53 protein-coding genes, 3 tRNA genes and 3 rRNA genes (2 of these 59 only partly in view) are annotated in these 55,526 nt (G+C 66.6%); 35 read left to right on the forward strand and 24 right to left on the reverse strand.

Translation table 11 applies throughout. The features are described 5' to 3' along the window. The 3 genes in view from cysS to MNR00_RS04830 are tightly spaced (at most 57 nt apart) and all read left to right on the forward strand, a layout consistent with a single transcriptional unit that may run on beyond the window. Positions 1-109 carry the end of a cysteine--tRNA ligase gene (cysS, locus tag MNR00_RS04820; RefSeq protein WP_241928037.1) on the forward strand. The gene continues 1,301 nt to the left of window position 1, outside the view, so only the last 109 of its 1,410 coding nucleotides appear in the window; the start codon falls outside the window, past its left edge; it ends in the stop codon at positions 107-109. Continuing rightward, positions 102-1,112 (forward strand): 23S rRNA (guanosine(2251)-2'-O)-methyltransferase RlmB, encoded by a 1,011-nt coding sequence (rlmB, locus tag MNR00_RS04825; protein ID WP_241928038.1) that lies wholly within the window; start codon positions 102-104, stop codon positions 1,110-1,112. The genes cysS and rlmB overlap by 8 nt, the downstream gene beginning before the upstream one ends. Positions 1,113-1,169: 57 nt before the next feature. Beyond that, complete coding sequence (locus MNR00_RS04830) at positions 1,170-1,811, forward strand: NAD(P)H-binding protein (protein WP_241928039.1); 642 nt, start codon at positions 1,170-1,172, stop codon at positions 1,809-1,811. Between the two features lie 22 nt (positions 1,812-1,833). On the opposite strand, the gene MNR00_RS04835 is transcribed toward MNR00_RS04830, so the two are convergent. Beyond that, positions 1,834-3,141 (reverse strand): DUF4032 domain-containing protein, encoded by a 1,308-nt coding sequence (locus tag MNR00_RS04835; RefSeq protein ID WP_241928040.1) that lies wholly within the window; start codon positions 3,139-3,141, stop codon positions 1,834-1,836. A 97-nt stretch (positions 3,142-3,238) separates the two neighbouring features. Continuing rightward, positions 3,239-4,342 (reverse strand): sn-glycerol-3-phosphate ABC transporter ATP-binding protein UgpC, encoded by a 1,104-nt coding sequence (gene ugpC, locus MNR00_RS04840; protein WP_241928041.1) that lies wholly within the window; start codon positions 4,340-4,342, stop codon positions 3,239-3,241. 214 nt (positions 4,343-4,556) lie between these two features. On the opposite strand from ugpC, the gene MNR00_RS04845 reads away from it, so the two are divergent. Continuing rightward, positions 4,557-5,528 carry a thioredoxin domain-containing protein gene (locus MNR00_RS04845; RefSeq protein ID WP_241928042.1) on the forward strand — a complete coding sequence of 324 codons (972 nt, stop codon included), beginning with the start codon at positions 4,557-4,559 and terminating at the stop codon, positions 5,526-5,528. 49 nt (positions 5,529-5,577) lie between these two features. Further along, positions 5,578-5,650 (forward strand) — tRNA-Thr (locus tag MNR00_RS04850). Between the two features lie 52 nt (positions 5,651-5,702). Here MNR00_RS04850 and MNR00_RS04855 read toward each other — a convergent pair. Then, positions 5,703-6,356 carry an SOS response-associated peptidase family protein gene (locus tag MNR00_RS04855; protein WP_241928043.1) on the reverse strand — a complete coding sequence of 218 codons (654 nt, stop codon included), beginning with the start codon at positions 6,354-6,356 and terminating at the stop codon, positions 5,703-5,705. Between the two features lie 62 nt (positions 6,357-6,418). On the opposite strand from MNR00_RS04855, the gene MNR00_RS04860 reads away from it, so the two are divergent. Then, positions 6,419-7,354 carry a DMT family transporter gene (locus MNR00_RS04860; protein WP_241928044.1) on the forward strand — a complete coding sequence of 312 codons (936 nt, stop codon included), beginning with the start codon at positions 6,419-6,421 and terminating at the stop codon, positions 7,352-7,354. Here the strand turns inward: MNR00_RS04860 and MNR00_RS04865 are convergent, their stop codons facing one another. Both MNR00_RS04865 and msrB read right to left on the reverse strand, forming a co-directional pair. After that, on the reverse strand, positions 7,355-7,996 hold the full coding sequence (locus MNR00_RS04865) for a nitroreductase family protein (protein WP_241928045.1): 642 nt from the start codon (positions 7,994-7,996) through the stop codon (positions 7,355-7,357). It abuts the gene before it with no gap. Continuing rightward, positions 7,993-8,394: a peptide-methionine (R)-S-oxide reductase MsrB gene (gene msrB, locus MNR00_RS04870; protein ID WP_241928046.1), complete on the reverse strand. Its 402-nt coding sequence runs from the start codon at positions 8,392-8,394 to the stop codon at positions 7,993-7,995. The genes MNR00_RS04865 and msrB overlap by 4 nt, the downstream gene beginning before the upstream one ends. Positions 8,395-8,461: 67 nt before the next feature. On the opposite strand from msrB, the gene MNR00_RS04875 reads away from it, so the two are divergent. The 4 genes from MNR00_RS04875 (at position 8,462) to groL (ending at position 12,121) form a co-directional block, all read left to right on the forward strand. Continuing rightward, the gene (locus MNR00_RS04875) at positions 8,462-9,454 is read left to right on the forward strand and encodes a DUF2332 domain-containing protein (RefSeq protein WP_241928047.1); all 993 of its coding nucleotides are present in this window, start codon (positions 8,462-8,464) and stop codon (positions 9,452-9,454) included. Between the two features lie 9 nt (positions 9,455-9,463). Then, positions 9,464-9,721 (forward strand): DUF3263 domain-containing protein, encoded by a 258-nt coding sequence (locus MNR00_RS04880; RefSeq protein ID WP_241928048.1) that lies wholly within the window; start codon positions 9,464-9,466, stop codon positions 9,719-9,721. Between the two features lie 63 nt (positions 9,722-9,784). After that, the gene (locus MNR00_RS04885; protein ID WP_241928049.1) at positions 9,785-10,375 is read left to right on the forward strand and encodes a LytR C-terminal domain-containing protein; all 591 of its coding nucleotides are present in this window, start codon (positions 9,785-9,787) and stop codon (positions 10,373-10,375) included. A 129-nt stretch (positions 10,376-10,504) separates the two neighbouring features. After that, positions 10,505-12,121, forward strand: a complete 1,617-nt coding sequence (gene groL, locus MNR00_RS04890; RefSeq protein ID WP_241928050.1) for a chaperonin GroEL — start codon at positions 10,505-10,507, stop codon at positions 12,119-12,121. A gap of 69 nt (positions 12,122-12,190) precedes the next feature. On the opposite strand, the gene MNR00_RS04895 is transcribed toward groL, so the two are convergent. The 4 genes from MNR00_RS04895 to MNR00_RS04910 form a co-directional block, all read right to left on the reverse strand. Next, positions 12,191-12,478: a WXG100 family type VII secretion target gene (locus MNR00_RS04895; protein WP_241928051.1), complete on the reverse strand. Its 288-nt coding sequence runs from the start codon at positions 12,476-12,478 to the stop codon at positions 12,191-12,193. Positions 12,479-12,595: 117 nt separating this feature from the next. Beyond that, positions 12,596-14,317: a HAMP domain-containing sensor histidine kinase gene (locus tag MNR00_RS04900; RefSeq protein ID WP_241928052.1), complete on the reverse strand. Its 1,722-nt coding sequence runs from the start codon at positions 14,315-14,317 to the stop codon at positions 12,596-12,598. Between the two features lie 19 nt (positions 14,318-14,336). Next, positions 14,337-15,029, reverse strand: a complete 693-nt coding sequence (locus MNR00_RS04905) for a response regulator transcription factor (RefSeq protein WP_241928053.1) — start codon at positions 15,027-15,029, stop codon at positions 14,337-14,339. Positions 15,030-15,088: 59 nt separating this feature from the next. Then, on the reverse strand, positions 15,089-15,625 hold the full coding sequence (locus tag MNR00_RS04910) for a TetR family transcriptional regulator (RefSeq protein WP_241928054.1): 537 nt from the start codon (positions 15,623-15,625) through the stop codon (positions 15,089-15,091). A gap of 108 nt (positions 15,626-15,733) precedes the next feature. Between MNR00_RS04910 and MNR00_RS04915 the strand changes: the two genes are divergently transcribed. From MNR00_RS04915 to MNR00_RS17200, 3 genes are read left to right on the forward strand one after another with little or no spacing between them, the layout of a single operon-like run. Continuing rightward, complete coding sequence (locus MNR00_RS04915) at positions 15,734-16,654, forward strand: alpha/beta hydrolase (RefSeq protein WP_241928055.1); 921 nt, start codon at positions 15,734-15,736, stop codon at positions 16,652-16,654. Positions 16,655-16,714: 60 nt separating this feature from the next. Next, positions 16,715-17,785 carry a type II CAAX endopeptidase family protein gene (locus MNR00_RS04920; RefSeq protein ID WP_241928056.1) on the forward strand — a complete coding sequence of 357 codons (1,071 nt, stop codon included), beginning with the start codon at positions 16,715-16,717 and terminating at the stop codon, positions 17,783-17,785. A 10-nt stretch (positions 17,786-17,795) separates the two neighbouring features. After that, on the forward strand, positions 17,796-17,927 hold the full coding sequence (locus MNR00_RS17200; RefSeq protein ID WP_277884364.1) for a hypothetical protein: 132 nt from the start codon (positions 17,796-17,798) through the stop codon (positions 17,925-17,927). Between the two features lie 12 nt (positions 17,928-17,939). On the opposite strand, the gene MNR00_RS04925 is transcribed toward MNR00_RS17200, so the two are convergent. The 4 genes from MNR00_RS04925 to MNR00_RS04940 form a co-directional block, all read right to left on the reverse strand. Then, positions 17,940-18,836 (reverse strand): hypothetical protein, encoded by an 897-nt coding sequence (locus MNR00_RS04925; protein WP_241928057.1) that lies wholly within the window; start codon positions 18,834-18,836, stop codon positions 17,940-17,942. A gap of 117 nt (positions 18,837-18,953) precedes the next feature. Next, positions 18,954-20,594 carry a DNA repair helicase XPB gene (locus MNR00_RS04930; protein WP_241928058.1) on the reverse strand — a complete coding sequence of 547 codons (1,641 nt, stop codon included), beginning with the start codon at positions 20,592-20,594 and terminating at the stop codon, positions 18,954-18,956. Between the two features lie 30 nt (positions 20,595-20,624). Then, positions 20,625-22,331, reverse strand: a complete 1,707-nt coding sequence (locus MNR00_RS04935) for a helicase-associated domain-containing protein (protein WP_241928059.1) — start codon at positions 22,329-22,331, stop codon at positions 20,625-20,627. A gap of 4 nt (positions 22,332-22,335) precedes the next feature. Continuing rightward, positions 22,336-22,611, reverse strand: coding sequence for a multidrug ABC transporter ATPase (locus MNR00_RS04940; protein ID WP_241928060.1), 276 nt, complete (start codon positions 22,609-22,611; stop codon positions 22,336-22,338). Between the two features lie 97 nt (positions 22,612-22,708). Between MNR00_RS04940 and MNR00_RS04945 the strand changes: the two genes are divergently transcribed. Both MNR00_RS04945 and MNR00_RS04950 read left to right on the forward strand, forming a co-directional pair. Then, the gene (locus MNR00_RS04945) at positions 22,709-23,077 is read left to right on the forward strand and encodes a cold shock domain-containing protein (RefSeq protein ID WP_241928061.1); all 369 of its coding nucleotides are present in this window, start codon (positions 22,709-22,711) and stop codon (positions 23,075-23,077) included. After that, the gene (locus tag MNR00_RS04950) at positions 23,061-23,699 is read left to right on the forward strand and encodes a DUF3027 domain-containing protein (protein WP_241928062.1); all 639 of its coding nucleotides are present in this window, start codon (positions 23,061-23,063) and stop codon (positions 23,697-23,699) included. Before MNR00_RS04945 ends, MNR00_RS04950 begins: the two co-directional genes overlap by 17 nt. A gap of 30 nt (positions 23,700-23,729) precedes the next feature. On the opposite strand, the gene serC is transcribed toward MNR00_RS04950, so the two are convergent. Continuing rightward, the gene (gene serC, locus MNR00_RS04955) at positions 23,730-24,839 is read right to left on the reverse strand and encodes a phosphoserine transaminase (protein WP_241928063.1); all 1,110 of its coding nucleotides are present in this window, start codon (positions 24,837-24,839) and stop codon (positions 23,730-23,732) included. 99 nt (positions 24,840-24,938) lie between these two features. Here serC and MNR00_RS04960 point away from each other — a divergent pair, with 99 nt between their 5' ends. The 3 genes from MNR00_RS04960 (at position 24,939) to MNR00_RS04970 (ending at position 27,503) form a co-directional block, all read left to right on the forward strand. Continuing rightward, complete coding sequence (locus MNR00_RS04960) at positions 24,939-25,640, forward strand: metal-dependent transcriptional regulator (protein ID WP_241928064.1); 702 nt, start codon at positions 24,939-24,941, stop codon at positions 25,638-25,640. A gap of 340 nt (positions 25,641-25,980) precedes the next feature. After that, the gene (locus tag MNR00_RS04965; protein ID WP_241928065.1) at positions 25,981-26,700 is read left to right on the forward strand and encodes a M23 family metallopeptidase; all 720 of its coding nucleotides are present in this window, start codon (positions 25,981-25,983) and stop codon (positions 26,698-26,700) included. Between the two features lie 305 nt (positions 26,701-27,005). After that, entirely contained in the window at positions 27,006-27,503 is a 498-nt protein-coding gene (locus tag MNR00_RS04970; RefSeq protein WP_241928066.1) for an HNH endonuclease, read from the forward strand. 30 nt (positions 27,504-27,533) lie between these two features. Here the strand turns inward: MNR00_RS04970 and MNR00_RS04975 are convergent. From MNR00_RS04975 to MNR00_RS04990, 4 genes are all read right to left on the reverse strand, one after another. Further along, positions 27,534-27,607: transfer RNA gene (locus MNR00_RS04975), tRNA-Arg, on the reverse strand. An 81-nt stretch (positions 27,608-27,688) separates the two neighbouring features. After that, entirely contained in the window at positions 27,689-28,030 is a 342-nt protein-coding gene (locus MNR00_RS04980) for an Lsr2 family protein (protein ID WP_241928067.1), read from the reverse strand. 104 nt (positions 28,031-28,134) lie between these two features. After that, the gene (locus tag MNR00_RS04985) at positions 28,135-28,962 is read right to left on the reverse strand and encodes a LuxR C-terminal-related transcriptional regulator (RefSeq protein WP_241928068.1); all 828 of its coding nucleotides are present in this window, start codon (positions 28,960-28,962) and stop codon (positions 28,135-28,137) included. 292 nt (positions 28,963-29,254) lie between these two features. Beyond that, a complete protein-coding gene (locus MNR00_RS04990; RefSeq protein ID WP_241928069.1) occupies positions 29,255-29,782 on the reverse strand; it encodes a methylated-DNA--[protein]-cysteine S-methyltransferase in 528 nt (175 codons plus the stop codon). Between the two features lie 218 nt (positions 29,783-30,000). On the opposite strand from MNR00_RS04990, the gene MNR00_RS04995 reads away from it, so the two are divergent. Continuing rightward, positions 30,001-33,657 carry an AAA family ATPase gene (locus MNR00_RS04995; RefSeq protein WP_241928070.1) on the forward strand — a complete coding sequence of 1,219 codons (3,657 nt, stop codon included), beginning with the start codon at positions 30,001-30,003 and terminating at the stop codon, positions 33,655-33,657. Further along, positions 33,650-33,829 carry a hypothetical protein gene (locus tag MNR00_RS05000; protein WP_241928071.1) on the forward strand — a complete coding sequence of 60 codons (180 nt, stop codon included), beginning with the start codon at positions 33,650-33,652 and terminating at the stop codon, positions 33,827-33,829. Before MNR00_RS04995 ends, MNR00_RS05000 begins: the two co-directional genes overlap by 8 nt. An 83-nt stretch (positions 33,830-33,912) precedes the next feature. On the opposite strand, the gene mscL is transcribed toward MNR00_RS05000, so the two are convergent. Genes mscL through MNR00_RS05015 form a run of 3 tightly spaced genes read right to left on the reverse strand, consistent with a single transcriptional unit; the run spans position 33,913 to position 35,226 of the window. Further along, complete coding sequence (mscL, locus tag MNR00_RS05005) at positions 33,913-34,320, reverse strand: large conductance mechanosensitive channel protein MscL (RefSeq protein ID WP_241928072.1); 408 nt, start codon at positions 34,318-34,320, stop codon at positions 33,913-33,915. 25 nt (positions 34,321-34,345) lie between these two features. Continuing rightward, positions 34,346-34,618 carry an FmdB family zinc ribbon protein gene (locus MNR00_RS05010; RefSeq protein WP_241928073.1) on the reverse strand — a complete coding sequence of 91 codons (273 nt, stop codon included), beginning with the start codon at positions 34,616-34,618 and terminating at the stop codon, positions 34,346-34,348. Between the two features lie 11 nt (positions 34,619-34,629). Then, positions 34,630-35,226: a 5-formyltetrahydrofolate cyclo-ligase gene (locus MNR00_RS05015; protein WP_241928074.1), complete on the reverse strand. Its 597-nt coding sequence runs from the start codon at positions 35,224-35,226 to the stop codon at positions 34,630-34,632. 84 nt (positions 35,227-35,310) lie between these two features. Between MNR00_RS05015 and galU the strand changes: the two genes are divergently transcribed. From galU to rrf, 8 genes are all read left to right on the forward strand, one after another. Next, complete coding sequence (gene galU / locus MNR00_RS05020) at positions 35,311-36,192, forward strand: UTP--glucose-1-phosphate uridylyltransferase GalU (protein ID WP_241928075.1); 882 nt, start codon at positions 35,311-35,313, stop codon at positions 36,190-36,192. 15 nt (positions 36,193-36,207) lie between these two features. Beyond that, positions 36,208-36,828, forward strand: a complete 621-nt coding sequence (locus tag MNR00_RS05025; protein ID WP_241928076.1) for a GNAT family protein — start codon at positions 36,208-36,210, stop codon at positions 36,826-36,828. An 82-nt stretch (positions 36,829-36,910) separates the two neighbouring features. Then, positions 36,911-37,771 carry a hypothetical protein gene (locus tag MNR00_RS05030; protein WP_241928077.1) on the forward strand — a complete coding sequence of 287 codons (861 nt, stop codon included), beginning with the start codon at positions 36,911-36,913 and terminating at the stop codon, positions 37,769-37,771. Between the two features lie 27 nt (positions 37,772-37,798). Continuing rightward, positions 37,799-37,871: transfer RNA gene (locus MNR00_RS05035), tRNA-Ala, on the forward strand. 111 nt (positions 37,872-37,982) lie between these two features. Continuing rightward, the gene (locus tag MNR00_RS05040) at positions 37,983-38,468 is read left to right on the forward strand and encodes a hypothetical protein (protein WP_347271926.1); all 486 of its coding nucleotides are present in this window, start codon (positions 37,983-37,985) and stop codon (positions 38,466-38,468) included. A gap of 618 nt (positions 38,469-39,086) precedes the next feature. Then, positions 39,087-40,615 (forward strand): 16S ribosomal RNA (locus tag MNR00_RS05045). Between the two features lie 369 nt (positions 40,616-40,984). Next, positions 40,985-44,091: ribosomal RNA gene (locus tag MNR00_RS05050) — 23S ribosomal RNA — on the forward strand. Between the two features lie 107 nt (positions 44,092-44,198). Further along, positions 44,199-44,315: ribosomal RNA gene (gene rrf / locus MNR00_RS05055) — 5S ribosomal RNA — on the forward strand. Together the 16S, 23S and 5S rRNA genes form the textbook arrangement of a ribosomal RNA operon. Before the next feature lie 338 nt (positions 44,316-44,653). Here the strand turns inward: rrf and MNR00_RS05060 are convergent. Further along, positions 44,654-45,457: an IclR family transcriptional regulator gene (locus MNR00_RS05060; protein ID WP_241928078.1), complete on the reverse strand. Its 804-nt coding sequence runs from the start codon at positions 45,455-45,457 to the stop codon at positions 44,654-44,656. Positions 45,458-45,508: 51 nt separating this feature from the next. Between MNR00_RS05060 and hutH the strand changes: the two genes are divergently transcribed. From hutH to MNR00_RS05080, 4 genes are read left to right on the forward strand one after another with little or no spacing between them, the layout of a single operon-like run. Further along, the gene (gene hutH, locus MNR00_RS05065; RefSeq protein WP_241928079.1) at positions 45,509-47,050 is read left to right on the forward strand and encodes a histidine ammonia-lyase; all 1,542 of its coding nucleotides are present in this window, start codon (positions 45,509-45,511) and stop codon (positions 47,048-47,050) included. After that, the gene (gene hutU, locus MNR00_RS05070; RefSeq protein ID WP_241928080.1) at positions 47,043-48,710 is read left to right on the forward strand and encodes a urocanate hydratase; all 1,668 of its coding nucleotides are present in this window, start codon (positions 47,043-47,045) and stop codon (positions 48,708-48,710) included. Before hutH ends, hutU begins: the two co-directional genes overlap by 8 nt. A gap of 12 nt (positions 48,711-48,722) precedes the next feature. Next, positions 48,723-49,895: an imidazolonepropionase gene (gene hutI / locus MNR00_RS05075; protein WP_241928081.1), complete on the forward strand. Its 1,173-nt coding sequence runs from the start codon at positions 48,723-48,725 to the stop codon at positions 49,893-49,895. Between the two features lie 43 nt (positions 49,896-49,938). After that, positions 49,939-50,583, forward strand: coding sequence for an SDR family oxidoreductase (locus tag MNR00_RS05080; protein ID WP_241928082.1), 645 nt, complete (start codon positions 49,939-49,941; stop codon positions 50,581-50,583). 16 nt (positions 50,584-50,599) lie between these two features. On the opposite strand, the gene MNR00_RS05085 is transcribed toward MNR00_RS05080, so the two are convergent. Further along, complete coding sequence (locus tag MNR00_RS05085; RefSeq protein ID WP_241928083.1) at positions 50,600-51,514, reverse strand: agmatinase family protein; 915 nt, start codon at positions 51,512-51,514, stop codon at positions 50,600-50,602. A gap of 1 nt (position 51,515) precedes the next feature. Then, positions 51,516-52,793, reverse strand: a complete 1,278-nt coding sequence (locus MNR00_RS05090; protein ID WP_241928084.1) for a DUF445 family protein — start codon at positions 52,791-52,793, stop codon at positions 51,516-51,518. A gap of 68 nt (positions 52,794-52,861) precedes the next feature. On the opposite strand from MNR00_RS05090, the gene MNR00_RS05095 reads away from it, so the two are divergent. The 3 genes from MNR00_RS05095 to MNR00_RS05105 form a co-directional block, all read left to right on the forward strand. Next, positions 52,862-53,134, forward strand: coding sequence for a metal-sensitive transcriptional regulator (locus MNR00_RS05095; protein WP_241928085.1), 273 nt, complete (start codon positions 52,862-52,864; stop codon positions 53,132-53,134). 134 nt (positions 53,135-53,268) lie between these two features. Next, entirely contained in the window at positions 53,269-54,429 is a 1,161-nt protein-coding gene (locus MNR00_RS05100) for an ABC transporter ATP-binding protein (protein WP_241928086.1), read from the forward strand. Between the two features lie 64 nt (positions 54,430-54,493). After that, a protein-coding gene (locus MNR00_RS05105) for a spermidine/putrescine ABC transporter substrate-binding protein (protein ID WP_241928087.1) crosses the window boundary here: on the forward strand, positions 54,494-55,526 show its 5' portion. 149 nt of this gene lie beyond the right edge of the window; the window shows 1,033 of its 1,182 coding nt (coding positions 1-1,033); it begins with the start codon at positions 54,494-54,496; its stop codon lies off the right edge, out of view.

Here is a 55,526-nt window from a genome sequence, read left to right on the forward strand (position 1 = left end):
CGCCGACAAGGACTGGGCCGCCGCTGATCGCATCCGCGATGCGATCAGCGCGGCAGGAATCATTCTGGAGGACACTCCGGACGGAACACATTGGAGTATCGATGACTAAGCCTGGACGCCCCGGAGCGGGCAACAGCAAGAAGAAGGGCGCCACCAAGGGCACCGGCGGCAACGGCCGCAAGTCGCTCGAGGGCAGGGGCCCGACCCCGAAGGCCGAGGATCGCAGCTGGCACGTCGCCGGCAAGCGCAAGGCCGCTCAGGAGCGGTTCGCCGCGGCTGGCGGCAAGGGGCGTCCTGGTGGCTCGAGCGGTCGCGGCGGTCAGGGGTCCAACCCGAACCGTGCGGGACGCTCGAAGGCCACCGACGACACCGAGACCGTCACCGGTCGCAATTCGGTGCTCGAGGCGCTGCGCACGAAGATCCCGGCGACGGCGTTCTACATCGCCCAGCGCGTCGAGATGGACGACCGCGTCAAGGAGATGCTCTCGATCACGCGGCACCGCGAGATTCCCATGCTCGAGGTGACTCGTCAGGAACTCGATCGCATGGCCGGCTTCGACGGCGTGCACCAGGGCGTGGCGCTGAAGGTGCCGCCGTACGAGTACGCGCACCCGCAGGATCTGCTCGAGCAGGTGATCGACCGCGGTGAGACCCCGCTGTTCATCGCGCTTGACGGCATCACCGACCCGCGCAACCTCGGCGCGATCATCCGCTCCACTGCCGCCTTCGGCGGACACGGCATCATCCTGCCGCAGCGCCGCTCGGCGAGCGTGAACTCCGCTGCCTGGAAGACCAGTGCCGGTGCTGCCGCACGCCTGCCCGTCGCGCTCGCCGCGAACCTGACCTCGCAGCTCAAGGAGTTCAAGAAGCAGGGCGTGTTCGTGCTGGGCATGGACGGCGGGGGAGACGTCGAGCTGCCGAACCTGCAGCTTGCCGACCGCCCTGTGGTGATCGTCATCGGGTCGGAGGGCAAGGGCCTCTCGCGACTGGTCGCCGAGACCTGCGACCAGATCGTGTCGATCCCGATCTCGGCGGCGACCGAATCGCTGAACGCCGGCATCGCAGCATCCGTTGCGCTGTACCAGGTGTCGACCATGCGCGCCGCGGAATAAGTCTCACCTGATCGCGACTTGTATCCGGTGTACCTGAACGCATCGGAAGGAATCTGCATGTCTCGCATCGTCGTCATCGGAGGAACCGGCTACGCCGGATCGCACATCGTCCGTGAGGCGGTGAGCCGCGGGCACGAGGTCGTCTCGATCGCCCGATCGACGCCGGATGCGCCGATCGACGGTGTGCGGTACGTGCAGGGCTCGGCGCTCGACATCGGTGCGCTCGGCGACGTCTTCGACGGCGCGGATGCTGTCATCTCGGCCATCTCGCCGCGCGGCGACATGGCCGATGTGGCACTGGAGGCGCTGCGCAACGTAGCGGCGAAGCTGACCGGCACGACCACGCGTCTCGGTGTCGTCGGAGGGGCAGGCGGAAGCCTGTCAGCACCCGGCGGTCCTCGCCTGTTCGACCTCGATTTTCCCGCGGAGTACAAGCACGAGGCGCAGGTGGGAATCGACTCACTCGCGCTGCTGGAAGACGCGCACGAGCAGCTCGACTGGTTCTTCATCCACCCGGCTGAGGTATTCGGCCCGTGGGCCGAGGGAGAGCGCACCGGCAGCTACCGCGACGGCGGGGACGTCGTCGTGCGGGACTCCGACGGCAACTCGACCATCTCCGGTGGCGACTTCGCTCTCGCGATCGTCGACGAGATCGAGACGCCGAAGCACCGACGTCAGCGGTTCACCGTCGGATACTGACGCCTAAGCCACAGCGGGACTTTCAGACCAGGTCGCGCCAGTCGATCGCAGCCGTGTCATCCGACACTGGGACGGTTCCGGTGACCACCGGCAGTCCCATGGTCTCGGTCTGCGGCCCCATGATCGTGGCCTCGTCGCGTCGATGCCGCAGCACCTCGTTGATGTAGCTGGTGAGCACCTCGGCCAGCGGAACGGAGCCTCCCTGGGCCTGTGAGAGGTACCAGCGGTGCTCGAGTACCTGGTGGTACACCTCGGCCGGCTCCAGCTTGGCGCGCAGGTCGTAGGGGATGGCCCGCACGACGGGCTCGAACACGCGGGTGAGCCATTCGTGCGCGTACATCGCCTCGTCGGCCAGCTCCTTCTTCGAGCGCACCCGGAACTCGTCGAGGTCGTTGAGCAGTCGCCTGGCCTGGTTCTCCTCGACGTCGAGCCCCGTGAGCCTGATGAGGCGTCGCTGATGGTGCCCGGCGTCCACGACCTTCGGCTGAATCCGCACTGCAGTGCCGTCCGAGGTCGTCACGATCGACATCTCGTCGATGTCGAAGCCGAGTGCATTCAGCTTCTCGACGCGTTCGGTGATGCGCCAGGTCTCATCGGTCGAGAACGACTCCTCGTCGGTGAGTGCCGCCCACAGCGCGCGGTAGGACGAGACGATCCCGTCGGCGATCTCGAGCGCGTCCACTCCGCGTTCCAGTCGTCCACCTGCGGCGAGGTCCATGATCTCACCGGCGACGTTCGTGCGCGCCAGGTCGAGATCGTAGGCGCGCTGCCCGTCGGTCAGGCCCTCCTCGTGCAGCTCGCCGGTCTCAGCATCCACCAGGTACGCCGCGAAGGCGCCGGCGTCGCGACGGAACAGCGTGTTCGAGAGCGAGACGTCACCCCAGTAGAAGCCCACGTTGTGCAGACGCACGAGCAGCAGGGCGAGGGCGTCGACCAGGCGGGTGGCCGTATCGGGTCGAAGCATCTGCGTGAACAGCGCCCGGTAGGGCATCGAGAAGCGCAGGTGCGAAGTGACCAGCGCGGCCGGAAGCGGCTTGCCATCAGCATCCACCCGCCCGGCGATGACGGCGACGCGACTCACGCATGGCACGTCGAGCTTCGCGAGGCTGCCCAGCATCTCGTACTCGCGCTGTGCCATCTCGGCCGTCGTCTCCTTGACGGCGACGACCTTGCCCGACAGATCCGCGAAGCGAACCAGGTGACGGGACAGTCCCTTGGGGAGTGAGACGATGTGCTCGGACGGCCACTTGCCAAGCGGAGTCGACCAGGGCAGCGACAGCAGCCCAGGGTCGATCTCGCTCGCGGTGATCCGCAGTGACGCCTGCTTCATGCCTTCTCCGATGTCCTCATCGCCGTCCGGGCTTTCGCCGGAAACACAACGGCGCGGGCGACCGTGAAGGTCGACCCGCGCCGTCGAGTGTCGAATGTCAGGCCGAGATGACCGGCTGCTCGTTCAGGCGTTCGCCAGTCTCGATGTCGAAGACGTGTACGTGACCCGGGATCGGAGCCAGCACGACCGTGTCGCCCGCCATCGGGTGACGGCGACCGTCCACACGTGCGACGAGGTCAGTGCGCTTGCCGTTGACGTCGGCGTGTCCATACAGGTAACCATCGGCGCCGAGTTCCTCGACGAGGTCAACGGTGACGCTGAGGCCCTGCCCGTCCTCGGGGGCGACGACGATGTCCTCGGGGCGGATGCCGACCGTGACGGTGCTGCCGTGCGCCTTGGTGACGGCAGCCCGCTCGGTGCTGACCGTCTTCGTGCCGAACTGCACGCCGCCCTCGACGAGAGGGACGTCGAAGAGGTTCATCGCGGGCGAGCCGATGAAGCCGGCCACGAAGACGTTGTTCGGGGTCTCGTACAGGTCGCGCGGCGAGCCGACCTGCTGCAGGACGCCGTCCTTGAGCACGGCGATGCGGTCACCCATGGTCAGAGCCTCGGTCTGGTCGTGCGTGACGTAGACCGTGGTGACGCCGAGGCGACGCTGCAGCGAGGCGATCTGGGTACGGGTCTGCACACGCAGCTTCGCGTCGAGGTTCGACAGCGGCTCGTCCATGAGGAACACCTGCGGCTGGCGCACGATGGCGCGACCCATGGCGACACGCTGACGCTGACCACCCGAGAGGGCCTTCGGCTTGCGGTTCAGGTACTCCTCGAGGTCGAGCAGCTTGGCGGCCTCGAGCACGCGCGCAGCGCGCTCGTCCTTGTTGACGCCGGCGATCTTCAGAGCGAAGCCCATGTTCTCGGCGACGGTCATGTGCGGGTACAGCGCGTAGTTCTGGAACACCATCGCGATGTCGCGGTCCTTCGGCGGCACGTCGGTGACATCGCGGTCACCGATCAGGATGCGGCCGCCGTTGACCTCTTCGAGGCCGGCGAGCATGCGAAGCGACGTTGACTTACCGCAGCCGGAGGGACCGACCAGGACGAGGAACTCGCCGTCTGCCACCTCGAGGTTGAGCTTGTCGACTGCCGGACGGGTTCCGCCGGGGTACAGGCGGGTGGCGTCGTCAAAGGTCACAGATGCCATTGCATTTCTCCTTCACCGGCAGGTACGTGCCGGACGATCCGTTGTGATGGAAGCGGCGGGGTCCACCCACCGTGACCCGCCATCGGGTCGTGAACAGTATTGCACGCGCCGGCGCATCTGGGTATTTCCCAGACTGCCTCGTTAACATCGAAACCGGTGCCGCAGTCTCCGCGGCCGCGGGATCACCCGTCCCACCCGATCTTCAAGAGGAACGATGTCGAGCGACGAAACGCCGAACGTCCCCACCACTCGCAACTCGCGCGACGTGGTGCGGCAGAAAGCACAGCAGGTGCAGGCTCAGCAGTCCAGAGCCCGCGTCATGCGCCGACTCATCATCGGCCTGGTCGCGATCGTCGCCGTCGGATCGATCGGCGCAGCCGTCGCCTACGCTGTCGGATCATCGATATCGCAGCCCACGCTCAGCCCTAAGGGGATGGCCGGCGACGGCGTGACCGTCGACGACGTGACCATGGCCGCCGCCACCGGAACCACTCCGAGCCCTGTGCCCTCAGCCTCTGATGCCCCGGCATCGTCGACGCCGACGCCTGATCCGACCGCCACGGCGACCAAGCCCACCGAGGTTCACGTCTACGTCGACTACCTGTCGGCAGGCGCCTCGGAGTTCGAGCGCGCGAACGCGCGCCAGCTCGCCACCTGGATCGGGGAAGGCGCAGTCACCGTCACGTACCACCCGGTGGCGCTGCTGACGGCCAGCTCGAACGGCACGAAGTACTCGCTGCGGGCCGCATCCGCTGCGGCGTGCGTCGCGACCTACTCCCAGGACCAGTTCTACGACTACAACCACGAACTGCTCACCGATCAGCCCGAGATCGACAGCGATGGCCGCACCAATGTGCAGCTGGCGGATCTCGCGGTGGCCGTCGGCGTCGAGAACGCCAAGACGGTGCGCGATTGCATCGAGGGGCAGAACTTCGTGAAGTGGGCGAAGGATGCCACGGCGCGCGCTCTTGAGGGCCCGCTGCCTGGATCGAAGGACCTCAAGCTCAACAACGAGGCACTCGTCGTCGTCGAGGGCAAGCCCTACGTCGGGGCCATGGACGACCCGGCTGAGTTCTCGCAGTTCGTGCTCACGACGGCGAGCGACGAGTACTTCGGTGCGACCCAGCCCACGCCGACGCCCACGCCGGTACCGATTCAGACGGTTACTCCCGCACCCAAGTCTTGAGACGCGGTGCAGGATGCCGTCCGGCCGTCGCTATGCTTGATGACGGTCCGCCGACTTGGCGCAATTGGTAGCGCACCGTACTTGTAATACGGGGGTTACGGGTTCGAGTCCCGTAGTCGGCTCAGACGAAGAACGGCCCGCGTCCCGGAATCGGGGACGCGGGCCGTTCTCGCATCAGAACAGCATCCCGTCGCCCTTGTCGTCTGCGCGGCTGGCGGCGGTGACCCGCTCGTCGAGGCTCTCGGCGGCGAGCAGCGCCTCATCGATGAGCTCGCGGTTCGGGTCTCCGGTCAGCCAGTCGGCGGCGAAAGCGGTGGGGATGAGCACTGGCATCCGATCGTGGATGCCGGCGAGATGAGCCGGTGCGGGGCGCATCACGATCGAGTAGCAGGTCGTCCATTCGCCGTCGGGCGTGCGGCCGCGCTGGGTCACTGCTGCCATGCCGAACAGGACTCCGGCGCCCAGTCCGAACTCGTGCCACACCCGGCTCGGCTTCTGCATCTCGAACCAGCCGGTCGAGGGGACGAGCGCGCGCGTGCGCAGCCCACCTGGGCGATTCTGCAGCCGCTCTGAGCGGGTGTTGATCGACGGGAACTTCGCCGGCTGCCCATCGACGAGATACCCCCACCAGGCAGGTTCGAGCTGGGCGGCGCCGTCGACAGCTGTCACCAGGGGATTCAGATTGCGCAGGTTCTTGCCGGTGGGACGCAGAGTCTCGCCGGCATTCTGCTGCGCCCACGAGCGCAGCCCTTCCAGCATCGCCTCGTCGGCCTCGGCCAGCAGCTCTGCATCGGTGAACCGAGGATCCAGCCCGTAGCTCGCGCACATGCGCCCAGCGTAATCCGACCCACCGACGTTCGGTCCCCCGCGGCTCGGGTAGCGTTGCAAGGATGACCGAGACGCGCCACCTCCCCACCGGGATCGCTCTCGGCGGCGCCGTCGCCATCGGCGCCATGACCGCCATTCAGGCACGCATCAACGGGGTGCTCGGCGTGCGTCTCGACGACGGGATCGTGGCCGGACTCATCTCATTCAGCGTGGGGCTGGTGGTGCTGATCATCGTCATGCCGCTGATCCCGTCCGCACGTGCAGGCGCGCGGCGCCTGGTCACCGGCATCCGATCACGCAGGATCCCGTTCTGGATGCTGCTTGGTGGCACCTGCGGGGCGCTCACCGTCTCGACTCAAGGGCTCGTCGCCGGCGTGCTCGGCGTCTCGCTGTTCACCGTCGGCGTGGTCGCGGGGCAGACCCTGCACGGCCTGCTGCTTGACCGCATCGGCTTCGGACCGTCTGGCGTGGTCGCGGTGACGACCGGACGCGTGATCGGGGGACTGCTCGCGCTCGTGGCCGTCGCCATCTCGCTTGGCGGTGACGTGCTGGCGAGTGCGCCGGTGTGGCTGCTGGTGCTGCCGTTCCTGGCTGGAGCCGGCATCGCCTGGCAGTCAGGCGCCAACGGCCGCCTTGCCCGTGCCACAGCATCGCCGATCACAGCGACGCTGATGAGCTTCATCGCCGGCACGACGGTGCTGATCATCGCCGCCGGCATCAGCGTCGCCGTGAAGGGGATGCCCCAGGCGCTGCCGACCGAGCCGTGGCTCTACATCGGCGGGCTGCTCGGATTCGTCTACATCCTGCTTGGGGCGTGGCTCGTCCCGCACACCGGGGTGCTGCTGCTGGGTCTCGGCAGCGTGCTCGGCCAGCTGGTCACGTCGATCGTGATCGACCTCATCTGGCCGGTGGATGCGGCGCCCGCGCTGTGGCAGCTCATCGCGATGGTCGTCGTCGCCGTGGCATCCGTCGTCGTCGCCCTGCCGCGTCGGCGCTGATCAGCCCTTCTTGGACTTGCGCTTCTTGTCGTTCTTGGACTTCTTGTCCTTCTTCGCCTTCTTGGGCTTGACCTGCTCCACGGCCGCGTGCGCCGTCTCGGGCGCCGCCTCCGGCATCCGACTCAGCACTTCGCCGACGTCCAGCGGCTTGCGCCGGCCGGGTGTCTTGCCCGCAGGCCTGCCACCGACGTAGAGCCACCCCAGCAGCTCTTCGTTCGCCGCCAGCCCATGCGCTTTCGACACGGCCTCCGATCGGGTGAGGCCGCCGGTGCGCCAGATGACGCCCCAGCCCGCCTCGTCCAGCAGCAGGCTGAGCATGTGCGCGACGCCGGATGCCACTGCCTCCTGCTCCCAGTGCGGCACCTTCTCGCTCTTGCGATACGACGCGACGACGGCGATCAGCAGCGGAGCGCGCAGCGGCTTGCTTGACGGCTTGTCGTCGCCGGCCGCCTTCGCGAGGGCGTAGCCGAGCAGCAGACGGTCATCGCCGCGCAGCTCGATCAATCGCCAGGGGCGCAGCGAGGAATGGTCGGCCACTCGCCCGGCAGCCGCGACCAGCGTGTCGAGCTGCTCACTCGTCGGGGCGTCGTCGGTGACCTTAGACCACGAGGTGCGCCGCAGAACGGCGTCGAGTGCGCTCACTTGTCGGGCGTGAAGGTCAGCGCCAGCGAGTTCATGCAGTACCGGTCGCCGGTGGGGGTGCCGAATCCATCGGGGAAGACATGGCCGAGGTGCGAGCCGCATACCGCGCACCGCACTTCGGTGCGGACCATGCCCAGCGTGTTGTCCTCGATCAGCTCGACCGCCTCCGGGCGCACCGATTCGTAGAAGCTCGGCCAGCCGCAGCCAGAGTCGAACTTCGTACCGCTCTGGAACAGCTCAGCCCCGCATGCACCGCAGTTGTAGAGGCCGGACCGCTTCTCGTCGAGCAGCTCACCCGTCCAGGCGCGCTCGGTCGCGGCCGTGCGCAGCACCGCGTACTGGTCATCTCCGAGTTCGGTCCGCCACTCGGCTTCGGTCTTGTTCACCTTGTACGACATGTCTCCATTCTCGCGCGTTCCGGTGGCATCGGGGTCGGTGAGAATTCGAGTCGGTGAGAATGGAGACATGATGGATGCCGTGCGAGAGCGCTTCGACCGGTTCGCGCGAGAAGAGGCGCCGGGGCGCAGCGACACGTACGCCGAGTGGGCCGCCGGCATCGCGTCGGATGCCGAGCTGCAGGACCTGCTGAGCCGGATCAGCCCGCAGCACCGGCAGCCGCCCCTGGTGTTCGCCGTCAGCCGGATTCTCGGTGCGCCGCTCGGCGCCTATGCGCGTTGGCGTGCGTTCGCGCTCGCCAACGCTGCCGAGCTGATCGCAGAGTGCGAGCGCCGCACCGTGCAGGCCAACGAGCCGCTGCGGCTGGCCGCACTGCTGCCGGCACTCAGCCAGATCGACGGGCCGGTCGCGCTGCTCGAGCTCGGCGCCGCCGCAGGCCTGTGCCTGTATCCGGACAGGTACTCGTACCGTGTCGTCGACGAGCACGAGGCGGAACGGCTGCGCCTCGATCCGGCTGACGGGCCGTCGACGGTGGTGCTGACCAGCGTCGTGCGCGGACCGATTCCGGTACTGCGGATGCCCGAGATCGTGTGGCGCGCAGGCATCGACCTCGCCCCGGTCGATGTGCGATCAGCCGCAGACCGGGCCTGGATGGATGCCCTGATCTGGCCGGGGGAGCGGGAGAGGGCGGCGCGGATCACCGCCGCCGCGGACATCGTCGCTGCTGACCCGCCGCGGCTGATCGCCGGAGACGTCGCCGAGCGGCTGGACGAGCTCGTGGCATCCGCGCCCCGCGACGCGACGCTCGTCATCACCACGCCAGGAGTTCTGGTGTACCTGCCGCGAGCCCACCGGCAGGCGCTGATCGACCGCATCCGCGCCCTGGACGCGCGATGGATCACGATCGACCAGCCCGGCCTGCACGACGGATGGCAGCCGCCCCTCGACGCTGTAGCCTTCGCCGGCTTCGCCGTCGCGCTCGACGGGCGGGTGTGCGCTGATGCCGATCCACTCGGGCGATGGTGGGAGTGGCGCGGCGGCGACCGCACTGCGTCCGCGTAGCCTGAAGCCATGCTCGGGGACCTCACTGATCGCGATCGCGCGATCCTGACGCTGGAAGCGGCATGGCCGCGGCACGGCGGCATGAAGGAGGAGACGATCCGCGAGAAGCTCGGCATGAGCCCTGCACGCTACTACCAGCTGCTCGGGCGCCTGATCGAGACCGAGCAGGCGCTGCAGTTCGATCCGCTGCTGGTGCGTCGGCTGCGACGGCTTCGCGATGCCAGAGGCGCGCAGCGCACGGCACGGATGCGCGGCTTCGTCGGCTGAGCGGCACGCGCGACGGACGCTGCTCCGTGCGGATTCACGGAATGCGCCCGCTAGCATCGAGGGGTGTCTAAGCCCCCACAGGACCGTTTCGACGACATCCCCCGCACCTCAGGACGTGTCGGCGCGCACCGCGCCGAGCAGCCGGGGATGAACGGGCTGGTCGTGCTGCTCTGGTCCGCGGCCGTTGCACTGGTGCTCATCGTCGGCGGAATCTTCATCTCGCTGGTGATGATGGACCGCATCTCGTTCTCACCCGAATCGCAGCCGCCTGCACCCCAGCAGACGCAGGGGACCGACCCCAAGATCGACACCTCGTACCGGGTGCTCATCCTGAACGCGACGCCCGAGGAGGGGCTCGTGGTCGAGGCCCGCGACGCGCTGCTCGCGGAGGGCTGGCCGGCCGATGGCGTGTTCGGCAGTGAGGGATCAAGCCAGGAGTTCGACAAGACGACGGTGTTCTACGTCGACAAGGCCGATGAGGCCGCCGCCCTCGGAGTGGCTGAGGTTCTCGGTGGCGCAGAGGTGCAGCAGAGCGATTTCTACGCCGATCTCAACGACAGCGAGCAGCCGCAGCTCACCGTGGTGATAGGCCTCGACCGTGTCACCGACGCCACTCCCAAGGCGGAGGACACCGAGGAGGCGCCCGCGGAGTGATCCGCGCTCGGCGAACAGCCCTCCCCGGCGGCTTGCACTCTCATGGGTCGAGTGCCAAACTGGGTGTTAGCACTCGAACACTCTGAGTGCTAATTCCCATCGCCTACGTCCGGGAGGGACGAAAGACTCATGGCAAAGATCATCGCTTTCGATGAGGAGGCCCGTCGCGGCCTCGAGCGCGGCCTGAACATTCTGGCCGACGCAGTCAAGGTGACACTCGGCCCGCGCGGTCGCAACGTCGTGCTCGAGAAGAAGTGGGGCGCGCCCACGATCACGAACGACGGCGTGTCGATCGCCAAGGAGATCGAGCTCGACGACCCGTACGAGAAGATCGGTGCGGAACTCGTCAAGGAGGTCGCCAAGAAGACCGACGACGTCGCCGGTGACGGAACCACCACCGCGACCGTCCTCGCTCAGGCGCTCGTCCGCGAGGGGCTGCGCAACGTCGCGGCCGGCGCCGACCCCATCTCGCTCAAGCGCGGCATCGAGAAGGCCGTCGCGGCCATCACCGCCGACCTGCTCGCCACCGCCAAGGAGATCGACTCCAAGGAGCAGATCGCCGCAACCGCATCCATCTCCGCCGCCGACCCCGAGATCGGCGCGCTGATCGCCGAGGCGATCGACAAGGTCGGCAAGGAGGGTGTCGTCACCGTCGAGGAGTCGCAGACCTTCGGCACCGAGCTCGAGCTCACCGAGGGCATGCGCTTCGACAAGGGCTACCTGAACCCGTACTTCGTCACGGACCCGGAGCGCCAGGAGGCTGTCTTCGAGGAGCCCTACATCCTCATCGCCAACCAGAAGATCGGCAACATCAAGGACCTGCTGCCGATCGTCGACAAGGTGATCCAGGACGGCAAGGAGCTCGTCATCATCGCCGAGGACGTCGAGGGCGAGGCTCTCGCGACGCTCGTGCTCAACAAGATCCGCGGCATCTTCAAGTCGGTTGCCGTCAAGGCTCCTGGTTTCGGTGACCGTCGCAAGGCTCAGCTGCAGGACATCGCGATCCTGACCGGTGGCCAGGTCATCACCGAAGAGGTCGGTCTCAAGCTCGAGAACACCACGCTCGACCTGCTGGGTCGTGCGCGCAAGGTCATCGTCACCAAGGACGAGACCACGATCGTCGAGGGTGCCGGTGAGGCGTCGACGATCGAGGGTCGCGTGACGCAGATCCGTCGTGAGATCGAGAACACCGACAGTGACTACGACCGCGAGAAGCTCCAGGAGCGCCTCGCCAAGCTCGCCGGCGGCGTTGCCGTCATCAAGGCGGGCGCGGCCACCGAGGTCGAGCTCAAGGAGCGCAAGCACCGCATCGAGGACGCCGTCCGCAACGCGAAGGCTGCTGTCGAAGAGGGCATCGTCGCCGGTGGTGGCGTCGCGCTGCTGCAGTCGGCCAAGGTGCTCGACGCCCTCGAGCTCGAGGGTGACGAGGCGACCGGCGCGAACATCGTCCGCGTCGCCACCGGCGCTCCGCTGAAGCAGATCGCGATCAACGCGGGTCTCGAGCCCGGCGTCGTCTCGCATAAGGTCTCCGAGCTGCCTGCCGGCCACGGACTGAATGCGGCCAACGGCACCTACGGCGACATGTTCGCACAGGGCATCATCGACCCGGCCAAGGTCACCCGCTCGGCGCTGCAGAACGCGGCATCGATCGCCGGCCTGTTCCTGACCACCGAGGTCGTCGTGGCTGACAAGCCCGAGAAGGCGCCGGCCATGCCGGCCGACCCGTCGGGCGGCATGGACTTCTGACCTGATCAGAAGTCATCGGCTCAGACAGAACGCCCCCTGCATCTTGCAGGGGGCGTTCTGCGTGTGCCCTCAGCGGAACAGGCTGGCCGAGTACTGGTCGGCGTCGGCGTACTGGCTCGCGGCCGAGCCGAGGGCCGTGCTGATGGAAGCGAGCACCTGCTCGACGTGCATCTGCGCACCGCGCCACTGCTCGCCGCATTGCTGGAACGCGTTCGAAGCGGTGCCAGTCCAGGTGGACTGCAGCTGTGTCAACTGCGCCATCAGAGCGGTGGACTCACTCTGCAGACGTTCCATGGTCGCGCGTGCGGCGCCGTGCGCCGCGTGGACCGCATCGGTGTCGACGGTGAAGACGGACATGGGGTTCTCCTCTCAACGGGCTTCCGACTCTAGAAGCGCGGCGCGGTCGCGAGGATGCCGATTGTCGGTGTCCGTGGACAACTCGAGCTTGGAAGGAACTGTGCAGGACGACTGCGGTCAGAGCTCGAGGCGCTCCAGCGGCTGGGTCTCTTCGAGCAGGTGCGCCGGCGTCGCCTGCGGAGGGGCCAGAGGCAGCGAAACGATGAAGGTCGCGCCTCCGCCAGGTGTCTCGTCCACTCGCACCGAGCCGTTCAGCGACTCGATGATGGATGCCACGATCGCCAGCCCCAGGCCCGAACCGCCGGTCTCGCGTGCGCGGGAGGTGTCGGCGCGCCAGAACCGCTCGAAGATGTGCTCGCGGATCTGCGGGGGGATGCCCTCGCCGTGATCGACCACGGCGATCGTGCCGACGCCGCGGCGACGATCTGAACCGACGACGATCTCGATCGGCGCATCGTGCGATGAGAATCGCCGCGCGTTCCCGAGCAGGTTGGTGACCACCTGACGAACCTTGTTGTCCTCGCCGAGCACGATCGGGGGCGTCCGCACCGGGGCGTCAGTGGCCTCGGTGAAGTCGATTGAGGGCACGTCCTCGCCTGATGGCGTCGGCTTCGGGCGCCGACGCAGTCGCGACAGGGCCCCCGCGGCGCGACCAGGTGCGGGCATGGAGGCGGTCGGTGCGGGGCCGGCCGGCCGGCGAGTGCGCGATTCGGCGGGATCATCGACCGTGGTGTCGATCACGGTGATCTTTCGCGCCGGCGCGGCGACGCGCACATCGAGCGCTGCGTCGCGGGCGATCGGGCGCAGGTCCAGCGGCTCGATCTGCAGCTCGCGAGAGCGCTCCTCGTCGAGCCGTGCGAGTGCGAGCAGGTCCTCGACGAGCACGCCCATGCGGATCGCCTCCTTCTCGATGCGCTCCATCGCTCTGGCGGTGTCCTCCTCGCCGTGGATCGCGCCCATGCGGTACAGCTCGGCGTAACCGCGGACGCTGACCAGGGGAGTACGCAGCTCATGGCTGGCGTCGCCGATGAACCGCCGCATGTTCTGCACGGTGCGGTCCCGCTGCGCGATGGAGCGGTCCACCCGGTCGAGCATGGTGTTGATCGCCGCGTTGAGGCGTCCCACCTCGGTGGTCGGCTCGAGGTCGGTCAGGCGCTGACTGAAGTCGCCTGCCGCGATCGCCATCGCTGTCGACTCCACGTGACCGAGTCGTCGGAATGTCAGGGTGACGAGAACTCTCGTCAGCAGAGCGGCCAGCAGGATCGTGACAAGGGCGACGGTCGTGTACACCGCGAAGTAGGTGCCGACGATGCGGTCGGCCTCTTCCAAGGGCAGCGCGACGACCTGCACGTACAGGCTGTTCTGCGCGCTCTGGGCGGGCTGCGGTGACACCGCGGCATGGAACTCCACGCCGTCCGGGCCGTCAAGCGGAATGACCTGATCCTCTTTGGCCTTGGCCTGCTGCAGGGTGAAGGTCGCAGGGAATGTCGGGCGGCGCTCGGCTGACTGCCCGCCCGCCTCGGTGATGAGGGTGCCGTCGGTCTGATAGAACGCCACCACGAAGTCGGTCGACCGCGGTGCGTCGGCGGCGGGCTCGAAGATCAACTGCCCGTCATCACCTGCGGACACGTCGAAGAAGCGCTCGGCCTGCCCTGTCGTCGCCAGTGCCGGCAGCTGCGCGTCGATGTTGTTGATCATCGCGTTGCGCAGGATCGGCACAGTGCCGATCCCGGCGATCACCAGGCCAAGAGCGAGCACCGCCACGGTGACGCCGGTGACCTTGGCGCGCAAGCTGATCCGCCGCCACCACAGGGTGACGGAGTCAGATCTTTTCGCCATGCCGCATCCGTCCCAGCGATCAGGCGGACTTGCCGACCTTCAGCATGTAACCGAAGCCGCGCTTGGTCTGGATCACCGATTCCTCGGTGTGCGGGTCGATCTTGCGCCGCAGGTAGGAGATGTAGCTCTCCACGATGCCGGCGTCGCCGTTGAAGTCGTACTCCCACACATGGTCGAGGATCTGCGCCTTCGACAGCACGCGGTTGGGGTTCAGCATCAGGTACTTCAGCAGCTTGAACTCGGTCGGACTCAACTCGATCGGCACCTTGCCGACGAACACGTCGTGCGTGTCCTGGTCCATCGACAGCTCTCCGGCGCGGATGAGCGACTCCTCGTCGGCCTGCATGGTGCGTCGCAGGATGGCCTGTGCACGCGCGACGATCTCATCGAGGGCGAAGGGCTTCGTGACGTAGTCATCACCGCCGGCGTTCAGACCCTCGATCTTGTCCTGGGTGTCGTCCTTGGCCGTGAGGAACAGGATGGGCGCGGTGAAGCCCGCCCCGCGCAGGCGCTTGGTCACGCTGAACCCGTTCATGTCGGGCAGCATGACATCGAGGATGATCAGGTCCGGCTCCTCTTCGAGGACCGCCGAGATGGTGGCCGCACCGTTGGCGACCGTCCTCACCTTGAAACCGGCGAAGCTGAGACCCCGGGAGAGCAGGTCGCGGATGTTCGGTTCGTCGTCGACGACCAGAATGCGCGCATCAGTCATGTCCCCATTATGGTGACTTCGCCCTTGCAAGGGCTGATTGTCTTCGGTGGTGCGGCGCGTCAGTCGCTCAGCGCGGCATCCACCGCGCGGCTGACAACGTCCTCGACGGACGCATCGGGGTCGATCGTGGTCCGGTGCAGCAGCAGTCCGTCACAGGTCGCCATCAGGAAGACGGTATGCGTCGTCGCGAGGTCGCCTCCGAGGTCGAGCAGGATGCTGCGCACCCAGCGCTCCATGCTCTCGCGCTGCTCCCGCAGCGGCCGGGCGATGTCTTCGTCGGCTTCCAGGAACAGCGCGTAGCGCGCGCGGGTCCGTACGGCGAACGGGCCGGATTGCGCTGCGATCATGCCGGTCAACGCGGTGACGAATTCATCCCGTGTGTGGATATGCGGTGGGTCGGCGTCGCTGCGCTCCTGCTGTGCCATCCACTCGATCACGCCGGCCAGCAGGGCCGCGCGAGTGCGGAAGTGATTGGACGTCGAACCAGGGGGGAGGGCTGCGGCAGCATCCACTCTGCCGTGCGTGAGTGCGCGCACACCGTCGGTGCCCACGAGCGTCACTGCGGCGTCGAGGGCGCGATGTCGGATGCTGCTCACGCGACGAGCCTACGCAACTATATTCATAGTGGCAATTGCACTACGAACGTAGTAGGGTCGACGCAGGGCCACACCGACCCCGCCAGCACAGCGTGTGGAGGTCGTATCATGGATACGCCTGCATTCCCGCGGGAGCTCATCGGAGAATCGTGGTCGCCGCCGCTGCCGGAGGCGCCCGGCTTCGAACACCTCATGATCAGCATTCCCGGTGCGCGATGCCATGTAGCCGTCATCGGCGACGGCAATCCGGTTGTGCTGCTGCACGGCTTTCCCGAGCATTGGTGGCAGTGGCGCCTGATCGCTCCGCAACTCGCCGCACGCGGGTACCGAGTGATCTGCCCCGACCTGCGTGGATCGGGGTGGACAGCGGCCGAAGCTCCTGGAATGCGGCGGGAGACGCAGCTGAAAGACGTCGTGGCCCTTCTGGATGCGCTGGATGTCGCCCGCGCGCACGTGATGAGCCATGACATGGGCGCCATCTCAGCCATGCAGCTGGCCTACTCGCGACCCGAGCGTGTGCGTGCCATGGTGCAGCTGGCCGTCCCGCCTGGCTTCTTGGAATTCACCCCAGGCGTCGCCCCGGCCTTCCGGCACATGCCGGCGCTGCTCATGCATCGTCCACCTCGGTCGATGCGATACCTGCTCGATCGCCCGTACGTCGTGCACGCACTGCCCGAGACGGTTCTGAAGGGGTATCTCGTCGCCGAAGAGCGGCCGGAGGTCCTCTCGAACGTGCGTGCGCTGTATCGCGGGATGGTCATCCCCGAAGCCCTGCGTCTGATGCGGGGAGATTACAAGCGGATGCGGCTGCAGGTGCCAACGCTCTTCGTCTTCGGACGACAGGACTGTCCGTTCAGTGAGAAGAACGTCAGGAGGATCAGTCGGAACCACGAACGCTGCGCCGAGCAGATCGAACTGGCGTTCGTCGACGACGCCGCCCATTTCATCACCGACGACGCCCCCGATGCCGTCGCCGCGCTCGCGCTCGACTGGTTCGCGCGCATCGAATCGTCGATGCCCCGCGGCTGACGTTCCGGCCGGCACGTGCACCGACGTGCGCGCAGGGCGTCGAACCGCGAGGATGGGGGAGTGCCTTCCGAGACCGACCCAACGCCCGCCAGCGCGCCTCATCCTGCAGTCCCGCCGGGGCTGCCCCTTCCGCCTCCGCCGCCTCCGGCACCAGAGGTCGTCGAGTCGGTCGAGTACCACCGGCTGAACATCGCACGAGGGCGCCGACCTCGATGGTGGCGGCCGCTGCTGGTGGCGCTGCTGGGGGTCGCGCTGTATCTCGCGATGACCCTGGTGCTGATCGTGCCGCTCGCCTTCCTGGCCGTGTTCGTGCCAGAGATCGGTGCTGCATTTCAGGGCTTGGCCGCTGATCCCGCCATGCTCGACATGAACGATCCGATGACTTTCACTGCGACGATGCTGTCGATCATCCTGCTGCTGCCGGCGCTGCTGATCGCCTCGCGGATCGTCGCCGGTCGCGGACTCGGATTGCTGTCGTCCGTCGATGGCCGACTGCGGTGGGGGTGGATGCTGCGCGGCCTGGGCATCGCTGTTGTCGTGTTCGTGCTGGGGATGGCGATCCAGATCGCCCTGTCCGCCATCGCCGGTCAAGACATCGTCGTGTCGGAGGGCGATTTCCAGGCCTGGCCGATGCTGCTGCTGGTGATCCTGCTCGTGCCGCTGCAGGCGACCACCGAGGAGTACGTGTTCCGGGGGTTCCTCATGCAGGCCATCGGCTCGTGGCTGCGGCATCCCGCGTTCGCGATCCTGCTTCCGCTGCCACTGTTCGTGTTCGGCCACCTCTACGATGTGTGGGGCCTGCTCAGCGTCGGCGCGTTCGCGCTCGCCGCGGGATGGCTGACCTGGCGCACCGGTGGGCTCGAGGCGGCGATCGCGCTGCACATCGTCAACAATGTCGGGGTGTTCGTGCTGGCAGCACTCGGTCTCGTCGACGCGAACTCTTCCGGCGGAGGCGCGATCGACCTGCTGGCCTCGGTGGTCGTGCTCGCCGCGTCTGTCGCCGCTCTCGAGTGGGCCTGGCGGCGCAGTTCGCTCGCACGCATCCGCACACTGCGCTGGCCCGCGGCGGCCCCGATCCGGGCGCCGCACCCGATCCAGCCCCCGCCCCCGATGCAGACGCCGCAGGCGTAGCATCCGATCCATGGACGACGACGAGGGCGGCGACAGCGCCTGCTGGCTCTCGAAGGTGTGCCCGGACTGCGGCGCACTGCTTGACGATCTGGCTGCACCGTGCTGGCGGTGTGGTCTCAGGCCCGGCGCGGAACGCAGCTGAGTCGCGCGAGGGTCACGGCAGTGGTGGCTCGAAACTCAACGGCACAGCGAGCTCCCGCGGTGGGGCGTCGTCGGGGTACGTCCCTGTGCCGACATGCGTCTCACCGTCGATCGTGAGCTCGACGCGGTAGGTGAAGGGGAAGCCGCCGAGGGCGGCTGCGGCTCGCCCTTCGGCTTCGGATGCCGCGAACCGCAGCGCCCCGACGCCCGCGCACTCCTCGGTCGGACGCGCGTCGAAGGTGTGCGACTTCCCGTTCGCCGCAGTGACGGTGATCTGAGCCGACGCGTCGGACGGCGTGACCTCGAGATTCTGCACGCCCAACTCGACACCGTACGAGTCCGGGCGACCGTCGTGATCGGCGATGACTGTCACGGACGCCGTCGACTCGGGCAATGGCAGATCGGCCGGCACGGTCCAGCGCACATCGGCAGCCGCGTCGCCGGCGCTGCCGAAGGCGAACAACGACAGCCGGTAGTCATCGGCCGGGCCCGCCGGCTCCACCCGCCACCAGCCGTCGCCGATGTCAGTCACGGTCGCTTCCACGGTGCGGCCGGCGCAGTAGTCGTCATCGCCGGAGAACTGCGACGCCACCAGCGAATCGAAGCCGTCCTCGTCGAAGCGCACCAGCAGCTCGTCCGATGAACCGACCGACGGGGGATTCTCGTCGACACCGTCTGCGCATCCGTTCGTGAAGCACCAGGTGTGCGGAGACAGTTGCAGCTCGGTGCCGTCGTAGCGGATGACGAAGGGCCCGGGGCGATTCATGCCCTCCACGCCGGCGCCACCGGCATCGACGGTCGCAGTCGGAGTCGGCGCACCACCGGGCGGCGCCGGTACCGACGTCGCTGCGCAGCCACCGAGGGTGAACGCCGTCACCAGCAGGAGAACCGCGATCGCCGCTGTGCGCATGATCCGTGCCCGTCTGTGTCTGAAGAGCTGCGCCAGAAGCGGCGCCCGTCACTTGCAGAGTGTCAGACGAGGGTTGACCGTCTCAAGCGAGCGGAATCATCGCGATGCAGCGAGACCTCACGCAGCCAGGTCGTGCGCGTCCATGATCGTGTAGCTGTAGCCCTGCTCGGCGAGGAAGCGCTGGCGGTTCTGGGCATAGTCCTGGTCGACCGTGTCGCGCGCGATCAGCGTGTAGAAGCTGGCGGTGTGGTTCGACTGCTTCGGCCGCAGCAGCCGGCCAAGGCGCTGTGCCTCTTCCTGCCGGGAGCCGAACGACCCCGACACCTGGATGGCGACGGATGCCTCTGGCAGGTCGATCGAGAAGTTCGCGACCTTCGACACGACCAGCAGCGAGATCTCGCCCTCGCGGAACTGCCGGTACAGCTCCTCGCGCTCATCGATGGGAGTGGCGCCGGTGATCTGCGGTGCACCGAGGGCATCCGACAGGCTCTCGAGCTGATCGAGGTACTGCCCGATGACGAGGATGCGCTCGCCGGGGTGCTTCGCGATCAGCTCGCGCACGGCCGTGATCTTCGCCGGGGCGGATGCCGCCAGTCGGTATCGCTCGTCGTCCGTCGCTGCCGCGTACTCCAGGCGGTCGCCGGGCGGCAGATCGACCCGCACCTCGAAGCAGGCGGCGGGGGAGATGAAGCCCTGAGCCTCGATCTGCTTCCACGGGGCATCGAACCGCTTCGGTCCGATCAGGCTGAACACGTCGCCCTCGCGGCCGTCCTCTCGCACCAGCGTCGCTGTGAGGCCGATGCGGCGGCGGGCCTGCAGGTCGGCGGTCAGCTTGAACACGGGCGCCGGCAGCAGGTGCACCTCGTCGTAGATGATCAGACCCCAGTCCATCTCATCCAGCAGCGACAGGTGCGCGTACTCGCCCTTCCGCTTCGCCGTGAGGATCTGGTAGGTCGCGATCGTGACGGGCTTGACCTCTTTCACCTGCCCCGAGTACTCGCCGATCTCCTCCCGCGTCAACGAGGTGCGCTTGAGCAGCTCATCGCGCCACTGCCGTGCCGAGACGGTGTTGGTCACGAGGATGAGAGTGGTGGTACCGGTGGCGGCCATCGCCCCAGCGCCGACGATCGTCTTGCCTGCACCACAGGGAAGCACGACCACGCCGGAGCCGTCCTTCGCGAACGCGTCGACGGCATCCTGCTGATACGGCCGCATCTGCCAGCCGCTCTCGTCGAGCTCGATCTCGTGCGGTGTGCCCGGCGTGTAGCCGGCGAGGTCCTCGGCGGGCCACCCGATCTTCAGCAGCTCCTGCTTGATCTGCCCTCGGGCCCACGCGTCGACCACGTAGCTCTCGGGACTCGGATGCCCGATCAGCAGCGGCTGGATGCGCTTGTTGTTCGCGACCTGCGTGAGCACAGCCGGGTCACTGGAGTGCAGTACCAGGGTGCCCTCGTCATCGCGCTCGATCACCAGGCGGCCGTAGCGGTTCACGGTCTCGCGCAGGTCGACGGCCACCGACGGCGGCACGGGGAACCGCGACCACCGGTCGAGGGTCTCGAGCATGTCTTCAGCGGTGTGCCCGGCGGCGCGCGCGTTCCACAGACCGAGGCGCGTGATGCGGTAGGTGTGGATGTGCTCTGGCGCGCGTTCGAGCTCGGCGAAGATCGCGAGTTCGTGGCGGGCGGACTCGGCGTCGGCGTGTGCGACTTCCAGCAGCACGGTGCGGTCGCTCTGGACGATCAGGGGGCCATCAGACATAGCAGACCAGTCTACCGGCCGTGGCTCGGGTCAGCTCTCCAGCACCCGCACCGATCGGATGCTGCGCACCGGCAGCGTCCGTTCGACATCGGCGGCACGGTCGCGACCACGCAGCCGGCCACCGCCGACGCCGGAGGCCTCGAGGGTGAGCTCACGACTCGATCCGTCCGGCATCCCCACTTCGACGACCACCAGGGCGCGAGCGCGCACCGCCGCCTCGAGTTCCCGGTCGAGCCAGGCGGCATCGGCATCCGGTCCCTGACGGGCGCGCAGCCGGCCGATCAGCGGCGCATACGACACCGGCTCCGCAGTGCCGTGCGGGGCGACGCGCGTGCGGGCGGCCGAGACAGCGTCGCCGTCGAGGTCAACCAGGGTCGCCGGGTAGCGGGCATCCGTCAGTGCCCACGCCACCGCCTGCGCACCCACCCGCGATGTCAGCCGATCACCGTCGCGCACCAGCCCCATCGGCCGCAGGTTGCGATCGATCTCGATCGCGCCGAGCAGATGATCATCCACGCTCGAGACGATCGTGCCGCCGCTGGAATCGGGCCCGACGCGCACCAGTCCATGCCGCGTGGCGGTCTGAGCGACCAGATACTCCAGAGGCTGCGGGACGCCCGTCAACGAGACCTCGTGCAGGAACTCGAGGATGCCGCGCTCGGTCTCACCCTCGACCAGAGCGCGTGCGACCGAGTCGGCTGTGAATCGGTAGGAGGACGCCTGCACTGCTGACTCATGCTCTGTCATGGCGCGCAGCCGATTGTCGAGTGCCGGACGCAGCGGCCCTGGGGCGATCGCCGAGAGATCGTTCTGCAGAAACACCCGATCGACTTCGGTCGGCAGCAGCGCTTCCAGCGAAGAGGTGTCGACGGCCGCTGCATCAGCGGACCCCGCAGCGCGCAGGGCTGACGCCCACTCGGGCTCCGCGTCGTCTTCGGTGAACAGGCCGAGTCGCATTGCGAGTGAGCGCAGCTGCGCTGCGGCAGCCGGCCAAGACCTGTCCCAAGGATGGGCACCGGGCCATTGCGCCGCGGGGAGCCATCCGTCAGCTGTGCGCAGGCCCTGCGGCAGCGCGTCCCGGAAGGCGGTCGTGACCTGCGCCCAGCGCGGCGCGAACGAGGCCGACAGCCATTGCTCGGCGGCGTCAGTGGCGCGCAGCTCACGATCGACCGGTCGGGCGAGTCCTGCCATCTCGGCGAGAGCGCGCAGGTCATCCAGGCTGCCGCTGACGGTGAACCGCCGCCGTTCGGTGGCGCTCAGGGCGCCGGTGGCGACCAGCGCCAGTGGTGCCGAGCGGGTGGCGAGCAGCACATCGGCGAGGTCACCGATGGTCGTGAACGCGCGCTCGGCGGCGCGAGCGGTGGCGACCTCGGATGCCGGCCGCATCGGCGCATCCATGGCATCGGGCACCACCGGGCGGGAGCGGACCAGTGCAGCCACCGGGGTCGGGACATCGCCGGCGTCGTCCATGAGGGTGAAATCGGTCAGCGCAGGAGGTGCATCGGCACCGGCATCCGAATCCTCGGCCGCGGCCCTCTGCAGCGCCCGCGCCTCATCTTGGGTCAGCGACTCGAGGCCGCGCTCGATGGACGACGGTTCGAGCAGAGCCTCGGCGGCATCGAAGAAGTCGGTCCAGTCGACATCGGCACGCACGCGGCGGATGCGCAGCAGCTGTTCCAGCTGCGCATCGCTCGCCGCGGCGAGCCGATCTGCCAGCGGACGTGCGTGAGTGCTCATCGGATCAGGACTTCTTGCTCGCGCGTCCCTTGCGCACGAAGCTGATGATCAGCAGCGCGATGATCATCACGAACGCGAGCGGCAGGCCGTACAGCGGCAGGGCCGCGATGAACGGCCACACGCCAGTGCCGAACGAGTCCTGGCTCATGCCTGTCGCCGTGCCGATGATGATCGCGAAGAAGCTGAGGATGGATGCGGCGGCAAGGATCAACGCCGCGTACGCCAGGAATCGGTCCAGCCTGCCGATTTGCGGTTCAGGGCTGTTCTCTTGCTTGCTCATCGCTCTCAGCGTATCGCCTGACGCGGGAGTGCAGACGGGTAGGCTGGAGGGGGTCGCGCCACCGCGCGACTTTCCATCATCTCAGTGAGGTTCTCGCATGCCCACCGGCAAGGTCAGGTTCTATGACGACGAGAAGGGGTTCGGCTTCATCGCATCCGATGACGGCCAGGACGTCTTCCTGCACGCCTCTGCCCTTTCTGAAGGCACAGAGGTGAAGAAGAACACCCGCGTCGAATTCGGTCTGGCGGATGGACGCAAGGGCCCGCAGGCGCTCTCGGTGCGGGTGCTCGACGCTCCGCCCGCACGGGTCAAGCCTGCCCGCAAGAACTCCCACGACATGGCGATCATCATCGAGGACCTGATGAAGATGCTCGACGACGCGAGCGGAGCTCTGCGCCACGGTCGCCCCACCAGTCGGGCGCTGCCCGCTGTGCTTCGCAAGGTCGCTGATGACCTCGACGCCTGACGAATTCGCCTCGGCCACGCGCGAGCTGGCGCTCGCCGCGCTGCACGAGATCACGCCGGCCGCGACCGTGGGACCTGCCGCGGGACACACAGTGGAGTCCAGCGGCGCGGTGTCGCTGCGCTTCGAGAACCGGCTTCCTGGCTACCCGGGATGGTACTGGACGGTCAGCGTCGCCCAGGTCGATGACGCCGAGCCGACGGTGCTCGAGGTCGAGCTGATGCCGGGTGATGGCGCGCTGCTCGCACCGGACTGGGTGCCGTGGACCGAGCGGCTCGCCGAGTACCGCGCCCACCAGGCGGAACTCGCCGCACAGGGCGAGAGCGACGCCGAAGCGGAGGACGCCGAGGCAGAGAGCGACGATCTCGACGACGTGGATGACCTCGACGCCGCCGACTTCGACGAGGACGGCTCGAGGCACCTGCATGGCGGAGACCTCGACGGCGTCGACATCGACGAGCTCGATGAGAACGATGACGAGCCCCAGGCCGACGACGAGTCCGATGACGAAGACGAGTCCGATGACGACGACGAGTCCGATGACGAAGATGAGTCCGATGACGACGACGAGTCGGGCGAACCCGAAGAGTCCGACGAATCGGAAGAGTCCGACGAGGACGAGTAGAGCCGGGGCGGAGCCGCTCCGGCTCCCTCCTCAGCCCTGGTGTTCGAGCACGTACTCGATCGAGCGGATCAACTGACGCACATCGTCCGGGTCGATCGACACGAACGTCGCGACGCGCAGCTGGTTTCGGCCGAGCTTGCGGTACGGCTCGGTGTCGACGACCCCGTTGGCGCGAAGCGTCTTGGCGATCGCTGTGGCATCGATCGCGTCGTCGAAGTCGATCGTGACGACGACAGGGGAGCGGTGTGCGGGGTCGGCGACGAACGGCGCCGCGATGTCGGATGCTGCGGCCCAGTCGTACAGCAGCGCCGATGACTCCAACGTGCGGGCGCCGGCCCAGCTCAGTCCGCCGTTCGAGAGGATCCACTCCAGCTGGCTGTCGAGCAGGTGCAGTGTCGTCAGCGCAGGGGTGTTCAGGGTCTGCTTCAACCGGGAGTTGTCGACGGCGTTCTTCAGACTCAGGAACTCGGGGATGTAGCGGTCGGATGCGGCGATGCGCTCGATGCGCTCGACGGCTGCCGGAGAGACAGCGGCGAACCACAGCCCGCCGTCCGAGCCGAGGTTCTTCTGCGGAGCGAAGTAGTACACATCCGCCTGTGACACGTCGAAGTCGATGCCGCCGGCGGCGCTGGTCGCGTCGATGACGGTGAGGGCGCCGTCGGCGTCCACGCGGCGGATCGGCGCTGCGACCCCTGTCGAGGTCTCATTGTGCGGCCACGCGTACACGTCGATGCCGTCGACGATCTCGGCGGTCGTGAGCGCACCCGGTTCGGCATTGCGCACATCCGGCGCCTGCAGCCACGGAGCGGCCGCCGCCTTGGCGAACTTGCCGCCGAACTCGCCGAACACGAGGTTCTGGGCACGATTCTCGATCAGGCCGAAGGCTGCGGCGTCCCAGAACGCGGTGGAGCCGCCGTTGCCGAGCACGATCTCATAGCCGTTGGGCAGTCGGAACAGGTCGGAGAGGTGCTCGCGGACGCTGCCGACGAGATTCTTGACCGGAGCCTGGCGGTGCGAGGTGCCGAGCAGGTCGAGACCCGCTGCCGCGAGTGCCTCGATCTGCGCCGGGCGCACCTTGGACGGGCCGCAGCCGAAACGTCCGTCGACGGGCAGGAGTTCACGGGGGATCTCTATCGCCATGGCTCGATTGTATGCCGCCCGCACCGCCCGGCCCGCCGTGTGACGGGCCGTGATGACCACGGTGAATGTAGGCTTGCCTAAGAACCTCGGAGGGGCCGAATGACTGACCTGATCGACACCACAGAGATGTACCTGCGCACCATCCTCGAACTCGAGGAGGAGAACATCGTGCCGCTGCGCGCGCGGATCTCGGAGCGACTCGGTCACTCCGGTCCCACGGTGTCGCAGACGGTGGGGCGCATGGAGCGCGACGGACTCGTCGTCGTCTCAGAGGACCGCCGTCTCGAACTCACCGACGCCGGGCGGCGCAAGGCCGTCGACGTCATGCGCAAGCACCGCCTTGCGGAGCGCCTGCTCTCGGATGTGATCGGTCTGGACTGGGCGTACGTGCACGACGAGGCCTGCCGCTGGGAGCACGTGATGAGCGAACAGGTCGAGCGCCGCCTGGTCGAGCTGCTCGGGCATCCGACCGAATCTCCCTACGGCAACCCGATCCCAGGGCTCGACCAGCTCGGCGACATCGCGACGCCGGCGTTCGACGAGGGCGTCATCGGTCTCGTGAAGAAGCTGGATGCCGATGGCGGGCCGATCCAGGGCACCGTTCGCCGCCTTGCCGAGCCGGCTCAGGTCGACCCAGAGCTGCTGGAGCAGCTGCGCGATGCGGGCGTCGTGCCCGGCGCGAAGGGGGAGTACTGCTACAGCGAGGGATACGTGCTGATCCAGATGGAGGGCAGGGAAGAGGGTCTCGAGCTGCCCGTCGAACTCGCTTCGCACATCTTTCTTGTCGGATCGAACGCCTGATCAGCCTGCATTTCCCGCGGAGTTGAGGGGATTGCCAGGTTGTGAGGGTGACAGAAACGTTATCTTCCGGTAACGTCGGTGAAGTCCTCGGCGACGAAGCCCGCCGTTGACAATCGCGAAGGTTGCCTCCCCGGCTCATCGCCTTCGCGAGTAGTTCGCACAACGTGCCGTGTCATGCGTGCCCGAGAATCGACATTGCTGATGAGTCGGCGCTTACCCGAGCGCGGAGGCGCAGGAGGAATCCCTTTTGGCCGCAGATATTGTCACGACCGAGACAGCTGAAGACAAGAAGCCCGCACGAGGCCGTGCGCCTCGCAGGGGCCGCGCCAGCGTGAAGCCGATGCGGACTGTCGCGATCTTCGCAGCAGTGAGTGCACTGGTCGCAGCCGTCGCCCTGCCGGCCTACGCCGCCACCAATCCGGTGGACGCGGGGGCGACGACCCTGCAGCAGATGGCGGTCAGCGACGCACAGTCGCTCGTCGTCGCGTCTGAGGCCACCGCTGCTCCGATGGACCGCGGTACGTACTCCGCGACCACGCCTGAGGAGATCGCCAAGAAGAAGGCAGAGGCAGCCGCGAAGGCGCGTGCCGCAGCCGCGGCCCGCGTGGCATCCACCAACAGCGGTGGCAGTCTGAGCGATGCTGACCTGCGCCTTGTCGCCGCCGGCTCCGGCGCCGTGCGCTACCCGCTCCCGCAGGGCTCCTACTACGTCAGCCGCACGCTCGGCAGCGGCCACAACGGCGCCGACATGGTCGCACCGGCCGGCACCCCGATCTTCGCCGCTGCAGGTGGCGTGGTGCGCATCTCGTCCGAGAGCCACTACGGCTACGGCGTCGCCGTCGTGATCGACTCCGTCGTCGGCGGACAGCGCGTCTCGACCCTCTACGGTCACATGACCAACGGCACCCGCGCCGTGCAGGCCGGCCAGACGGTCTCGGCCGGCCAGTTCATCGGCAAGGTCGGAAACACCGGTCGTTCCTACGGTGCGCACCTGCACTTCGAGGTCAAGGTCAACGGATCGCTGGTCGAGCCCATCGGCTGGCTGCGCGTCAACGCCTGACCCGACACGCTCCGCGGGGTTCACCCGCAGTTCCCTCGCTGTCCAGCCCGATGGGCTACCCTGAACGCGTCGTCGTACGGGCAGGAGAAGCCGATGGAACCGATACCGGGCATCCGCACCATGGATGCGCTCGGTGGTCTGTTCCTTCGGCAACGTCCGCAGGGGCGGTTCGGCGTTGCCGAGCCCGAATGGCGCTGTCACTAGACAGCGCCTTTTTCGTCCCTGCAGTCGCCTGCTGTCTGTGTGGCGTCGTGTGAGTCGAGAGTGCCGGGAAGCCATCCCGGCGGATCGAGAGGATGACGACGATGCGCACACTGGTCCTGAATGCCGGATACGAGCCGCTCACGGTGGTCTCGTTCAAGCGAGCCCTCGTGCTTGTGATGAATGACAAGGCGAGCGTGATCGAACATGTCGAGGACGATCCCGTCAGAGCCGGCAGAAATGCCTATGACCGTCCGGTCGTGATCCTGCTCACCCGCTATGTCAGAGTGCCGTCAGCGCGCAGAGTGCCCGTCTCGCGCCGCGGGGTGCTGCGCCGCGATGATCACCGCTGCGGGTACTGCGGCAAGTCTGCGGCCACGATCGACCACGTCATGCCGCGCTCACGCGGAGGCAGGGACAGCTGGGAGAACCTGGTCGCGTGCTGCCTGGCATGCAACAACACCAAGAGCGACCGAACTCCGCAGGAGATGGGGTGGGCATTGCGGATGATCCCGCGCCCGCCGTTCGGCACCGGCTGGACCGTGCGCGGCTCAGAGCGCGGGGATCCGCGGTGGGAGCCGTACCTGGCGCTCGCGGCGTAGGTGCCCTCGGGCGGCCAGCTACGGCGCAAGTGCCCCCGACAGGATTCGAACCTGCGACCTGCCCTTTAGGAGAGGGCCGCTCTATCCGACTGAGCTACGAAGGCGCCCGTCAAGTCTAACGGTGCCGAGCGGCAGACGAACGATGGCCGGGGTCCCACAGGACCACGGCCATCGAAAGAGCGACGTCAGTGCGCGGCGTTGTATGCCTCGACCACGTCTGCGGCGATGCGACCGCGCTCGTTCACCTCGAGGCCCTGTTCCTTCGCCCATGAGCGAATGGCCGCGGAATCCGAATTGCGCGCGGCCCGACGACGCGGAGCGTTCGGACGGGCAGCGGATGCCGTCGCGCGGCGCCCTGCCTTGATGTAAGGGTCGAGCGCATTCCGCAGCTCGTCTGCGTGGGCATTCGTCAGATCGATCTCATAAGCGATGCCGCCCAGCGAGAAATGGACTGTTTCCCCCTCGCCGACCTCGAGAAGCGTTCCGTCGATGTCGTCAACCAGCTGGTGCACAATTCTTCTAGCCATGCCGAATACGATATTGGCGGGCGAAGAAAATGGCAATCGGTCACACACATTCTCAGCTGATATGTATATTCATCGGCCTATTCAGGTGCCGCTGCATTCTGCAGTCAGGGAAGCAATCCCATGCGCCGGGCCCGAGCCACCGCCGCATGCCGTGTGGACGCATCGAGCTTCGACATCGCGGTTCCCAGATACGCCTTGACCGTGCCCTCGCGCAGGCCGAGGTCCGACGCGATCTCGTTGTTGGTGGCACCCATCGCAGCGCAGGCGAGCACATCCATTTCGCGGGGAGACAGGCGCACCGTCTGCACGGGTTCGGTCGGCGGCGCCGACTCCGCCCCCGCGAGTCCGAGCAGACGTCGCTCGACGGATTCGATGCGTCCGCGCAGCGCGTCGTCCGTGAGCGCCGCCGCGATGCTGCGCAATTCGGCGAAGCTCTCTCGCAGGTCCTCGCGCTGTGTGGCGTCGAGTGCAGGTGCCGGGGTGCTCGCCTTCACCCGCCGGTCGACCTCGTCGCGCACGCGCAGCTCTGCGCCGATCCGCTGTGCCACTCCCATCGCAGGGGCAGTCGTCACTCCGCCGATCTGGGATTCCTCCCAGGCGCCGGCGTAGAGCACACCGCGCGGACGGCCATCGACGACGATCGGCAGCGCCAGCAGGGTGCGCAGTCCCTCTCCCAACACGAACACGTCGTAGTCGTGCGTGATGTGCGGCGAGGTGCGGTAGTCGTTCGTCATGCGCGGCCGAAGCTCGATCATCGCGCGGCCGCCGAGGCCGCGTTCCGGGCGCACGTGCAGGCCGTGCAGGCTGCTGGTGCGATTGCCGATGATGGTTGTGACCGATACCGCACCGTGGTCGATGAGCCCGCCGAATGCCACCGGGAAGCGGGTGCGCTGAGCCAGCTCGCGCACTCCATCGGCGACGAGCTGCTCCACGGAATCGATCCGCTCGGACGTTCTCAAACGATTACCAGCTTTCGGGGGTGACCACTTCGCCCACCCGTTTCGTAGCGTCGACCTTATCACCCGCCGGTGTCGTGGCGTCTTCACGGACAGGCCGCGAGAGGCACCGTGACAGGGCGGAGCATTGTCGAATTCGCCACTCAGAATGATTCCGACTGGTTAGGAGGATGCAGCCTTCATTCACCGGCCTGATGTCGGTGTTGTTCCGTTTGTCGCCTCATTGCCGCAGCGGACCCCGGCGGCCTACTCGCCGGGGTCCGCTCGTTCACGATCTCGAACCGGCTTCGCGTTCGAGATCGAGCAGGAAGCGCTTGCGCTCGGGGTGTGCACCGTAATGCCCAGGAGTCCCGTCCGAGCGGATCACCCGGTGCACCGGCACGATCACCGAGAACGGAGTGAGTCGGCACGCGGTGCCAACGGCACGCGCCGCGCCAGGACTGCCGGCGACGATCGCCACCTCGCCATAGCTCATCGTCTCGCCCCAAGGGATCTCGCACACCGATTCCAGCGCGGCTCGCGCAAAGCCATCGATGAGCCGCCAATCGAACGACAGATGCTCATCGAAGCGGATCGGCTCGCCCTCGAAGTACGCCGCGAGCAGATGGGCGAGTGCGTCGGCTGCGCCGGCATCGTGATCGATCGTGGCACCCAGCCGCCTGATGAAGCTTTCCAGCAGCCAGGGCACATTCGGGTCCTCGGCCTCGGACAGATCGAAGCCGACGATCCCGGTATCCGAGAACACAGCTAGCGCATGGCCGAACGGTGTCGGCACGAAGTCGTATCGGAAACTCATGCCCCCATCCTCGCGCCGGCGCTGACATCAGGTGACCGCGATCCCGGCATCGGTGGACAAGTCGTGGAAAGCGCCGGTTGTGCAGAAGAAGTCGCTTCGCCTGCCGGAATCGCCGCGACTCGGCCAGGGATACGCGGTGCAGCGTCCGGGCCGCTTAGGCTGGCCATGTGTGGCGACGAGATGCGAAAGGCGCCGAGGAAGCGGGAACAGAGCCCGCGGTGAGGCTCGGCGATCTGAGCGACTCCTCGACCGGGGTCGACATCGCGCACGCAGCCGAGGCCACGCGCACATCGCTGCGGGCGCAGTCGGCGGATCTCGGCGGTGCATCGCCACTGGTGACGTTCGTGGATGCCGTCGATGCCGGCATCGACATCTCGAAGGCCCACCCCGGCAGTCTTCCGCAGTTCATCACCGGACGCTCCACGCTGCTGTCCAATCTCTTCCGCGATGAGGTCGGGCTGCGCACGGCGCGTCTGGCGGCAGAGCGGATCACCACCCGCAACACGGAACTGCGCACTGTGCGCGGCATCGATGCGGTGCGGCTGGCTGTCGGCATCGCTCGGTGGCGGCTCGGCGGGGTGGAGTTCTCCGCGCCGGTGCTGTTGCGCCCGCTGGCCATCCGCCGGCACCATGCGGACTTCGAGCTGAAGCTGCAGGGCGCGTTCGAAGTGAACCCCGAGCTGGTCCGCGTCGCCCGCGAGCACTTCGGCATCGACCTCGATCCGACCGCTCTCGCCGCGCTTGCCTACGATGCCGGCATCTTCAAGCCGCAGCCGGTCATCGACCAATTGCGCGCACTGACCCACACCATCGACACGTTCGCCGTGCATCCGCGTCTGGTGGTCTCGACTTTCGCCGACGTCGCGGGCGCCATGGTGCGCGACATGGTCGACCTCGACCACCCGGTGCTGAACGCGCTCGGCGGCCATGCCGACGACCGTGAGCAGGTGACGGCGCACCGCGAGGTGCCCAAGGTCGCAGGGCCCGATGATCGAGCGCCGGCATCCGAGGGGCTGCTGCTCGATGCCGATGCCGAGCAGGAGGACGTGCTGGCGCGCATAGCGGCCGGCCACTCGCTGGTCGTCTCGACGCTTCCAGGCACCGGGGGCACGCAGACGGTGATCAACGCACTCGGTGCGTTCGTGCGCGCCGGCAAGCGTGTGCTCGTCGTGTCAGCCCGGCGATCGACTCTCGACGGCGTGACGCATCGACTCGCCGGGATCGGGCTCGACGGACTCGCCGTCTCGCCATCGGCCACGCGCCGCGACCTCATCAAGGCCATCGCCCGCAGCGAGAAGGTGACTCAGCCGAAGGCGACCGAGGTCGACGAGGCGCTGGTGCGCCTGCGCGCCGTGCTGCGCGACTACCGGTCAGCGCTGACCGAACCGGTCGGACGCACGGGGGCATCCGTCCTCGATGCGACACGACACCTGACCAGACTCGCTCTGCTGCCGGTGCCGCCGTCGACCGGTGCTCGGCTGTCGATGGCCGCACTCGAGAACCTCGCCGGGGATCGGCGTGACGCCGCGCTGGCGCTGACTCGGGCCGCGCGCCTTGGCGAGTTCCGCTTCGGCCCAGACGATTCGCCCTGGTACGGCGTGAGCTTCGACAGTGCCGAGGCGGCGCAGCAGGCGCATGCGCTGGCCGGGCGCCTGCACAGCACGGCTGTTCCCGCAGTGCTGGAGCGCGGCTACGAGCTGATCGCACAGACCAGCATGCGTCCCTTCTCGACCATTGATGAGCTCGGCGAGTACGTGCGGCTGCTGCAGGGCATCCGCGACTCGCTCGACCGATTCAGCCCGACGGTGTTCGAACGGCCTCTCGGCGAGCTCATCCAGGCGCACGGATCGCGCCGCGACTCTCCTGGCATGTCGGCGGCGAACCGTCGCCGGCTGAAGAAGCTCGCCCGTGAGTACGTGCGGCCGGGAGCGCATGTGACGGAGATGCACGAGGCGCTGCTGCGCATCCAGCAGCAGCGCACGCAGTGGCAGCGCTACGTCGACGCCGGCGTCGCCCCGCAGGTGCCGCTCGGTCTGTCGGATGTGCACGTCGCGTGGCAGCGGGTGGCCGCCGAGCTCGGTGAACTCGATGCGGCACTCGGCCGCAAGGAGCCCCTGGCATCGCTGCCCGTCGCCCGTCTGGTGCGCACGCTCTCCGGGCTGGCGGCCCGCTCCGCGGTGTTCGACAACCTGATCGAGCGCACTGAGATCCGCGATGCGCTCAGCGGAGTCGGCTTGCGACCGCTGCTTTCCGACCTGTCTGTGCGCCATGTTCCTGAAGAGCGGGTGGCCGATGAGCTGGAGTTCGCGTGGTGGCAGTCGCTGCTCGAACGCGCACTGCAGGATGATCGGTCGCTGCTCGGGGCGAACACCGCGGTCGTCGACCGTCTGGAGCGCGACTACCGGCTCGTGGATGAGGCGCACACCGCGATGGCGGGGCCGCTGCTGGCGTGGAACCTTGCCAACCAATGGCGAATCGCGCTCGTCGACGAGCCGGAGCAGGCCGCGAACCTGCGCAAGGCACTGCAGACCGGAGAGGCGACGACCGCAGAGATCGTGTCGGCAGCCCCCGATCTGATGCGCGTGCTCGCCCCGGTGTGGATCGCCTCGCCCTATGACGTCCCCGCGATCCCGGACTCGGTCGAATTCGACGCCGTGCTGCTGGTGGATGCCGCAGCGATCAACCTGGCAGAGACCGCCCCGGCGATCCGACGGGCCCGACAGGTCGTGGCCTTCGGCGACCCGGTCACCCAGCGCCCCACAGCCTTCACCGTCGCTACCCTTCCCGATGTCGAGTGGGAGCCCGAGGTCGATTTCGACGATGTCTCGGTGTTTGAGCGTCTTGCAGACCTCTTCCCCGTGGTGACGCTCACTCGCAGCTACCGTGCGGGCGGTGAGGACCTCGCCGAGCTCATCAACGACGCCTTCTACGGCGGTGAGATCGTGTCGCTGCCGTGGGCGGGCTCGTATCTCGGACGCGGCAGCCTCACGGTCGACTACGTCGAGGGCGGCGTGGGCGCGCCCGACCCGGAATCCGGTGCCGTCGAGAGCCCTGATGCCGAGGTCGCGCGCGTCGTCACTCTGGTCGTCGAGCACGCCGTGCACCGCCCCACCGAGACGCTCATGGTCGTCACTGCCAGTCGGCGGCATGCCGAGCGGGTGCGTGCGGCCGTGGCATCCGCCTTCGCCGGACGATCCGATGTCGCCGACTTCATCGGACGAGACACGGCTGAGCCATTCGCAGTGCTGACCCTCGAGGAGTCGGTCGCCGAGAGCCGCGATCGGGTCATCTTCTCGCTCGGCTATGGACTCACCAAGCACGGCCGGGTGCTCAGCGACTTCGGAGACCTGTCCCAGGACGACGGAGACCGCCTGCTGACCGTCGGCATGACACGTGCCCGTCGATCGATGGTGATCGTCTCGTGCATCCGCCCCTCGTCCTTCGACGAAGGGCGCCTGGAGCACGGCGCGTCCACGCTCATGTCGATCCTCGGCGGACTCGCCGCCCGCGCACGCGACGCGCGCCTGGAAGACCTGGCCGACCCGCTCACTCTCGCCCTGGCTCGCGAACTGCGTCGCCTTGGTGCGTCGGTGGATGTCGACTACCGCGGGCTGCTGCCCCTGGTCGCGCAGCACGACGGCCGAGCCGTCGTCATCGAGTCGGATCCGGAATCACGGGGCGAGTCGCTGCGCGAGAGCCTGCGACTGCGCCCGCAGGTGCTGCGCCGTCTCGGCTGGCACTACGTGCGGGTGCACGCCTTCGATCTGTACAGCGACCCGGCAACGGTGGCCCGCCGGATCGCCACAGTCCTCGGCATCGGCGAGAACGCCGTACGCGCCGAGAACGACACGCAGCCGCTCGATCTCGATGGCTGACGAGGAGCGTCAGCGCATCGTCCGCGTCGCCGGCTCGCGTCGTGCGCAGCTGACGCCAGTGCAGGGCACGACGTCTGAGCCGCATGCGCGCGCGGATCGCAAGTCGCCCCCGAAGGACGAGCGCGGCCCGAATGATGAGCGGATGCTGGGCGACGTACCCCCGCACTACTGATCTTCACGCCACGAGGCGAATCGCACCCGCAACGCAAGATGCCCCGGCCGAAGGGCCGGGGCATCCGATGCAGGTGAGCGGAATCAGCTGGCGCTGCTCTTTCGCAGCGCGTCGCGGATCTCGATGAGCAGCTCCTGCTCGCTCGGCAGGGTCTCTTCCTCGACGGCGGGGTTCTTGGCGGCCTGGTGCTCCTTGTACTTGTTCATCGGCACGACGAAGACGAAGTAGACGACGAGCGCGACAGCGAAGAAGCTGATCAGGGCCGAGATGAGCTCGCCGATCGGGAACGTGACCTCCTGGCCGTAAAGACCCGTGACCGTCCAGCCGACCTTGCCGGCGGCATCTGCCGCGAAGAACAGTGAGACCAGTGGGGTGATGATCGCCGACACCACGGCGTTGACGATGGCGGTGAACGCTCCGCCGATGACAACAGCGACGGCGAGGTCGATGACGTTGCCCTTGGTGATGAATTCCTTGAAGCCCTGAATCATGGCGACCCCCTGTATATCGGTGACCTCAGTTCGAGGCCGGAGCCTTCGCGGGCGCCGGGCTGGTGCTCGTCGAAGAATCCGATTTCGATGATGCCTGATCCTTCTTCGCACCGCCAGCATTGCTGCGCGAGTCGGTGCGGTAGAAGCCGGACCCGTTGAAGGTCACCCCGATCGATCCGTACTGCTTGCGCAGCGATCCGCCGCATTCGGGGCAGACCGTGAGGGCGTCGTCGGAGAAGCTCTGCACGGCATCGAAGCGGTGATCGCAAGAAGTGCAGGCGTAGGCGTAGGTGGGCATGAGGCTCCCTGTCAGTTCCGTGCGGGCGAGAGCGTGATGGTCTGCGTCGGTGTGATGACGCCGTCCACCGGCTGGTCGTGGACCTCGCGCGGCAGTGAATCGAGTATCTCCGAATCATAGATGACTGCGAACACCGGAGGGCATTTCTCCATCGATCCGATGGTCTTGTCGAAGTAGCCGCGCCCCCACCCCAGCCGAGTGCCGGAGCGATCGATGGCGGCCGCGGGGATGATCATCAGGTCGACGTCGTTCACCGCGATGGGGCCGAGCACCTCGCCCGTCGGCTCCGGCAGACCGTACAGACCCTCGTTGACGTCGTCGGTGTCGTCGGCGACGGCCCAGTCGAGCAGACCGTCGGCGCGAGTGATGGGCAGCAGCACTCGGATGCCCCGCTCGATCGCGCCGCGCAGGAACGTCCTGGTCTCCGGCTCGGTCATCGTGGAGAGGAAGCACGACACGGACTGCGCGCCGTGCGCGGCCACCAGCGCGTCCAGCTGCGCGGCGATCCCGACGGCTGCCTCATCGCGCTGGGCTTCGGAGAGCAGTTGGCGGCGCTCCCGCAGCTCGGCCCGCAGCGCCCGCTTCTGCTGTTCTGCTTCGCTCGACATGCCACCGAGCATACGTGTGCGACGCGGGACGGAGACCTCATGGATGCCGCGGATGGGCGCTTCCGCGCGGCTATGCTATGCCGCATGGCGAAGATCAAAGCGGTCATCCCGGCCGCAGGACTGGGAACGCGCTTCCTGCCCGCGACGAAGGCGATGCCGAAGGAGATGCTGCCGGTCGTCGACAAGCCGGCCATCCAATATGTCGTGGAAGAGGCGGTCGCGGCCGGCATCCAGGACATCCTCGTCATCATCGGCCGCAACAAGAACGCGATCTCCGACCACTTCGACGCCGTGCCAGAGCTCGAGGGCCGGCTGCAGCAGAAGGGCGACCACAGTCGCCTGGAGCGCGTCATGAAATCGAGCGAGATGGCCGACATCCATTTCGTCCGACAGGGTGAACCGAAGGGGCTGGGGCATGCCGTGCTGCGAGCCCGCACTCATGTGGGCGACAGCTCGTTCGCCGTGCTGCTGGGCGATGATCTCATCGACGAGCACGAGACGCTGCTCCCCGACATGATCGCCGCCCATGAGCGCACCGGTGCAGCCGTGATCGCGCTGATGCGCGTCGCCCCTGAGCAGATCCACCTGTATGGAGCGGCAGCCGTCGAGACGACCGATGTCGACGATGTGGTCACCGTCACCGGGCTCGTCGAGAAGCCGTCCGCCGAGGAGGCCCCATCGAATCTCGCGGTGATCGGTCGCTACGTGCTGCCGCCTGCGGTGTTCGACGTGCTCGAGCACACGCAGCCCGGCAAGGGCGGTGAGATCCAGCTGACCGATGCGCTGCAGGAGCTGGCCTCCGCACCGGACGGACCTGGAGTGGTCGGCGTGGTCTTCGACGGCCGACGCTACGACACGGGTGATCGGGTGGACTACATCAAGGCGATCGTGCAGCTCGCAGTGGATCGGAATGACCTCGGCAGCGACCTTCGGCCCTGGCTGAAGGACTTTGCCTCGCGGCTGTAGGGCTCGAAGGTGATCATGCAGTTCGAAGCGCCCGCTCCGTTGCAGCACGGCCGTATCGGCTTGCGCATCGTGCGTCCTCGTGACGCGCGGATCCTGCAGAAGGAGCTGCTGGCGAACCGCTCCTGGCTGCAGCCATGGGAGGCGACGATTCCAGGGGGAGTCGCGACCTTCGACATGCGTGTCAGCATCCGACGCCTGCTTCAGCAGCATCGCGACGGCGGCGGGTACCCGTTCGTGATGGAGTACGACGGCGAGATCGCGGGTCAGCTCAACGTCTGGGGCGTCGCACGCGGCTCGCTCTCCTCGGCGACCATCGGCTACTGGGTCAGTGAGCGCTTCGCGGGGCGGGCCATCACCACGACGGCGGTCGCCATGGCGACGGATGCCGCGTTCAGCCAGTACGGGCTGCATCGCATGGAGATCTGCATCCGCCCGGAGAACCGCGCGAGTCTGCGCGTCGTGCAGAAACTTGGCTTCCGCTACGAGGGGCTGCGGCGCCGGTACATCCACATCGACGGGGATTGGCGTGATCATTACGCCTTCGCGCTGACGAGGGAGGACGTGCCGCGAGGAGTCCTGGCGCGATGGTTGTCGGGCCAGGCACCCGAGGATGCGGCGGCGATTCCCCCCTTCTGATCTCGGCGGCGGTTGAGGCAGTCGCGGCGACACGCGACCGAATGTTTCAAACCCCTGCATGTGGTCGCTTACCGTGGTCTCTATGGACGGGCCGGTGCTGAGTGGGGGCGTGATCGTACTGGTCGCGGTGCTGCTGTGGGCCCTGTACTTCCTGCCCAGCTGGCGGGGCCGTCATCAGTACTACTCCGCAGAGCGCAATGCTGTGCGTCTGAACCAGGCGCTGCGTGTGCTGGCTGAGACGAGCGAGACGCCGGACGAAGTGCGGCTCGAGCTCACAGCGCGCACGGCTCTCGCGCAGCAGCGGCTCGCGAAGCGGGTGCAGTCCGAGAAGGAGAGCGCTCAGCTCGAGCAGCTGCGCCAGGAGCTCGCCGCGACGAGACAGGATCCTGTGCTGCGTCAGGCGCGTGCGCGCCGTCGGGTGAGACTGGCTGCCAGTGCGGTGTCGCTCATCGGCGTCGGGATGCTGGGGTTCGGCATCTGGCAGGTCGTCGCAGCGGGCGGGTGGATGCTCGCCGTCAGCGGTCTGCTGGTGGCGGTCGTCGGTGCCGCCGTCCTGATGCGGATGGCGCGGGTGGCCCGAGTTGCTGCGCGCCGCGCGCAGCGACCCGTCGTGCAGGAGAGCATGGAGCGGGTGTCGCCGCCGCTGCACGACCAGGGGCCGGCGTACTGGACGCCGCGCCCTCTGCCACAGCCGATGGTGACTGTCACCGGTTCTCGCGCCCAGAGCGCGCAGGCCGAGATGGATGCCCAGGAGGAGCGGCGCCGCGCTGCCCGTCGTGCCGAGTTGCGCCGTCGCGCAGAGGAACTCGCGCCGCCCGCGCCGACTGCCCTGCCGGTGGTGGCGGATGCCGGCGAGTCGCCCTACGCCAAGATGGGCGTGGTCGACGATGCCGAGATCGAGGCGCACGTGCGACAGCTGCTGGCACGTCGAGCCGCCGGCTGATCGCGTGATATTCTGACTGAGGTTCAAGGGCCTATGGCGCAGTTGGTAGCGCGCCTCGTTCGCATCGAGGAGGTCAGGGGTTCGAATCCCCTTAGGTCCACCGACTGAAGAAGATCCCCCTCCGCACAGAGCGCGGAGGGGGATCTTTGGGTCCGGCCCTCTTCCCTTCCGCGTCCGAGCACACCTGAGATGATCGGTGTGGAGGACTCCCATGGACACCAGGCTCGCCGCCGACACGTCGACGGGCGCGGTGACGTTGCGCGTCGCGGACCTCGACGCGATGATCCGCTACTACACGCGGGCAGTGCCGTTGCAGCTGCTGAGCCATGAAGGATCCCGCGCTGTCATCGGGCGGGGGACCAGGCCAGTGCTGATTCTCGAGCACGCTCCCGAACTGCGTCAGGCGTCACCAGGACAGGCGGGGCTGCTCCACACCGCGATCCTGTTCGACAGAGAGGCCGCCCTCGCTGCCGCTGTGCGCTCCGTTGCGACGCATGCGCCGCGCACCTTCACGGGCAGCGCCGACCACCTGGACCTGGATGAACGGGAAGGTGCAGATGTCGACAGACCACCTCGATCCCGCCACCTACTTCAGGAGCAGCGCGGTTCGTCAGCGCCGGTGCAGACGACCTCGGAGCGCTGGGGGAGAGACTCGCTCATTTCGCAGTGCCCGTCGCCGATGACGGTCGGACGCTGACGCTCGAGGATCTATGGGGAACGTGGTGAGGGCGAAAACCGCGGAATGACGAGGCGACACGCCCGACCTGCAGCGCTGATTTGCCCGATCCCGGGGATCCGCGTAACTTATTACTTGTTCGCCCCACAGGGTAGAGCGGAAGGCCGGAAGGCCTGGCTCCCCTCAAGTGGCAAACACCCACCTCTCGCTCATCTTCTGATGGACGACCTCGTGTCGGAGAGTGTGGCTGTCCCGCCGGGAACGTCGATTTGACAAGCCGGCCGAGACGGATAAGCTAGAGAAGTTGCCCAAACGGGCAGCCGATCCGGACTTCTCCCTCACGGTCAGTCGATTTGACAGCCTGAGCGAGACGGATAAGATTGTGAAGTTGCCCTGCGCTTCTTGCCTTTGTTGGTGGGTGTGCGGGTGCGTCCGATCCTTGAGAACTCAACAGCGTGCACTTGTCAAATGCCAAATAACCTCGACTCCAACTTTTGTTGGGGTGAGATTCCTTTGGATCAAAGTCCAGGCCTTTTTGGTCTGGCGTATGGATGATGTCAGCAATGATTGAACCATTTTGGTCATGATTGAACTCGCTGCCTTCTCGCCTTTTTCCGGTGGGTTGGTATGCATTCGTTTTTTACGGAGAGTTTGATCCTGGCTCAGGATGAACGCTGGCGGCGTGCTTAACACATGCAAGTCGAACGATGAACCTGGGAGCTTGCTTCTGGGGGATTAGTGGCGAACGGGTGAGTAACACGTGAGCAACCTGCCCCTGACTCTGGGATAAGCGCTGGAAACGGCGTCTAATACTGGATACGAGACGGAACCGCATGGTTACCGTTTGGAAAGATTTTTCGGTTGGGGATGGGCTCGCGGCCTATCAGCTTGTTGGTGAGGTAATGGCTCACCAAGGCGTCGACGGGTAGCCGGCCTGAGAGGGTGACCGGCCACACTGGGACTGAGACACGGCCCAGACTCCTACGGGAGGCAGCAGTGGGGAATATTGCACAATGGGCGGAAGCCTGATGCAGCAACGCCGCGTGAGGGATGACGGCCTTCGGGTTGTAAACCTCTTTTAGCAGGGAAGAAGCGAAAGTGACGGTACCTGCAGAAAAAGCACCGGCTAACTACGTGCCAGCAGCCGCGGTAATACGTAGGGTGCAAGCGTTATCCGGAATTATTGGGCGTAAAGAGCTCGTAGGCGGTCTGTCGCGTCTGCTGTGAAATTCCGAGGCTCAACCTCGGGCTTGCAGTGGGTACGGGCAGACTAGAGTGCGGTAGGGGAGATTGGAATTCCTGGTGTAGCGGTGGAATGCGCAGATATCAGGAGGAACACCGATGGCGAAGGCAGATCTCTGGGCCGTAACTGACGCTGAGGAGCGAAAGGGTGGGGAGCAAACAGGCTTAGATACCCTGGTAGTCCACCCCGTAAACGTTGGGAACTAGTTGTGGGGTCCTTTCCACGGATTCCGTGACGCAGCTAACGCATTAAGTTCCCCGCCTGGGGAGTACGGCCGCAAGGCTAAAACTCAAAGGAATTGACGGGGACCCGCACAAGCGGCGGAGCATGCGGATTAATTCGATGCAACGCGAAGAACCTTACCAAGGCTTGACATACACGAGAACGGGCCAGAAATGGTCAACTCTTTGGACACTCGTGAACAGGTGGTGCATGGTTGTCGTCAGCTCGTGTCGTGAGATGTTGGGTTAAGTCCCGCAACGAGCGCAACCCTCGTTCTATGTTGCCAGCACGTAATGGTGGGAACTCATGGGATACTGCCGGGGTCAACTCGGAGGAAGGTGGGGATGACGTCAAATCATCATGCCCCTTATGTCTTGGGCTTCACGCATGCTACAATGGCCGGTACAATGGGCTGCGATACCGTAAGGTGGAGCGAATCCCAAAAAGCCGGTCCCAGTTCGGATTGAGGTCTGCAACTCGACCTCATGAAGTCGGAGTCGCTAGTAATCGCAGATCAGCAACGCTGCGGTGAATACGTTCCCGGGTCTTGTACACACCGCCCGTCAAGTCATGAAAGTCGGTAACACCTGAAGCCGGTGGCCTAACCCCTTGTGGGAGGGAGCTGTCGAAGGTGGGATCGGTAATTAGGACTAAGTCGTAACAAGGTAGCCGTACCGGAAGGTGCGGCTGGATCACCTCCTTTCTAAGGAGCATCTGGCACCCCTTGGGTGTCCAGGCACCAGATCAGAACGAATGTTTCTGCTGGTAGCTCATGGGTGGAACATTTGACATGCTGTCAGCGCGTCTGGCTTCATTTAGTACGGTCTTCGGATCTGGAACGGTGGGGTTGGTGAGCGGGGCAGCTGCACGCTGTTGGGTCCTGAGGGACCGGGCCGGCTTGCTTCTTTCGGGAAGTTGGGTCGTTCTGAACCTCATGGCCCCTTTCGTCGTTTGCCTTGTTTGGCTGCGGGGTTGGGGGACCGCCCGTACTTTGAGAACTACACAGTGGACGCGAGCATCTTAAAGAAATACCGGGTCAACGCTTTTCCTGGCGTTGATCCATCTCATGTGATTTCAAGTCTTTAAGAGCAAACGGTGGATGCCTTGGCATCTGGAGCCGAAGAAGGACGTAGCAATCTGCGATAAGCCTCGGGGAGTGGATAAGCACACTTTGATCCGAGGGTGTCCGAATGGGGAAACCCCGCCAGGCGTTTGTGCGACCTGGTGACTCCCGCCTGAATATATAGGGCGGGTAGAGGGAACGTGGGGAAGTGAAACATCTCAGTACCCACAGGAAGAGAAAACAACATGTGATTCCGTGAGTAGTGGCGAGCGAAAGCGGATGAGGCTAAACCGGGTGTGTGTGATAGCCGGCAGGCGTTGCATGCCCGGGGTTGCGGGACTTTTCTGGACACTCTGCCGAGTGTTCGACGTGATGTGACGGTATAGACGAATGGTCTTGAAAGGCCAGCCATAGTGGGTGCCAGCCCCGTAGTTGAAATGCCGCTCGCAGCGTGAAGAGTATCCCAAGTAGCACGGGGCCCGAGAAATCCCGTGTGAATCTGTCAGGACCACCTGATAAGCCTAAATACTCCCAGATGACCGATAGCGGACAAGTACCGTGAGGGAAAGGTGAAAAGTACCCCGGGAGGGGAGTGAAATAGTACCTGAAACCGTTTGCTTACAAACCGTTGGAGCCTCCTTAGTAGGGGTGACAGCGTGCCTTTTGAAGAATGAGCCTGCGAGTTAGTGATATGTGGCGAGGTTAACCCGTGTGGGGTAGCCGTAGCGAAAGCGAGTCTGAATAGGGCGATTCAGTCGCATGTCCTAGACCCGAAGCGAAGTGATCTATCCATGGCCAGGCTGAAGCACGTGTAAGAGCGTGTGGAGGGCCGAACCCACTTAGGTTGAAAACTGAGGGGATGAGCTGTGGATAGGGGTGAAAGGCCAATCAAACTTCGTGATAGCTGGTTCTCTCCGAAATGCATTTAGGTGCAGCGTTGCGTGTTTCTTGCCGGAGGTAGAGCTACTGGATGGCCGATGGGCCTCAACAGGTTACTGACGTCAGCCAAACTCCGAATGCCGGTAAGTGAGAGCGCAGCAGTGAGACTGTGGGGGATAAGCTTCATAGTCGAGAGGGAAACAACCCAGACCACCATCTAAGGTCCCAAAGCGCGTGCTAAGTGGAAAAGGATGTGGAGTTGCTTAGACAACCAGGAGGTTGGCTTAGAAGCAGCCACCCTTGAAAGAGTGCGTAATAGCTCACTGGTCAAGTGATTCCGCGCCGACAATGTAACGGGGCTCAAGCACGCCACCGAAGTTGTGGCATTGACATTTTTGGTAGGCCTTCGTGGTCCAGCCGTGTTGATGGGTAGGAGAGCGTCGTGTGGCGAGTGAAGCGGCGGTGTGAACCAGCCGTGGACGCTACACGAGTGAGAATGCAGGCATGAGTAGCGAAAGACGTGTGAGAAACACGTCCTCCGGAAGACCAAGGGTTCCAGGGTCAAGCTAATCTTCCCTGGGTAAGTCGGGACCTAAGGCGAGGCCGACAGGCGTAGTCGATGGACAACGGGTTGATATTCCCGTACCGGCGAAGAACCGCCCAAGCTAATCCAGTAGTGCTAAGTATCTGAATCCTCATGACCGGATCCTTCGGGTGATGGCGTGAGGCCTAGCGTACGACCCCATTCTGGTGCGGTTAGCGTATTAACAGGTGTGACGCAGGAAGGTAGCCCAGCCAGGCGATGGTTGTCCTGGTGCAAGTGCGTAGGCCGAACGGTAGGCAAATCCGCCGTTCACGTAGGCTGAGACACGATGCGAATGAAAAGTGGGTGATCCTATGCTGCCAAGAAAAGCATCGACGCGAGGTTCAAGCCGCCCGTACCCCAAACCGACTCAGGTGGTCAGGTAGAGAATACCAAGGAGATCGAGAGAATCGTGGTTAAGGAACTCGGCAAAATGCCCCCGTAACTTCGGGAGAAGGGGGGCCATCCGCTTATACCGCCTTGCGCGGGAAAGGGTGTGGTGGCCGCAGAGACTAGTGGGTAGCGACTGTTTACTAAAAACACAGGTCCGTGCGAAGACGCAAGTCGATGTATACGGACTGACGCCTGCCCGGTGCTGGAAGGTTAAGAGGACCGGTTAGCCGCAAGGCGAAGCTGAGAATTTAAGCCCCAGTAAACGGCGGTGGTAACTATAACCATCCTAAGGTAGCGAAATTCCTTGTCGGGTAAGTTCCGACCTGCACGAATGGCGTAACGACTTCCCAACTGTCTCAACCGCGAACTCGGCGAAATTGCATTACGAGTAAAGATGCTCGTTACGCGCAGCAGGACGGAAAGACCCCGTGACCTTTACTACAGCTTGGTATTGGTGTTCGGTGTGGCTTGTGTAGGATAGGTGGGAGACTTTGAAGCCATGACGCCAGTTATGGTGGAGTCATTGTTGAAATACCACTCTGGTCATATTGGATATCTAACTTCGAACCGTGATCCGGTTCAGGGACAGTGCCTGGTGGGTAGTTTAACTGGGGCGGTTGCCTCCCAAAAAGTAACGGAGGCGCCCAAAGGTTCCCTCAACCTGGTTGGTAATCAGGTGGCGAGTGTAAGTGCACAAGGGAGCTTGACTGTGAGACTGACAGGTCGAGCAGGGACGAAAGTCGGGACTAGTGATCCGGCAGTGGCTTGTGGAAGCGCTGTCGCTCAACGGATAAAAGGTACCTCGGGGATAACAGGCTGATCTTGCCCAAGAGTCCATATCGACGGCATGGTTTGGCACCTCGATGTCGGCTCGTCGCATCCTGGGGCTGGAGTAGGTCCCAAGGGTTGGGCTGTTCGCCCATTAAAGCGGTACGCGAGCTGGGTTTAGAACGTCGTGAGACAGTTCGGTCCCTATCCGCTGCGCGCGTAGGAAGTTTGAGAGGATCTGACCCTAGTACGAGAGGACCGGGTTGGACGAACCTCTGGTGTGCCAGTTGTTCCGCCAGGAGCACCGCTGGTTAGCTACGTTCGGGATGGATAACCGCTGAAAGCATCTAAGCGGGAAGCCGGCCTCAAGATGAGACTTCCATCACCTTCGGGTGGAGAGGCTCCCAGCCAGACGACTGGGTTGATAGGCCAGATGTGGAAGTGCGGCAACGCATGCAGCTGACTGGTACTAATAAGCCGATGACTTGATAACACTCTCTTTCTGCGAGATGAACGCGTCCACTTTGTGGTTCTCGACGTACGGTCGGAACCAAACAACACATCACTAACGTGTGTGTTGCCGATACATGTCAATAGTGTTACGGCGGCCATAGCGTGAGGGAAACGCCCGGTCACATTCCGAACCCGGAAGCTAAGCCTCACAGCGCCGATGGTACTGCAGGGGGGACCCTGTGGGAGAGTAGGACACCGCCGGACTTCTTCTAAACAAAAGAGCCACCCAAAGTTGGGTGGCTCTTTTGCGTTAACGCGCCCGTGATTTGACTTCCCCTGTGGGCGGGCTATGGTCGATGGTTACAGCCCGCCAGCCAGAAGAAGGGGAAGCGAGTCATATGTCTGGAAAGACACCGCAATCACGAGCAGGAAAGAAGGCGCCGAAGCTCTCGCCCAAGGAGAAGAGAGCCGAGAAGCGCGCGAAACGGGAGCCTGAGGCGTTCATCAAGCCTCGCAAGGGCGCGAGCAGTTGATCTGATCCCAAGCTCCAGGGGCGTCGGGGAATCCGTACACACGGAATCCTCTGACGCCCCTTTCTTGTCTCAACTGCGCTGCGAGACGTACCCCAGGCGGGACTCCAGGCTGTGCGCCGCGTCACGAACCGCTTCAGTCGGATCCGGTTCACGATGCTGTTCCCACGTCACAGCCACTGCGGCCGCCGGCCAGCCCGCATGATCTCGAACGGCGACCGCAACGGACCGGAACCCGGCTGTGACTTCACCGTCTTCGGTCGCGAGGCCCGTGCTCCGCACCTCGCGCAGCACCTCCCGCAGTTGTGAGGGGCGGGACGGCCCACGGCCGGTGCGGTCGGTGAATGCGTCGGCGTCCGGATACAGCGCCCGCACCTGCGCAGCGGGGAGTGTGCTCAGCATGGCTCGCCCCGTCGCCGTGAGGTGCGCAGGCAGACGCACGCCGACATCCGTCACCAGCGCCGGGCGGCGGGCTGCGCGCTCTTCGACGATGTAGAGCACGTCACGTCCGCTCATCACAGCCAGATGCGCATTCTCACCCACGCGGTCAGCGAGGGCCGCGATCACCGGTCGCCCGAGGCGCGCGAGCGGCTCCTGGCGTGCGTAGCCTCCGGCCAGCTCGAATGCGCTCGTGCCGAGGCCCCAGCGCCGCTCCTGCGCGAGGTGCACGACGAAGCCATGTGCCTCGAGGGTCGCCAGCAGGTGGTACACGGTCGACCGGGGGATCACCAGATCTCTGGCCAGCGTCGATGCCGCGACAGGCGCCGGGCGCCGGGCGAGATGGCGCAGGATGCGCAGCGTCTGATCGGCCGCCGGCACCTGTGGCGCCGGTGCAGTGGATGCCGATCCGTGCGCTGAGTCTGGGATCACAGACACAGTCTGTCATGGGTGCTCCCGATCGTGGAGTGGACAGTGTGGAATCAGATCATGCAGTCATCTTCTTCCGTGCTCATCGGCGATCGTCCTCTGACTCCTGCTGAGGTCGTCGCTGTCGCCAGACACGGCGTCGCCGTCGAGATCAGCGCCGGCGCCCGAGACCGTGTCGCCGCGGCGCGCGCGGTGATCGACGGCCGCGCGGCCGCCCCGAACCCGCACTACGGCGTTTCCACCGGGTTCGGCGCGCTGGCCACGACCTTCATCGCGCAAGAGCGGCGGCGCCAGCTGCAGGTCAGCCTGATCCGGTCCCACGCGGCCGGCACGGGCGCCGAGATCGAGAATGAGGTGGTGCGCGCGCTGCAGCTGCTGCGCCTGCAGACGCTCGCCTCCGGCCACACCGGCGTGCGCCCGGTGGTCGTCGACTGCTATGCGGCCATGCTCAACGCCGGCATCACCCCGATCGTTCGCGAGTACGGCTCACTCGGCTGCTCCGGAGACCTCGCGCCCCTGGCCCACGTCGCCCTGGCGGCGATGGGGGAGGGAGACGTGCACGACAGCTCCGGCGCGCTGGTGCCGGCTGCGGACGCCCTCGCCGCAGCATCCATCACCCCGCTCGTGCTCGTCGAGAAGGAGGGCCTCGCCCTCATCAACGGCACGGACGGAATGCTCGGGATGCTGCTGCTCGCGCTGCACGACCTCGAGACGCTCGTGAGCACGGCCGACCTCTCCGCCGCGATGTCGATCGAATCGCAGCTCGGCACGGATGCGGTCTTCGCCGCCGACCTCATGGCGCTGCGTCCGCAGCTCGGACAGGCAGCATCCGCCGCGAACCTGCGCGCCTTCCTCGGCGACTCTCCCATGGTGCACAGCCACAAGGGGCCTGAGGACGGCCGTGTGCAGGACGCCTACTCGCTGCGCTGCTCGCCGCAGGTGCACGGCGCGGTGCGCGACACGATGTCGCACGCCGCGCTGATCGCCGAGCGCGAGCTGGCCTCCGTCGTCGACAACCCCGTCGTCACCAGCGACGGACGCATCGAGTCCAACGGCAACTTCCACGGCGCACCCATCGCCGCCGTACTGGACTTTCTGGCGATCTCCGTCGCCGACCTGGCATCCGTCTCCGAGCGGCGCACCGACCGCGCGCTCGACCCGGCACGCAGCCACGGCCTTCCGCCGTTCCTCGCTCATGAGGTCGGCGTCGATTCCGGCCTGATGATCGCGCAGTACGCGGCCGCCGGCATCGTCTCGGAGCTCAAGCGCCTCGCCGTACCGGCATCGGTCGACTCCATTCCGTCCTCGGCGATGCAGGAGGACCACGTGTCGATGGGCTGGGCAGGCGCCCGCAAGCTGCGCCGCGCGATCGACGGGCTCACCCGCGTGCTCGCCATCGAGATCCTCACCGGCGCCCGTGCCCTCGACCTGCGCGCCCCGCTGCAGGCAGGACCCGCGACCGGCGCCGTCCGAGACCTCGTCCGCACCGTGGCTGCCGGCCCCGGACCCGACCACTTCCTCTCACCCGACATGGAGGCCGTCACCGAGCTCGTGCGCTCGGGTGCTGTCCTCCGCACTGCGAAGGAGCATGCGAATGTCTGAGCCCACCCTCCACGACCCGACACGCAAGGTCCGCGCCGCACGCGGCAATGAGCGCACCGCGAAGAGCTGGGGCGCCGAGGCTGCCAAGCGGATGCTGATGAACAACCTCGACGCCGAGGTCGCCGAGCACCCCGAGGACCTCGTCGTCTACGGCGGCACCGGCCGCGCGGCGCGCAGCTGGGAGGCGTACGACGCGATCGTGCGCACGCTCGACGAGCTCGAGCCGGACGAGACGCTGCTCGTGCAGTCCGGCAAGCCGGTCGGGGTGTTCCGCACCCACGAGTGGGCACCGCGGGTGCTGATCGCCAACTCCAACCTCGTCGGCGACTGGGCCACCTGGCCCGAGTTCCGCCGGCTGGAGTCGCTCGGCCTGATGATGTACGGCCAGATGACCGCGGGCTCCTGGATCTACATCGGCACGCAGGGCATTCTGCAGGGCACCTACGAGACCTTCGCCGCTGTCGCCCGCTCGCTCGGCCGGGACTCGCTGAAGGGCACGCTGACGCTCACCGGCGGTGCCGGCGGCATGGGTGGCGCACAGCCCCTCGCCGTCACGCTCAACGACGGCGTCGTGCTGATCGTCGACGTCGACGAGTCGCGTCTGGCGCGTCGGGTCGAGCACGGGTACCTCGATGAGTACACCACCGATCTCGACGCCGCCATCGCGCGCGTCGTCACAGCCAAGCAGGCAGGCGTCGCGCTCTCGGTGGGCGTCGTGGGCAACGCCGCCGAGGTGTTCCCCGAGCTGCTGCAGCGCGGTGTGCCGATCGATGTCGTCACCGACCAGACCAGTGCTCACGACCCGCTCGCATACCTGCCGCTCGGCATCTCTGTCGAGGACTGGAAGACCGAGGTGGAGCGCGACCCCGAGGCGTTCACCATCCGCTCCCGGGAGTCGATGGCCGCCCACGTCGCAGCGATGGTGGCTTTCCAGGACGCCGGAGCTGCGGTCTTCGACTACGGCAACTCCATCCGCGCTGAAGCGCAGCTCGGCGGCTGCGACCGCGCCTTCGAGTTCCCCGGATTCGTGCCGGCATACATCCGTCCGCAGTTCGAGGAAGGACGCGGACCGTTCCGCTGGGCAGCCCTCTCCGGCGACCCGGAGGACATCTACGCCACCGACCGCGCCATCGCCGAGCTCTTCCCCGAGGACAAGGCCCTGCACCGCTGGCTGGAGAAGGCCGGCGAGAAGGTGCACTTCGAAGGTCTGCCCGCCCGCATCTGCTGGCTCGGATACAAGGAGCGCCACCTCGCAGGGCTCAAGTTCAACGAGATGGTGGCCTCAGGCGAGCTCAAGGCGCCGATCGTGATCGGCCGCGATCACCTCGACTCCGGCTCGGTCGCCTCGCCGTATCGCGAGACCGAGGCGATGAAGGACGGATCGGATGCCATCGCCGACTGGCCCCTGCTCAATGCGCTGCTGAACACCGCCTCCGGCGCGAGCTGGGTGTCACTGCACCATGGCGGCGGAGTGGGCATCGGACGCTCGATCCACGCGGGTCAGGTGACGGTCGCGGACGGCACCGAGCTCGCCGCCCAGAAGTTGGAGCGGGTGCTGACGAACGATCCGGGCACCGGCGTCATGCGCCACGTGGATGCCGGGTACGAGCACGCCAAGGAGATCGCCCGCGAGCGCGGTCTGAACATCCCGATGCTCTGAGAGGATGCCCGTATGCGAACGCTGATCACGAACATCGGTGAGCTGACCACCAACGACCCGTCGTCCGCGGACCCGACCGGTGCCCTGCACGACGCGGCGGTGCTGATCGACCATGGCCGGATCGAGTGGGCAGGCGAAGCGGATGACGTGCCGACCGACGCCGAGGGATACCAAGAGGTGGATGCCGGGGGCAGAGCCGTCATCCCCGGATTCGTCGACAGCCACAGCCACATCGTGTTCGGCGGTGACAGGGCTGAGGAGTTCGAGGCCCGCATGGCGGGGCAGAAGTATGCCGCCGGAGGCATCCGATCCACCGTCGCCGCCACGCGGGCAGCATCCGACGACGAGCTGCGCGCGCGCGTGCGCGGATTCCTCGGCGAGATGCTCGCGCAGGGCACCACGACGGTGGAGATCAAGAGCGGGTACGGGCTCGACGTCGACACCGAGGCGCGCCTGGTCCGACTGGCCGCAGAGGTGACCGAAGAGGTCACGTACCTCGGCGCCCATGTCGTGCCGATCGAGTACGCCGACCGCAGCGACGAGTACGTCGACCTGGTGGTCGGCGAGATGCTCGACGCGTGCGCGCCGCACAGCAAGTGGATCGACGTGTTCTGCGAGACCGGTGCATTCACCGTGCCGCAGGCGCGGCGGGTGCTCGAGGCCGGCATCGCCCGTGGGCTGCAGCCCCGCGTGCACGCCAGTCAGCTGGGCCCAGGAGACGGGGTGCAGCTCGCGATCGAGCTCGGCGCCGCATCCGTCGATCACGGCACCTACCTGACCGACGCCGATGTCACAGCCCTCGCAGCATCCGACACCGTGCTCACACTGCTGCCCGGCGTGGAGTTCTCCACCCGCCAGCCGTATCCGGATGCGCGCCGTCTGATCGACGCCGGCATCACGGTCGCGCTGGCGTGCGACACGAATCCCGGCTCGAGCTTCACCTCGTCGATGTCGTTCTGCATCGCGGTCGCCGTGCGGGAGATGGGCATGACGACGGCCGAGGCGATCTGGGCAGCGACCGCGGGAGGCGCCAGCGCGCTGCGACGCGACGACATCGGCGTGATCGCGCCAGGCAAGCGGGCGGACATCGTGCTGCTCGATGCGCCGACCAGGGTGCATCTGGCCTACCGGCCCGGCGTTCCGCTGGTCAAGCACGTCTGGAAGGACGGCGCGCAGGTGCGCTGACCGGACGGCCCCGCGCGATCCGGACGAGGGTAGCGTGGGAGGCATGGCTCGAATCCTCATCGTCGGCGGCCACGGCAAGGTCGCACTTCTGCTCGCCCCGATCCTGGTCTCACAAGGTGATGAGGTCACCTCGGTGATCCGCAATCCCGCGCACGCCGACACGGTGCGGGCGACCGGCGCGACGCCGGTCGTGTTCGACATCGAACACGGTGACCGCGAAGCGATCGCGGCTGTGATCGCCGGTCAAGATGCGGTGGTGTGGTCCGCGGGTGCTGGCGGCGGTGACCCGGCACGCACCACGGCCGTCGATCTCGAGGCCGCCGTGCGCTCGATGGACGCGGCAGCGGATGCCGGCGTGCGACGGTACGTCATGGTGTCGTACTTCGACGCGTCACCCGACCACGGCATCGACCCCGCGAACTCGTTCTATGCGTACGCCGAGGCGAAGGCGGCCGCCGATGAGCACCTGCGGGCATCCGAGCTGGCGTGGACGGTGCTCGGCCCGAGCCGGCTGACGCTGGATCCGCCCACCGGCCTCATCGACACGACAGCGGAGACTTCAGGCGAGGTGTCGCGTGCGAACGTCGCCCAGGTGATCGCGGCTGCCGTGCACGACGACACGACGATCGGCCGCACGATCCGGTTCAACGACGGCACCGTCCCGATCGCCGACGCGATCCGAGGCTGAGGACTTCAGCGGTCCGTCAGCTCGCGACCAGGCCCGCCAGCAGCTCGAGCACGCACAGTGCGGCGAGGCGCACGGTGCGGCCGTCCGGTGCGTCGACCGTGGCATCCACCTCGGCGAGGTCGGCGCTGACGACGCGGGCATCCGACGCGACGCCGCGGGTGAGCGCCCGCAGTTCCCATGCGGCCAATCCGCCCGGCACGCTCGCCGGGCAGCCGGGGGCGACCGAGCGATCGCACACGTCCACGTCGATGTCGAGATGGATCCGGGAATCCGATCCCGCTCCCGCGATCTCGAGCGCTTCGGCCGTCACATCGTCGATGCCGCGACGGCGCAGTTCGTCGAGCGTGATGACGCGGATGCCCCAGTCGGCTGCGCGCTGCGCGTAGAACGCCGAGTTCGCGAAGTCGGCGATGCCGATCTGCACGATGTGCCGCGGATCGATGCGCTGCTCCGCAGGGCCGTCCTCGACGAGCCGGCGCACCGGGGTGCCGTTGGAGACGCCGTCGCGCAGATCGAAGTGCGCATCGAAGGTGATCAGGCCGGTCGCTGCCGCGCCGCGTGCGACGGAGTAGGTGAGGGAGTTGTCTCCGCCCAGCGCGATCACGCGGCGGGTGGATGCTGACAGCTCCGCCACCCTGGCGACGGTGCGCTCGGTGCCCTCGTCGCCGTCCGGGTCTTCGACGTCGCCGGCGTCGGCGATCCGCAGCGCCTCGCCCAGATCGACCGGCGGGGGACCCATCAGTGTGGGGCTGAATCGGGCGAGCGCCTCGCGCACTGCGGCCGGCGTCGCGTGCGCGCCGGTCGGGGAGAGCGAGGTGCGCCAGACCGGCACGCCGAGCAGCGCAGCGTCGACGCGACTTCCGTCGAATGCGGGCCAGCCGCCGGCGCGCGGCCAGGACGGATCGTGTGCCAGTTTCGCAGCGGCGGCCATGTCAGACTCCTGGGATCAGAGCGTGCGCGATGGTGAAGATCGCCACGCCGGCGAGGGCACCGACGACGGTGCCGTTCAGACGGATGTACTGCAGGTCACGGCCGACCATGAGCTCGATCTTCTCGGTGGTCTCGGCTGGATCCCAGCGCTCCACCGTATCGGTGATGATCGAGGCGATGTCGTGCCGGTAGCGGTCGACGAGGAAGACAGCGGCCTCGGTCACCCAGCCGTCCACTCGGGCCTGCAGGGCAGCATCCGATGTCAGCCGCTGCCCGATCTCGGCAAGCGCACTCGTGGCGCGCGTGCGCAGGCCGCTCTGCGGGTCGGCGAGGGACGACAGCAGCCCGGCCTTCGCCGTGTTCCACGCCTGGGCGGCGAGTTCGCCGACACGAGGACTGTCGAACAGGTTCGCCTTCGCACCCTCCAGACGGGCGCGCATCGCGGGGTCGTGCTGCAGGCCGTCGGCGAGGCGATGCAGGTATCCGTCGAGGGCGATCCGCGCCGGGTGGCGAGGGTCGGTCTGCACAGCCCGTACGAACTTCACCGCCTCGCTGTACGCCGTCTCGTCGACGAAGCGATGCGCCAGACGCGGCACCCAGCCGGGCAGGCGCCTCGAGATGAGCCCGTGGAAGGCCGCGGCGTTGTTGTCGAGCCAGTTGCCGATGCTGTCCACGGCCAGGTCCACCGCACCGCGATGCGCATCGGCTTGCACGATCTTCTCCAGCCAGGCACCTGCCGGCGGGCCCCATTCGGGGTCCACGAGATGCTCGCGGGCGAGATCGGCGATCAGATCGCGCACATCGTCATCGCTGAGCGCGCGCAGCACGGCGGCGGCGATCGTGGAGCCCTCGGCGGCGACGCGCCCGGCGTGCGCAGGCTGGGCGAGCCACTCGCCGAGTCGCCTGGCGACGGCCGTGTTCGACAGCTTCTCGCGCACGACATCGGCCGAGAGGAAATTGGTCTCGACGAACTCGCCGAGCGTGCGGCCGATCTCGTCCTTGCGGTTGGGGATGATCGCGGTGTGCGGGATGGGCAGACCGAGCGGTCTGCGGAAGAGCGCGGTGACGGCGAACCAGTCGGCCAGGGCGCCGACCATGCCGCCCTCGGCCGCGGCCCGCACGTAGTCGAGCCAGGGATAGCGGGCTTGCAGCGCGAAGGAGATCACGAACAGCACCGCCATGAACAGCAGCGCGCCCAGCGCCACCGCCTTCATACGTCGCAGTCCGCGCAGACGCTCCTGGTCGGCTGCAGAGAGCAGTGCCATCGGTGTGCGCGTCATGTCGTCATCCTTTCACGGCTGTTCCCGTTTCACGGCCGTACAGGGGCTGCGCCGACTACGCTCGGAGTGTGATCGAAGACATCAAGAAGCGCGCCATGCACCGCACCAGCATCCTCGAGGGGCAGCTGCGCGGCGTCGCGCGGATGATCGAGAGCGAGGAGTACTGCATGGACATCATCACGCAGTCCCGGGCCATTCAGCGCTCCCTGGAATCCCTGAATCGGCTGCTGCTCGAGAATCACCTGCGCACGCACGTCACGCACATGTTCGAAGAGGGCGGTGACCAGCGGGATCAGGCCGTCGGCGAGCTGCTGAAGGCGTTCGATTTCGATCGGAAGTAGTTCATATCCGTAGTCAAGTATCAATTTGACAACGGATATCGTCGCGTCACTGGCCGTATTCTTCGTTTTTCGCTGTACCTCCGCCTGAACCTGTGGTTGACTGACTGCACGTCAGATCTCACCGTGGAGGTTCCATGACCGATTCCGCTCTCGCGGCGCCCGCATCCGAAACCGGCAACCCGACCGGTGGTGTGGAGATCGCCGGTGTCACCAAGCGCTACGGCGACGCCGTCGCCGTCGATGACCTCACCCTTTCGGTGCAGCCTGGCGAGTTCCTCTCGCTGCTCGGACCGTCCGGCTGCGGCAAGACGACCACGCTGCGCATGATCGCCGGGTTCGAGCATCCCGACAGCGGTGACATCAGCATCTCCGGTCGCAGCGTGCTCGGCCTGCCTCCCCACAAGCGCGAGGTGAACACCGTCTTCCAGGCGTACGCACTGTTCCCGCACATGACGGTCGCCGAGAACGTCGCGTACGGGCTGCAGCAGCGCCGCGTGCCCAAGGCCGAGCAGCGGGAACGCGTCGCCGCCGCCCTCGACATGGTGCAGCTGCGCAAGTTCGCCAACCGCAAGCCGACCATGCTCTCCGGCGGTCAGCAGCAGCGCATCGCGCTGTCGCGCGCGCTGATCAACCGGCCGAGCGTCCTGCTGCTCGACGAGCCGCTAGCAGCCCTCGACCGCCAGCTGCGTGAAGAGATGCAGGTCGAGCTGAAGCTGCTGCAGGCGCGCCTCGGCACGACGTTCGTCTTCGTCACCCACGACCAGGGCGAAGCGCTGTCGATGAGCGACCGGATCGCCGTCATGCGCGCCGGACGCATCGAGCAGCTCGATGCCCCGGAGCGGATCTACGCCGCCCCCGCCTCCGCCTATGTCGCCTCGTTCATCGGGCAGCAGAACTTCCTGCAGGGCACGGTCACCGCAGATGGCGATGCCATCGACACCGAGCTCGGCGTGATCGCCGGCGGATGGGGCGCGGATGCCGTCCCCGCCGGCGGTGCGGCCGTCGCCGCGATCCGTCCCGAGTTCATCCGCCTCGAGGCCGCCGGTTCCGCCGGCACCGGAGTGGATGCCCGAGTGCTGAGCGTCTCGTACCTCGGCGAGACGCTGCAGGTCGTGGTAGGCGCGGGCAGCCAGACCCTGCTGGTGCGCACACCGGCGCCCAGCGCTCCGAACGTGGCGGTGGACGACGACGTGCGATGCGTCTGGTCCCCCTCAGCCGTTCGCCTCTTCGCCGCAGACGGCGCGCCCCTGGCATCCACCCACGTCATCACCCTGCCCGACAGCGTCCGGGCCTGACCCGCCCTCGACCCGCACGCGAATACCCGAGAAGCACCTACCGAAGCACGAAGGAGTGCCCATCATGAACGACAGCACCAGCATCCGAATCCTGGCCGACGCCTCTGTCGCGCCCCTCGTCCGCCGCCACCTCTCGCGTCGCGGCTTCCTCGGCGTCGTCGCGGCGCTGGGCGCCGCCGGCGTGCTCACCGCCTGCTCGCCTGGTGGCGGCTCGGCACCTGCCCCGCAGGCCACAGGCGGCGACCTCGAGAAGGAGCTGTCGGTCTACAGCTGGGGCGACTACGACGCCCCAGAGGTCGTCAAGGCATTCTCCGACGATTCCGGCGTGAAGGTCATCATGGACACCTTCGCCTCGAATGAGGAGATGATCGCCAAACTGGTCGCGGCCAAGGGCACCAGCGGCTACGACCTCGTCGTGCCGACCGGGGTGTTCATCCCGCAGATGATCGAGAACGGGCTGCTGAGCAAGATCAACCTCGATCTCATCCCGAACATCAAGTACATGGACCCGGCATTCCTCGGTCGTGCCTGGGACCCGAAGAACGAGTACTCGATCTGCAAGGCCTGGGGCACCACCGGATTCGTCTACGACAAGACCGTCATCACCCGCGAGCTCAAGACCTGGAGCGACTTCATCGACGCGGCGCAGAACGAGGCATCCGGCAAGACCTCCGTGCTCGATGACCCGGCACCGCTCGGCGGCATCTACTACTGGGCCAACGGCATCGACTGGAACACCACCGATCCCGACGATCTCGATGCCTGCGAGAACTTCCTGGTGAACGACCTCGCGCCGCACATCTCGGCCTTCGACTCGTACCCGGGCGGTGCGGCCATCCCGCAGGCCTCGCACGCGCTGATGCAGGTGTGGAACGGTGACGCCCGCATCGGCATCCAGGAGTCGCCGGACCCCGACCGCTGGCAGTGGGTGCTCGGTGCGCCCGACACCGAGCTGTGGATGGACAACTGGGCACTGGCGGTCGGCGCGCCGCACCCCGAGGCCGCGCACGCGTTCCTGAACTTCATCCTCACCCCTGACAACCAGCTCGCCCAGGTCGACTACATCGGATACGACACCGGCGCCAAGGACATCCGCG

Source organism: Microbacterium sp. H1-D42, from assembly GCF_022637555.1.
Classification (GTDB): Bacteria; Actinomycetota; Actinomycetes; order Actinomycetales; family Microbacteriaceae; genus Microbacterium.

Excerpts from the sequence above, each read along its gene's own strand:
- MNR00_RS05080 (WP_241928082.1), top strand. The coding sequence starts at position 49,939 with ATGGCTCGAATCCTCATCGTCGGCGGCCACGGCAAGGTCGCACTTCTG.
- MNR00_RS05100 (WP_241928086.1), top strand. The coding sequence starts at position 53,269 with ATGACCGATTCCGCTCTCGCGGCGCCCGCATCCGAAACCGGCAACCCG.
- MNR00_RS05025 (WP_241928076.1), top strand. The coding sequence starts at position 36,208 with ATGCAGTTCGAAGCGCCCGCTCCGTTGCAGCACGGCCGTATCGGCTTG.
- MNR00_RS04875 (WP_241928047.1), top strand. The coding sequence starts at position 8,462 with ATGATGGATGCCGTGCGAGAGCGCTTCGACCGGTTCGCGCGAGAAGAG.
- galU (WP_241928075.1), top strand. The coding sequence starts at position 35,311 with ATGGCGAAGATCAAAGCGGTCATCCCGGCCGCAGGACTGGGAACGCGC.
- groL (WP_241928050.1), top strand. The coding sequence starts at position 10,505 with ATGGCAAAGATCATCGCTTTCGATGAGGAGGCCCGTCGCGGCCTCGAG.
- hutU (WP_241928080.1), top strand. The coding sequence starts at position 47,043 with ATGTCTGAGCCCACCCTCCACGACCCGACACGCAAGGTCCGCGCCGCA.
- MNR00_RS04950 (WP_241928062.1), top strand. The coding sequence starts at position 23,061 with ATGACCTCGACGCCTGACGAATTCGCCTCGGCCACGCGCGAGCTGGCG.
- MNR00_RS04925 (WP_241928057.1), bottom strand. The coding sequence starts at position 18,836 with ATGCGCACAGCGGCGATCGCGGTTCTCCTGCTGGTGACGGCGTTCACC.
- MNR00_RS04900 (WP_241928052.1), bottom strand. The coding sequence starts at position 14,317 with ATGGCGAAAAGATCTGACTCCGTCACCCTGTGGTGGCGGCGGATCAGC.
- MNR00_RS04990 (WP_241928069.1), bottom strand. The coding sequence starts at position 29,782 with ATGAGTTTCCGATACGACTTCGTGCCGACACCGTTCGGCCATGCGCTA.
- MNR00_RS17200 (WP_277884364.1), top strand. The coding sequence starts at position 17,796 with ATGGACGACGACGAGGGCGGCGACAGCGCCTGCTGGCTCTCGAAGGTG.
- MNR00_RS04960 (WP_241928064.1), top strand. The coding sequence starts at position 24,939 with ATGACTGACCTGATCGACACCACAGAGATGTACCTGCGCACCATCCTC.
- MNR00_RS04855 (WP_241928043.1), bottom strand. The coding sequence starts at position 6,356 with ATGTGCGCGAGCTACGGGCTGGATCCTCGGTTCACCGATGCAGAGCTG.
- MNR00_RS05030 (WP_241928077.1), top strand. The coding sequence starts at position 36,911 with ATGGACGGGCCGGTGCTGAGTGGGGGCGTGATCGTACTGGTCGCGGTG.
- MNR00_RS04930 (WP_241928058.1), bottom strand. The coding sequence starts at position 20,594 with ATGTCTGATGGCCCCCTGATCGTCCAGAGCGACCGCACCGTGCTGCTG.
- serC (WP_241928063.1), bottom strand. The coding sequence starts at position 24,839 with ATGGCGATAGAGATCCCCCGTGAACTCCTGCCCGTCGACGGACGTTTC.
- MNR00_RS04860 (WP_241928044.1), top strand. The coding sequence starts at position 6,419 with ATGACCGAGACGCGCCACCTCCCCACCGGGATCGCTCTCGGCGGCGCC.
- MNR00_RS05085 (WP_241928083.1), bottom strand. The coding sequence starts at position 51,514 with ATGGCCGCCGCTGCGAAACTGGCACACGATCCGTCCTGGCCGCGCGCC.
- MNR00_RS04945 (WP_241928061.1), top strand. The coding sequence starts at position 22,709 with ATGCCCACCGGCAAGGTCAGGTTCTATGACGACGAGAAGGGGTTCGGC.
- ugpC (WP_241928041.1), bottom strand. The coding sequence starts at position 4,342 with ATGGCATCTGTGACCTTTGACGACGCCACCCGCCTGTACCCCGGCGGA.
- MNR00_RS05000 (WP_241928071.1), top strand. The coding sequence starts at position 33,650 with ATGGCTGACGAGGAGCGTCAGCGCATCGTCCGCGTCGCCGGCTCGCGT.
- msrB (WP_241928046.1), bottom strand. The coding sequence starts at position 8,394 with ATGTCGTACAAGGTGAACAAGACCGAAGCCGAGTGGCGGACCGAACTC.
- MNR00_RS04935 (WP_241928059.1), bottom strand. The coding sequence starts at position 22,331 with ATGAGCACTCACGCACGTCCGCTGGCAGATCGGCTCGCCGCGGCGAGC.
- rlmB (WP_241928038.1), top strand. The coding sequence starts at position 102 with ATGACTAAGCCTGGACGCCCCGGAGCGGGCAACAGCAAGAAGAAGGGC.
- MNR00_RS04845 (WP_241928042.1), top strand. The coding sequence starts at position 4,557 with ATGTCGAGCGACGAAACGCCGAACGTCCCCACCACTCGCAACTCGCGC.
- MNR00_RS04940 (WP_241928060.1), bottom strand. The coding sequence starts at position 22,611 with ATGAGCAAGCAAGAGAACAGCCCTGAACCGCAAATCGGCAGGCTGGAC.
- hutH (WP_241928079.1), top strand. The coding sequence starts at position 45,509 with ATGCAGTCATCTTCTTCCGTGCTCATCGGCGATCGTCCTCTGACTCCT.
- MNR00_RS04830 (WP_241928039.1), top strand. The coding sequence starts at position 1,170 with ATGTCTCGCATCGTCGTCATCGGAGGAACCGGCTACGCCGGATCGCAC.
- MNR00_RS04905 (WP_241928053.1), bottom strand. The coding sequence starts at position 15,029 with ATGACTGATGCGCGCATTCTGGTCGTCGACGACGAACCGAACATCCGC.
- MNR00_RS04970 (WP_241928066.1), top strand. The coding sequence starts at position 27,006 with ATGCGCACACTGGTCCTGAATGCCGGATACGAGCCGCTCACGGTGGTC.
- MNR00_RS04835 (WP_241928040.1), bottom strand. The coding sequence starts at position 3,141 with ATGAAGCAGGCGTCACTGCGGATCACCGCGAGCGAGATCGACCCTGGG.
- MNR00_RS04980 (WP_241928067.1), bottom strand. The coding sequence starts at position 28,030 with ATGGCTAGAAGAATTGTGCACCAGCTGGTTGACGACATCGACGGAACG.
- MNR00_RS05015 (WP_241928074.1), bottom strand. The coding sequence starts at position 35,226 with ATGTCGAGCGAAGCAGAACAGCAGAAGCGGGCGCTGCGGGCCGAGCTG.
- hutI (WP_241928081.1), top strand. The coding sequence starts at position 48,723 with ATGCGAACGCTGATCACGAACATCGGTGAGCTGACCACCAACGACCCG.
- MNR00_RS04880 (WP_241928048.1), top strand. The coding sequence starts at position 9,464 with ATGCTCGGGGACCTCACTGATCGCGATCGCGCGATCCTGACGCTGGAA.
- MNR00_RS04965 (WP_241928065.1), top strand. The coding sequence starts at position 25,981 with ATGCGGACTGTCGCGATCTTCGCAGCAGTGAGTGCACTGGTCGCAGCC.
- mscL (WP_241928072.1), bottom strand. The coding sequence starts at position 34,320 with ATGATTCAGGGCTTCAAGGAATTCATCACCAAGGGCAACGTCATCGAC.
- MNR00_RS04895 (WP_241928051.1), bottom strand. The coding sequence starts at position 12,478 with ATGTCCGTCTTCACCGTCGACACCGATGCGGTCCACGCGGCGCACGGC.
- MNR00_RS05010 (WP_241928073.1), bottom strand. The coding sequence starts at position 34,618 with ATGCCCACCTACGCCTACGCCTGCACTTCTTGCGATCACCGCTTCGAT.
- MNR00_RS04915 (WP_241928055.1), top strand. The coding sequence starts at position 15,734 with ATGGATACGCCTGCATTCCCGCGGGAGCTCATCGGAGAATCGTGGTCG.
- MNR00_RS05090 (WP_241928084.1), bottom strand. The coding sequence starts at position 52,793 with ATGACGCGCACACCGATGGCACTGCTCTCTGCAGCCGACCAGGAGCGT.
- MNR00_RS05040 (WP_347271926.1), top strand. The coding sequence starts at position 37,983 with ATGGACACCAGGCTCGCCGCCGACACGTCGACGGGCGCGGTGACGTTG.